The organism is Streptosporangium sp. NPDC050148 (assembly GCF_055586505.1).
Genome location: NZ_JBVJIA010000016.1, coordinates 1 through 56,768 on the forward strand (window position 1 = coordinate 1; position 56,768 = coordinate 56,768).

A 56,768-nucleotide genomic window follows, 5' to 3' on the forward strand; every position below is an offset into this window, starting at 1 on the left:
TCGCTCTTGAGCAGCGGCACCGACTGGCGCTGCATGTTCGAGCCCATGAGCGCGCGGTTGGCGTCGTCGTGCTCCAGGAACGGGATCATCGCGGTCGCCACGGACACCATCTGGCGTGCCGAGACGTCCATGTAGTCGACCTCGGTGGCGCGCAGGGACTCGAACTCCCCGCCCTTCCTGCGGACCAGGACCCTGGACTCGAGGAACGTTCCGTCGGGACCGATCGGCGTGTTCGCCTGGGCGATGACGTGCCGGTCCTCCTCGTCGGCGGTCAGGTAGTCGACCTGGTCGGTCACCCGGCCGTCGACGACCTTGCGGTAGGGGGTCTCCACGAAACCGAAGGAGTTGACCCGGCCGAAGGAGGCCAGCGAGCCGATCAGGCCGATGTTCGGGCCTTCCGGGGTCTCGATCGGGCACATCCGGCCGTAGTGGGACGGGTGCACGTCACGGACCTCGAAGCCGGCCCGCTCACGGGACAGACCACCGGGACCCAGCGCGGACAGACGCCTCTTGTGCGTCAGGCCGGCCAGCGGGTTGGTCTGGTCCATGAACTGCGACAGCTGCGAGGTACCGAAGAACTCCTTGATCGACGCCACCACCGGGCGGATGTTGATCAGGGTCTGCGGCGTGATCGCCTCGACGTCCTGGGTCGTCATGCGCTCACGCACGACGCGCTCCATACGGGCCAGGCCCAGGCGGACCTGGTTCTGGATGAGCTCGCCCACCGTGCGCAGGCGGCGGTTGCCGAAGTGGTCGATGTCGTCGGTCTCGACGACGATCTCACCGTTGGCGCCGGGCATCGAGACCTCGCCGGCGTGCAGCCGGACGATGTACTCGATGGTGGCGACGATGTCGTCCTCGGTCAGGGTGCCCTGGGTGATCTCGCTGTCCACCCCGAGCTTCTTGTTGATCTTGTACCGGCCGACCTTGGCGAGGTCGTAGCGCTTGGAGTTGAAGTACAGGTTCTCCAGCAGCGTCTGCGCCGACTCCTTGGTCGGCGGCTCGCCCGGGCGCAGCTTGCGGTAGATGTCGAGCAGCGCGTCGTCCTGGCCGGCCGTGTGGTCCTTCTCCAGGGTCGCGCGCATGGACTCGTACTGGCCGAACCGCTCGAGGATCTGCTCGCTGGTCCAGCCGAGGGCCTTGAGCAGCACCGTGACGGCCTGCTTGCGCTTGCGGTCGATGCGCACACCGACGCTGTCGCGCTTGTCGATCTCGAACTCCAGCCAGGCACCCCGCGACGGGATGACCTTGCAGCCGTACAGGTCCTTGTCGGAGGTCTTGTCGACGCTGCGGTCGAAGTAGACGCCCGGGGACCGGACCAGCTGGGAGACCACGACACGCTCGGTGCCGTTGATGATGAACGTTCCCTTGCCGGTCATGAGCGGGAAGTCGCCCATGAACACGGTCTGGCTCTTGATCTCACCGGTGGTGTTATTGATGAACTCCGCCGTGACGAACATCGGGGCGGAGTAGGTCATGTCCTTGTCTTTGCACTCCTCGACGGAGTACTTGGGCGGCTCGAACCGGTGATCCCGGAACGACAGGGACATGGTTCCGGAGAAGTCCTCGATGGGACTGATCTCCTCGAAGATCTCTTCAAGGCCCGACTGGGCCGGAACGTCCTTGCGCCCGGCCTGGCGAGCCGCCTCGACCCGCCCCTTCCACTTCTCGTTTCCGAGCAACCAGTCGAAGGACTCGGTCTGTAGGGCGAGAAGGTCAGGAACTTCTAGCGGCTCCTGAATTCGTGCGAAAGACACACGACGGGGACCGGCGGGTACGGCGAAGGCGTTGCGCGAGGCTGCCAACAGATGTCCTTCCGAGGGCTCGCGGCGGACTGACTACACGCACGCCAGACGACCATGCATCAGAGCACCAAAAGAAGCGGGTCGTCAAAGGGCAGCGCAAAGGGGCAGTGTAGCCGAACGGCATACACCTGTCCACTTCAGTCTCGCTGCAAGCTCCACGTTGGTCGCAGCATCGCTCTTCAGAACCGAAACGTCAAGCCCGGGAGCTGACATTTCGGCCGGGAAACAGCTGCGGCCATGGGAGTTTTCCCACCGGGTGACCTGCGTACACCTCCACGATCCAAGACGGTGACCGACCTGGTGTGACTGACGCTGAGTGACCCGGCGTTCCGGTCGCCGGCCGATGGTTCGACCGACGATCGACGCTGCCATGGCCGGTGTACCCGGTGACCGACCGAACTCAAACCAGGTCTTTGCTAACAATTGAATGAAGCGGCGCGCCGATCACGGCGGAGGGGGGTCCCCGAGCAGCGTGGAGAGCTCCGCGACCAGCCAGCGGGAGTCCTTCTCGACCATGATGAAACGGGCCCGGTTGCGGCTGACCTGACGGCGGGGTTCCTCCTCCCCCTTGAGGGTCTTCACCGTGCTGATGTTCATGAACAGGAGCACCTCCACGCGGCCCGAACGCCCCGAGGCCGACTCCACCCCGGCCCCGGTCACGGCGGCCTGCTGGACCGCCTTCTCGCGCCGCGCCTGTGCCGCCATGGTCCGGGACAGCTCCCGGTAGTGCAGGCTGAGCGCCCCGGTGGTGTACCCGCCCGCCCGGGCGAAATCCTGCTCGATCGTCCGGTGGTCGTAGGAGAGCATGTCGGCGGCGACCGCGCGGGCGGCTGCCAGCGCCTCCCGTGCCGCCTCCTCGTCGGCGCGGAGCCGGCTCAGGTCGGTGTGCATGATCCAGATCACCGCCGAGAGCGCGAGCGCGACGGCGGCCATGAGCCCGATCGCCAGCCGGGAGGCGCCCGTCACGGCACCGGCTCCACCTTGGACACCAGCCAGGCCGTACCGACCTTGGTCACCTCCATGTTCCAGCGGTGGAACCGCTCCTGCGGGACGTCCTCGCCCCCGTCCCTTCTGGTCAGCTCGTCCCCCACCACCATCACCCGGGCCGTGCCGCCCCTGAGCGAGACCAGGCCGGTGGCGCGCAGCGCGCCGGTGCGCAGCAGCCTGCCCGCGACCGTCGTCCTCTTCAGCTCCGCGGCGGCCCTGGCGTACTCGGCCCTGGCCGCGCCCGTGGAGGTGGCCAGGACGCGCCCGATGTCGGCGTCGACGGCGCGGTGGCCGACCGAGAGCAGGTGCACGGCGTGCGTCCCCGCCGCCCGCATCGCGGCCTGCCTGTCGTCGGCCGCCGCCTGGGCGTCGCGCAGGTCCGTGCCGACCCAGAACGCCACGGCCAGCAGCACCGCGATCAGCGTCGCCAGCACCGGCCCGGCGAGCCTGCGCGGCCCGCGGGCACGGGCGCGGCGCAGGCGGCGGGAGCCTGGGGGACGGGCGGCGTGCGATGCCATGCGTTCTCTCCCCTCACGCGGTCTGCGGAACGCGGGCGGGTGAGCGCGGCTCCTCCGCCTCCAGGGACGGCATGCTCCCCGACCGCCGGATCATAACCCGCCACACCGGTACGTACAGCGGCCTTGGCGCACCCGCGGTGCCCGCCGCCGGCTCGGCAGCCGCCGCCGGTGTGGCGGAGACTCCACCGGCGCAAGCCCTCGATGGGATCAACGGTAACCGCGATCGCCCGGATTGGAAGGGGGTCCAATGGCCTCCGGAGATCGTCACGGCTCCCACGAGACGGCCCGGGAACGCGAAAAGAGCGGGCCACCGGCACCTGGTGGACCCGCTCTTCCCGTGTGAAGCGAACGAACTACTTGACGGTGACCGTCGCGCCGGCACCCTCGAGGGCGGCCTTGGCCTTCTCGGCCTGCTCCTTGTTGACCTTGCCGTCGAAGACGGACTTGGGAGCGCCGTCGACGAGGTCCTTGGCCTCCTTCAGGCCCAGGCTGGTCAGGGCGCGGATCTCCTTGATGACCTGGATCTTCTTCTCGCCGGCGGCCTCGAGGACGACGTCGAACTCGTCCTGCTCCTCGACCTCTTCGGCGGCGGCGGCACCGGGGGCGGCCGCGGCGGCGACGGCGACCGGGGCGGCGGCCTTGACGTCGAAGGTCTCCTCGAAGACCTTCACGAAGTCGGACAGCTCAAGAAGAGTCATCTCCTTGAAAGCGTCGAGCAGCTCGTCGGTGCTGAGCTTCGCCATGATGGTTCCTCCATACGGATGTGACGTGCTGGGAAAGTTGGGACCGCGGTTGCGTTAATCCCCTGTGACCGCCTGCGCGGACCTACTCGCCGGCGCCTTCGCGCTTGGCGCGCAGGGCCTCGGCCAGCTGAGCCATGTTGGTGGGCAGCGCGTTGAAGACGGCGGCCGCGTGGCCCTGCTTCGCCTTCAGGGCACCGGCCAGCTTCGCGAGGAGAACCTCGCGCGACTCGAGGTCGGCAAGCTTGGTGATCTCGTCCGGCGTCATCGACCTGCCGTCGACCACACCGCCCTTGATGACCAGGAGGGGATTGGCCTTGGCGAATTCACGCAGACTCTTGGCAGCCTCGACCACGTCGCCGTTGACGAAAGCGATCGCCGACGGACCCGCGAGCAGGTCGTTGAGCTGGCTGAACCCGGCCTCGGAGGCCGCGATCTTGGTCAGCGTGTTCTTCACCACGGCGAACTTCGCATTCTCACCGAGAGAAACACGCAGCTGCTTGAGCTGGGCGACGGTGAGACCGCGGTATTCGGTCAGAACGGCAGCGCTGGAGCCGTCGAAGCTGCTCTTCAGCTCTGCGACAGCCGTTGCCTTTTCTGCCTTCGCCATGGGCCTCCTTCCAGATGTGCCGCCGGGGTAAAGGGCCTGGAAAAGAGAACAAGCCCCGGCGCAGGCGCACGGGGCTCACATGAGGAGGTTAATCCAGATGAAAACTCACATCACACCTACGCGGGCCGTCCACTGAACGTGGATCCTTTAGGTCGGCAGGCCATGAGGCCTGACGACGACCGGCGGTCTTCGGCGTTGACAGCGTACGTCCTGTCGCCCCGGATGCCAAATCGATCCCGGCGGCGGGTCCGGCACGGCCACCGACGCGGGTACGCACGGGGGAACGCACACGCACATGGAGACGGTCACGGGGACGGGGACAGGGACAGGGACGGCGACGGGAGGGGCCCGCCGGGCGGCGCGGAGCGTACGGCGGCGCGGGACGCGCCCGCGCCCCCGGTCGTGGGACCGGGGGCGCGGGCGGAAGAGCGGGGGCGAGGGAGCGTCAGTTCCCGGCGCGCCCCTTGGGGAGGTCGTCCACCTGGTCGGCCGGCGGAGCGGTGATCTCCACGGGCTCGTTGAAGCCCTTGAAGAGCGCCGTCAGGTTGAACGTCGCGTCCTTCTCGGAGCCGCTGAGCGTCACCTTGCGGGGCAGGCTCTGGGCGTCGGCCCACAGGTCGAACTTCACGTCCTTGGCGTGCGAGAGGCCCTCCTGGAGCTTCTCACGCTGTGCCGGGTCGACCAGCCGGGCGGCCTCGGCGACCGGGAACGTGCCGCTGTAGTGGGTCGTGTCGACCCCGCCGACCGTCTCGGTGCCGACCGCCTTGACGTCCTTGGACGCGGTCAGCAGCTTGACGGTGCCGGCCAGGTCGAACTGCCGGGCCTGGTCCATGAACTTCCTGATCTCGGCCTGTCCCTCGGCGTCGACCTGGCTGAGCGGCACCCTGACCCACGGCTTGGTGATGCCGCCGATCCGGTTCAGCATCTCGGACTTCACGTAGACGGTCTCGTCCGTCAGGATGGCCCGCGCACCGCCGGGCACGTTCTGCCCGCCGAAGTTGATCGTGTCGAGCCTGATGTCGGTCGCGAGCTCGGGCTGGCTCTGGTAGAGCATGCTGCCCTGGACCTTGCCCGAGCCCTCCTGGCCGCCGCCCTTGGTGTCGAGAACCACGTCCGCCGAGTACGAGGTGACCGCCTCGGCCTTCTGCGCGCTCTGCTGCACCGCGTCGGCCGCGGCGAGCTTGACGTTTCCGAGGGCCACGGTGTTCTGCTGTGCACCGCATCCCGCGACCGCGACGAGCGCGGCCGCTCCCAGTGCAAGTGCGGGAGCCATTCGGCGCATTTCGTCCTCACTCCTTCGTTTCCCCCGATGATCCTGACTTACGACACTACGCGTCGACTCGGCCGGGCGCGTCGTCCGGAGGAACGAAAGAGGGCCTCGACCGAATGGCCATTCGGTCGAGGCCCTCTGCGGAACGCGTCTGGTATCAGGCGTCGAGCTCGGCGGTCAGCGCCCGCGTCTGGTTGGGGTCGACCTGGATGCCGGGGCCCATGGACGTGGAGAAGACGACCTTCTTGACGTAACGCCCCTTGGCCGCGGACGGCTTGAGACGGAGCACCTCGTCGAGGGCGGCGGCGTAGTTCTCGATGAGCTGGCGCTCGCCGAAGGACACCTTGCCGATGATGAAGTGCAGGTTCGCGTGCCGGTCGACACGGAACTCGATCTTGCCGCCCTTGATGTCGGTGACGGCCTTGCCGACGGCCGGGGTCACGGTGCCGGTCTTGGGGTTCGGCATCAGGCCACGGGGGCCGAGCACGCGGCCCAGGCGGCCGACCTTGCCCATCAGGTCCGGCGTGGCGACGACGGCGTCGAAGTCGAGACGGCCCTTGGCCACCTCGTCGATCAGCTCGTCGGCACCGACGATGTCGGCGCCCGCGGCGCGGGCCTCCTCGGCACGGTCACCGGTCGCGAAGACCAGGACCCGGGCGGTCTTGCCGGTGCCGTGCGGGAGGTTGACGGTGCCGCGGACCATCTGGTCGGCCTTGCGGGGGTCCACACCCAGCCGCAGGGCCACCTCGACGGTGGCGTCGAACTTGGCGACGTTGGTCTCCTTGGCCAGCTTGGCCGCCTGGGCGGGGCTGTACAGGGTCTCGCGGTCGACCTGCGCCGTTGCGGCGCGGTATCCCTTGCTGCGCTTCATGTGATCACTCCTGTGAATCCGAGTGTCCGTGGTACGGGCCTGCGCGGGCCCCTCCACTCGACGTCGACGTGCGGTGTCATGGCGCGACCTGGGTCGCGATCGCCGCCGCCTGCCGGCCGACCCGCGGGGGTGTCCACCGCCACGAGGTCACCGCCGGGAACGTACGGCGGATGGTGCTAGTCGGCGATCGTGATGCCCATCGACCGCGCGGTGCCGGCGATGATCTTCTCCGCCGCCTCGACGTCGTTGGCGTTGAGGTCCTGCATCTTGGTCTCGGCGATCTGGCGCAGCTGCTCCCTGGTGAGCTTGCCCACCTTGTCCTTCTGCGGGATGGCCGAACCCTTCGCGACACCGGCGGCCTTCTTGATCAGCTCGGGCGCCGGGGGCGTCTTCGTGACGAAGGTGAAGCTGCGGTCCTCGAAGATGGTGATCTCGACGGGGATGATGTTGCCCCGCTGGGCCTCGGTGGCAGCGTTGTACTGCTTCACGAATTCCATGATGTTGACGCCGTGCGGACCGAGGGCGGTACCGACCGGCGGTGCGGGCGTGGCCTGGCCAGCGGGAAGCTGAACCTTGACCAGCGCTGCGACTTTCTTCTTGGGAGGCATGATTCTCTCCGGGTCCTTCTTCTCTGAGCGATGTTCCTGATCCCCGCGCACGCGAGGTCGGCCGCGACTGCGCCGTGAGCGGCGCGGCGGTCATGGAACCATCCCCGCGAACGCGGGGCAGACTGATGAAGTCTACGCGACCGGGTCAGATCTTCGAGACCTGGTTGAACGAGAGCTCGACCGGGGTCTCGCGGCCGAAGATCGACACGAGCACCTTGAGCTTCTGGGACTCGGCGCTGATCTCGCTGACCGTGGCGGGCAGCGTGGCGAACGGTCCGTCCATGACGGTGACGGACTCGCCGACCTCGAAGTCGACCGTCGCGGCCGAGGCCTTGGCGGTGGACTTCTTGACCTCTTCCGAGGGCTCGGGCGCGAGCAGCTTGGCGACCTCGTCCAGGCTCAGCGGGCTCGGCTTGTTGGACAGGCCCACGAAGCCGGTCACGCCGGGCGTGTTGCGCACCGCCGACCAGGACTCGTCGGTGAGCTCCATCCGGACCAGCACATAGCCGGGGAGCACCCGCTCCTTGACCAGCTGGCGCTTGCCGCTCTTGATCTCGGTCACGTGGTGGGTGGGCACCTCGACCTGGAAGATGTAGTCCTCCATGTTGAGGGACTGCGTCCGGGTCTCGATGTTCGACTTCACCCGGTTCTCGTAGCCCGCGTAGGAGTGGATCACGTACCACTCGCCGAACAGGCCGCGCAGGTGCCGCTTGAAGTCCTCGACCGGGTCGACGTCGGGGAGGACGTCGCCGTCCTCGTCCACGCCGTCCACGCCGCCGTCCTCGCCGTCGGCGGCACCGGCCGTGGCCTGCCCGGCCTGCTCGATCTCCGCGTCGGCGTCGGACGTCTCGGCGTCGCCGCCGGACCCGGCCTCCGCGATCTCGGCGTCGGTCTCGGCGTCGACGGTCTGCCCGTCGGAATCGTCAAGCGAATCCCGGGTGACGTCGACGGCCTCCTCCGGCCCGTCCTCGCGCTCGTCGCGGGGCTGGCCGGCCGACTGTGCAGACTCGGACACGGTGCTCTATCTCTTTTCGTCGATGGTCGATGGCCGGCGGGGCGTCCTGGGACGCCTCGCCCGCGGGATGTCGCGGCTCAGGATCCGCCGAAGATTCTCAGCACACCCTCGGTGAAGAGCGCGTCCAACGCCGACACGATCCCGACCATGAGCAGAACGAATACCAGGACGACGATGGTGTAAGAGATCAGTTCTTTGCGCGTAGGCCAGATGACCTTACGCAGCTCGGCGACGACCTGCCGATAGAAGAGGGCGGGAGAAGTGCGCTTCGTCTTCTTCTCACCGCTCGGCTTGTCTGCGGTTTCGCCGCGCGTGTCGATCGCCACAGTCCTCACCTGAATCCTTCGAGTCCAACGCATAACAGCGGCGCGCTAGACGCCAGATGCGCGGACCGCTCCTCGCAGGGCACGAGGGACTCGAACCCCCAACCGCCGGTTTTGGAGACCGGTGCGCTACCAATTGCGCTAGTGCCCTAAGACATGAACCACCATACATCGGTTGGACCGAAGTTTGTCCGTGGCTCACGGTCTTGACCGCCGGTTCACGCATGCGGCGGAAAGACCATGCCGGAGTCTACGGGTGATTGGCCATCACGTCGAACCGGCGGATGAGAGCCCTGCTCAGGGGCTTTCCGGCCCGGGACGGCACCGCGGGGGCGGGCGCGGGCACGCCCGCGGGGTCCGGACGGAGGTGCGGACGGGGCCCGGACGGGGTCCGGATGGTGGATATCCGGCGGGATCGGCGGCACAGGTCTGTAACCATGGAGGCATGACCCGTCCTCGCATCTCAGCGCGTATCTCCGCGATCTCCGAGTCCGCCACGCTCGCCGTGGACGCCAAGGCCAAGGCGATGAAGGCGGCGGGCCGCCCGGTCATCGGCTTCGGTGCCGGCGAGCCGGACTTCGCGACGCCCGGCTACATCGTCGAGGCCGCCGCCGAGGCCTGCCGGAACCCGCGGTTCCACAAGTACACGCCGGCCGGGGGCCTTCCCGAGCTGAAGCAGGCCGTCGCCGACAAGACCCTCCGCGACTCCGGCTACCGGGTGGACGCGTCCCAGGTGCTGGTGACCAACGGCGGCAAGCAGGCCGTCTACGAGGCGTTCGCCACGCTGCTCGACCCGGGTGACGAGGTCCTGGTCGTCGCCCCGTACTGGACGACCTACCCCGAGGCGATCAAGCTCGCCGGGGGCGTGCAGGTCGACGTGGTGACCGACGAGACCACCGGCTACCTGGCGAGCGTGGAGCAGCTGGAGGCGGCCCGCACCGACCGCACCAAGGTCCTGCTGTTCGTCTCCCCCTCCAACCCGACCGGCGCCGTGTACAGCCCCGACGAGGTCGCGCGGATCGGCCGCTGGGCGGCCGAGCACGACCTGTGGGTCGTCACCGACGAGATCTACGAGCACCTCACGTACGGCGACGCGACGTTCGCGAGCATCGCCACGGTGGTCCCGGAGCTGGGCGACAGGGTGGTGATCCTGAACGGCGTCGCCAAGACATACGCGATGACCGGCTGGCGGGTGGGCTGGCTGATCGGCCCCAAGGACGTCGTCAAGGCCGCGGCCAACCTGCAGTCGCACGCCACCTCCAACGTCTCCAACGTCGCCCAGATCGCCGCGCTGGCCGCGGTGAGCGGTGACCTGTCGGCGGTGGCCGAGATGCGCGAGGCCTTCGACCGGCGGCGCCGGGCCATGGTCCGGATGCTCAACGAGATCCCGGGCGTGCTCTGTCCCGAGCCGCTGGGCGCGTTCTACGCCTACCCGTCGGTCAAGGGGCTGCTGGGCAGGGAGTTCGGCGGCAGGCGCCCGGCGACCTCCGCCGAGCTGGCCGAGATCATCCTGGAGGAGGCCGAGGTGGCGGTCGTCCCCGGCGAGGCCTTCGGCACCCCGGGCTACTTCCGGCTGTCGTACGCGCTCGGCGACGACGACCTCGCCGAGGGTGTGGGACGCATCGCCAAGTTCCTCGGCCAGGCCGGCTGAGCTCAGTCCCGCAGGGCGTAGGCGACCGCGGCGTCGAGGTGGGCGGCCGAGCCCTCCTCGAAGGCCCGCGCGTAGGCGGCCTCACCGATCAGGGCCGCCGCGCGGGCCGCGGCGGCCGTGCGGAGCTCGAACACCGAGTCCACGCCCTGGCCGGGCAGCCCGAAGGTGATCCAGATCCGCCGGGCGGCGCCCAGCAGCCAGGCCGCGCGGAGGCCGTCGCCCGCGCCGACCGCGATCCTGGCGAGCTGGCCGATGGCCAGGACGCTGCCGACCGCGTCCCGCAGCCGCCACTTGGTCTCCAGCGCCGCCTTCGCCGCGGCGGCGGCCGCGGTGAGCTCTCCCCGGCTGAACAGCGCCAGCGACAGGACGTAGTCGCCCATGGCGCGCTGGCACAGCTCGCCGCGCGCCTCGCACCTGCGGCGCGTCTCGCGCAGGATCTCCACCGCCTCGTCGAGGTCGCCGCCGAAGACGGCGATCCCCGCGAGCAGCAGGGGGACCAGGAGCACGCCGGGCGACCCCGTACCGGCCCGCCGCAGCCCCGCGGCCCCGCGCAGCACGCGCTCCCGGGCGCCGGCCAGGTCACCGGCCAGCATGTCGGTCCCGGCCAGGCGGAGGTGGGCCTCGGCCTCGGCCTCGGCGTCGCCGTGGTGGCGGGCCGACTCCAGGCACTCCTCGGCCCTGGCGCGCGCCAGCGGCATGTCGCCCTGGACGAGCGCGAGGTGGGCGGCCACCCACAGCGGCCTGGACCTCACCCGGTCGGGGGCGGCGACCGCGGCCAGCGCGCGGTCCAGGTAGCGGCGGCCCTCGCGGACGAGGCCCAGGTGGCACCAGAGCACCCGCAGGGCCCCGGCCAGCTCCAGTGCCGTACGAGGGTCGCCGGAGGCCAGGCAGCGGTCGAGGGCGGCCCGGATGTCGCGCAGTTCCCCGTACGCCCAGTCGGCCCAGGCGATCTGGTCCGGGCCGGACCAGCGCGCGCTCATCCGCCGGGCGGCGGACAGGTAGTGGTCGCGGTGCCGGCGGATCGTCAGGTCCGTCTCGCCGAGCTCGTCGAGCCGGTCGCGGCCGTAGTCCCTGATGGTGTCGAGCAGCCGGTACCGGTCCCCCACCCGGGTGACGACGGACTTGGCCGCGAGCGCGTCGAGCACGGCGGGCACGTCGGGCAGGCGCCCGTCCTCGCAGACGCCGCGCGCCGCCTCCACGCCGAAGGTGCCGGCGAAGACCGACAGGCGGGCCCAGAGCAGGCGCTCGGCCGGGGTGCACAGCTCGTGGCTCCAGCCGGTGGTGGCGTGCAGCGTGTGGCGCAGGAGCAGTCCCACGCCGCCGGAGGGCGGCCCGAAGCGGTTCTCGAACCGGTCGGCGAGCTGGGTCGCCGAGAGCCCGCGCATGTGGCTGGCCGCCAGCTCGATGGCGAGCGGCATGCCGTCGAGCCTCCTGCAGAGCCTGGCGACGGCCATCAGGGCCCGCTCGTCGGTGCGCAGGCCCGGGGCGACGGCCGTGGCGCGGTCGAGGAAGAGGCTCATCGCGTCGTAGCCGGCGAGGTCGGCGGCCTCCGGCGGGGGCACCGGGAACGGCTCGACGGGCAGCACGAGCTCCGCCGGCAGGCCGAGCTCCTGGCGGCTGGTCACCATGATCCGGATGCCGGGCGCGCCGTCCAGCAGGGCCGTGACCACGGCGGCGCAGGGTCCGACGAGGTGTTCGCAGGCGTCGAGCACGAGCAGGAGGCGCCGGGGCGAGAGGAAGTCGACGAGGCAGTCCAGGATCGGGCGCCCGCTGGTCTCGTACAGGCCGAAGGCGCCGGCGACGACGCCCGCGAGCAGGTCCCCGTCGGTCTCGGCGGAGAGCTCGGCCACCCAGACCCCGTCGGGGTGGCCGTCCTGCAGGACGCGCGCGGCCTGCAGGGCCAGGCGCGTCTTGCCGACCCCGCCGGCCCCGTGCAGGGTGAGCAGGCGGGTGCGGGCGAGCAGTTCCGCGATCTCGCCGAGTTCGGCCGCGCGGCCGACGAAGCTGTTCATCTCGATCGGCAGGTTGCCGCGCCGCGTCAAGAAGACTCTCCCCGCAGCGCGTGGTCCACGGCGTCCCGCAGGCTGATCGAACCTCCCTGTTCCAGCAGCCGTTCGAACTTCGTCCTGCCCAGGCGCCCGCGCAGCCGCAGCTCCGCGGTGCGGAGCAGGTTCGCGATCATGGGGGATCGGCTGGGCGGGACCTCGGCCTCGCGCCACGCGGCCCCCGAGGCCCCGAACAGGGTGGCGGCGAGGACGTCGTCGCCGCACGACTCGGCGATCACGACGAACACCTCCAGTGCCTCCATGAGCGAGACCGTGTCCCCGAACAGGCGGGCCCCGCGCAGCGAGTCGCGGGCGGAGGCGGCCGCGGAGGCGGTGTTCCCCAGGAGGTGTTCCGCCTGGCCCAGCAGGAGGTCCAGGCGGATGAGGGTCCAGTAGTCGCCGCAGGAGTCGCAGAGCTCGCGTCCCTCGCGCAGCACGGACACGGCCTGGTCGTGGCGGCCGGTGAGCATCATGGCGGTGGCGACCACCGTGTAGGTGGGCAGGAAGCCGGGGAAGACGTTGCCGGTGGAGCGGTGCCGTACCCGGGCGTGCTTGATGAGCCGCAGCGCCTCGCCCACGTCGCCCCTGACGACGGCCAGGTGGGCCTGGAACTGGCTGACGTAGGCGGTGGCGTAGCCGTCGGCGTCCTGGGCGGCGCATTCGGCCAGGGTCCGCTCGGCGCGTTCCAGGTCTCCGCGCTGGATCGAGACCCAGGCGTGCACCCACAGGGCCTTGACCCGCTCGGGGCCCGCGGCGTGCTCCAGGTCCAGGCCCCGCTGGAGGAGGTCGTCGCCGGGCGCCTGCATGCCGCAGCAGGCCCACAGGAACCACAGGTTGCCGACCAGGTCCAGGCCCCTGCGGTACTCCTCGGGCCTGGAGTAGCAGTACTCGATGGCGCCGCGCATGTTGCCGCACTCGAGGACCAGCCTGCGGTACCACTCCAGCTGGCGGCCCTGCCAGCTCATCTCGGCGCGGGCGGACAGGGCGAGGTAGTGGTCGCGGTGCCGGCGCCGGATCTCCTCGGTCTCGCCGAGCCGGTCCAGCCAGACGGCGCCGAAGTCGCGGACGGTGTTCAGCAGGCGGTAGCGGACCCCGCCCTCGCCCTCCTCGCGGACCAGGACGGACTTGTCGAGCAGGCCGAGCAGCCCGTCGAGGACGTCGGCGGAGGCGAGGGCGTCGTCGGCGCAGACCCCCTCGGCCGCCTCCAGGTCGAAGGTGCCGGCGAAGACCGAGGCCCGCGCCCAGAGCAGGCGCTCGGCCGGGGTGCAGAGCTCGTGGCTCCAGCCGAGGGCGACGCGCATGGAGGTGTGCCGGTGGACGGTGCCGTCCGTCCGCGTGCCGGTCACGGCGAGCCGGATGGCCAGCGGCAGGTTGTCCAGGCTGCCGCAGAACCGGGCCGGGTCCGCGTCGGCACCGTCAGGGCCGCCTGGGCCGCCGGGGCCGCAGAGGCCGCCGGTGTCGTCGAGGCCGCCGGGGTCGGGGCGGCCGGGGCCCAGGGCGGTCAGCAGCCGGACGGCGTCCGCCTCGCGGAGCCCGCCGACCGGGTAGAGGTGCTCGCCGGGCAGGCCCAGCCGCTGCCTGCTGGTGGTCAGGACGCGCAGTTCCTCGACGGAGCGCAGCAGCAGGCCGACCAGGATGCCCGCGGCGCCGACCACGCGGTCGCAGGTGTCGAGGATCAGCAGGCTCCGGCGCTCGGCGAGCCCGTCGGCCAGGGCGCGCAGCGCCGGGGTCCGTGGCCGCCGCGGGGCGCCGATCGCGTCGGCGAGCGTCCCGGCCAGGGAGTCCAGGTCCGCGGGCGCCTCGGCCAGCTCCACGAGGTGCACCCCGCCGGGGAACGCCGGCGCGAGGGTGCGGGCCAGCCGCAGGGCCAGGGCGGTCTTCCCGGCTCCGGCGGGACCGGTCAGCGTGACGTGACGGACCCTCTCCAGCAGGGCGGACACGTCGGCGAGTTCGGTCTCCCTGCCGACGAAGACGTCCGCTTCCATGGCAGCCCCACCGTCTTCCTGACAACGTGTGGCTCTACGGTCGCACGGGGGCGCGCTCGACTGAAAGCCCGTTTCCCAGATTTCCTTGATATATGGCGGAATGAGATATGGACGGACGCCGCCGAAAACCGGTGACGTCCGTCCGAAATAACACCTTTGAGGTGAAAATGTAATTATCGAAGCGCGGGGGAAACGGCGAGAGGGATCGACCGCCGATCCGGTCTCACTTCGCGGCCTCCACCCCTTCGGCGATCTTCCTCATCTCGGCCTCGGCCCGGTCGCCGAACCCACCGGCGTAGCCGGGGCTCATCATGACCTCGACGGCCACGTCCCGGTTCTCGGTCCACACGAGCGTGAGGGTGCCGTTCTCGTCGATCCGGGAGGCGGCCTCGCCCGCCCGGACGAGGTAAGCGGTGCGCCCGTCGATCGTGATCGGCTCGGCGCCCTGCCGTTCGTACCCCCTCATCCGCTTCTTCAGCTGTGCGACGGCTCCATCCCGGTAGACCACGGCCTGGACGTCGTACTCTCCCTCGGGCAGGCCCGGCCGCTGCCACGTCGTGGTGTAGCTCGTGGTGCCGAAGCCATTCTTTCCCGACCACTTCCCCCATTCCAGGCCGTCGGGCAGGTAGCCGAACCTGACGCCGCCGAACGCGCGGCCGTCCCCGAGGTCACCGAGGTCCTGCGGCATCGTCGTCTTCTCCTCGGGGCCGTCGGCCGTCGAGGACGGGCCGGGCCGGGCCGGGTCGATCGCCACCAGCCTGACCGCGGACCCGCGGGGGACGCTCTCCCCGATCTCGGGGGTCTGCTCGACCACCAGGCCCGCCTCGCCGGTCTCTCCCTCGACGCTCGCCGTCAGGCCCGCCGCCTCCAGGACCACCCTGGCCTCGGCCACGGTCATCTTGATCGCGCGCGGCACCTCGACCGGCGGGGCGATCCCGGCCCTGGCCTCGGACTCCGTCCCGGCCGGACCGGCCACCGCGGCCCGCGGCCCCTCGGTCAGCGCCAGGTACGAGGGCACGGCCCCGGCGACCGCGACCGTGACCAGGGCGGCCCCGGCCGTGCGGACCCGGACCCGCCTGCCGCGGTGCCGGCGGCGGATCCTCGTGCCCATCAGGGAGGAGGCCCGCACATCGGCCACGTGCTCCCCCATCGCCTCGGACAGTTCCTGTTCCAGCGTCATCCCCGTACCCCTTCCAAGGTGCCCATCCGCTCGCGGATCCTGGCCAGCCCCCGTGCGGCCTGGCTCTTCACGGTCCCCGCCGAGCAGCCCATCAACGTGGCGGTCTCGTTCTCCGACAGGTCCTCCCAGTAGCGCAGCACCAGCACCGCCCGCATCCGCGCGGGCAGCCTGCGCAGCTCGGCCAGGAGCGCGTCGCGCAGGTCCACGTCCGGCGCGTCCACCGCGGTCTCCGGGGGACGGGCGAAGGTGATCTCCTGGATCACCCTGCGGCGCCGGGAGACGTTGATCGCGGCGTTCACCACGACCCTGCGGGCGTAGGACTCGGGATTGTCGTGCCGGATCCGGCTTCAGTGCCGGTAGACCTTCTCCAGCGCGTTCTGCACCAGGTCCTCGGCGTCGTGCGGCGACGCGCCGCAGACCAGGATCGCGGTACGCAGCAGCGCCGTACTCCGTGCGGCCAGGAACTCGTCGAAGGCCGCCTCGTCTTCTTCCGTCATCGAGGTCCCCTTTCGCCCTCCCCAACGTATGGAGACCCCGTCAGGTTGAGACCAAGAAACATCGCGACCACCCCGGGTACGGCACCATGTTGAAATGCCACGTCCCCTCAGCGAACTGCCCAAGGCTCACCTGCACCTGCACTTCACCGGCTCCATGCGGCACTCGACGCTCGTCGAGCTCGCCCTCGAGCACGGCTCACACCTTCCCGACGCCCTGAAGGAGGACTGGCCGCCGCAGCTGCGGGCGACCGACGAACGGGGCTGGTTCCGCTTCCAGCGGCTGTACGACATCGCGCGCTCGGTGCTGCAGCGCGAGAGCGACGTCTACCGCCTGCTGCGCGAGGCGGCCGAGGACGAGGCGGCCGAGGGGTCGGGCTGGCTGGAGATCCAGATCGACCCGTCCGGGTACGCCTCGACGTTCGGCGGCCTCACCTCGGCCATGGAGCTGATGCTCGACGCGACGCGCAGGGCCGCCGACCACGCCGGGATAGGGATCGCGGTGGTGGTGGCCGCCAACCGCACCCGCCATCCCCTGGACGCCAAGACGCTCGCCCGTCTGGCCACGCGCTACATGGACCAGGGCGTGATCGGGTTCGGGCTCTCCAACGACGAGCGGCGCGGCCGGGCCCGCGACTTCGACGGGGCCTTCCGGCTCGCCAAGCGGGCCGGGCTGCTGGCCGTGCCGCACGGCGGGGAACTGCTGGGGGCCGCCAGCGTGGCCGAGTGCGTGGACGTGCTGGAGGCCGACCGGGTCGGCCACGGGGTACGCGCGGCCGAGTCGCCGTGGCTCATGGAGCGCCTGGCCGGGCGGGGGATCGCCTGCGAGGTCTGCCCGACGTCCAACGTCGGCCTCGGGGTGGTCGAGCGGGCCGAGGACGTGCCGCTGCGGCGCCTGTTCGAGGCGGGGGTGCCGATCGCGCTGGGCGCCGACGACCCGTTGCTCTTCGGTGCCCGGCTGCTGCCCCAGTACGAGCTGGCCAGGCAGGTGTACGGCTTCTCCGATCCGGAGCTGGCCGAGCTGGCCCGCCAGTCGATCCGGGTCTCGGCGGCCCCGGAGGAGGTGCGCAAGAGGCTCTTCCAGGGCATCGACGACTGGCTGGCGTCGGACGCCGGGCGGGACGACGACCGGCCGACGTCGGACGCCGAGCGGATCGGCGACCGGCCGGCGTCGCAGGGGTGAGCGGGACGACCGGCCGGCGTCGGACGGCTGAGGGGGACGAGCGGACCGGCCGGCGCCGGCCGGCCGGGCGGGGCGACCGGACCGGCCCTCACCGCAGGGCGTAGGCGACCGCCGCGTCCGGCTCGTCCCCGTAGCCCTCGGCGAAGAGCGCCTCGTAGGTCTCGTCGCCGAGCAGCTGCCTGGCGGTCCGCTGGGCGACGGTCCTCGGCTCGGACATGCCCTCGGAGCCGAGGTCGCGGAGCCCGAAGGTCGCCCCGAGCCGTACCCCCGCCCCCTGGAGCCTGGCGGTGCGGCGGCCGTCGCCCTGGACCGCGGCGATCACCGCGAGCTGGTCGACGGCCAGCGCCACCCCGATGGCGTCGCGCAGGCGCCACTTGGCGTCGAGCGACTGCCGGGCGGCCTCCGCCGCCTCGGCCGGCCGGCCGAGGCCGAGCAGGGCGATGGACAGCACGTAGTCCCCGCAGGCGCGGACCCAGCGTTCGCCGCGCGCGTCGCAGAGCCGCTGCACCTCCTGCAGCACCGAGACGGCCCGGCCGAACTCGCCGCGCCAGGTGACGGCCATCGCCGCCGTCACCAGCGCGAGCGGCTCGCCGACCGTGGCGGTCCCGGCCCTGCGGAAGTACTCGCGCACGCGCTCGACGCGGGGCTCGACCTCGTCCAGGGCGCCGGCGAGCAGCGACCGGCTGGCCAGCCCGAGCTGAGCGTGCCCGGCCGCCGCGTGGTCCCCCCGGTCGAGCGCCGCGGACAGGGCGGCCTCGGCCCGGCAGCGGCCCTGCTCCAGCTCGCCCCGGGCGATGGCCACGCAACCGTCCGCCCACAGCAGCCGGGGCAGTCCGGGATCCGTCACCGGGGCCGTCTCGATGGCCCGGCCCATGTGGTAGCGGCCCTCGTTCAGCCGTCCCAGGCAGAACCAGAGGATCCAGAGCGTGCCGGCCAGCTCGACGCGGACCGGGGAGGTCGCGTCGAGGGCGGCGCGCAGGTCGGCCATGGAGAAGGTCAGCCTGGCCGCCCACTCCTCCTGCCCGGGTCCGTACCAGCCGGCCTCGGCCCGGCGCGCCAGGTCCAGGTAGTGGTGGCGGTGCCGGCGCGTCGTCGTCGCCTCGTCGCCGCGCAGGGCGAGCCGCTCGCCGCCGTACTCCCTGACCGCGACCGGCTGCCGGTAGCCACCGGGGATCCGGTCCAGCAGGAACCGCGCGGCCAGCCGCTCCAGCAGCTCCGGCACGTCGTACAGGTCCCCGCCGCCGCAGATCCACTCGGCGTCGGCCGCCGTGAAGCCCCCCGCGAAGACCGAGAGCCCGGCCCAGAGCGATCGCTCCCTGCGGGTGCAGAGGTCGTGGGCCACGTCGAGCGCGGCGCGCACGGCCCGGTCGCAGGTGTCCGGGTCGCGCACGGGCTCGTCGAGGACGGTCCCGGCGAGGGCGGCCCCGCCGGGAAGGGCCCGCGGGCGCACGGCCGGGGCGCCCCTGCCGGACGGCGCGCGCAGGCGGCTCTCCACCAGGTCCGCGAGCCGTCCGGGCGACACCGTGCGGAGCCCTCCGGCCGCCAGTTCGACGGCGAGCGGGACGCCGTGCAGCAGGCGGCAGATCCTGAGCCCCGCCTCCGCCGTCATCCTCGCGGTCGTGCCCGTCTCCGCGGGCGTCCCCGCCGTCGCCCGCGCCTCCGCGGTCGCGCCCTTCTCCGCGGGCGTCCCGGTTCCCGTCCGTGCCGGGCCGGTCCCGGCCGGTTCCGCCCTCGGCACGGCGGCGGCGCGGTCGAGGAAGAAACGGAGCGCGTCGCCGCCCGCCGGCCCCTCCCACGAGGAGCGTCCCTGCGTCCAGGGACGCACCGCCGGGCCGGTGGGGTCCTGCGGGCCGGGCACGTCGAAGGGGTCGACGTGCAGCAGCGCCTCCCGCGAGAGTCCCAGCGGGCGGCGGGAGGTCACGACGATCCGCACGTCCGGAGCGGCCGCCCCGATTGCGGTGACGAGCTCCCGGCAGGCCGGCAGGATGTGCTCGCACCCGTCCAGGAGCAGCAGGAGCCTCCTGCCCGCGAGGAACCCGGCCAGCGCCTCGGTCTGCGGCCGCGCGGACCGCTCGGGAAGGCCGAGCACGGCCGCGACCGTGTCGGCGAGCAGGGCGCCGTTGCGCTCACCGGACAGCTCCACCAGCCAGGCGCCGTCCGGATGGCGGCCGTGCCGCTCCCGCGCGGCCCTGACCGCGATCCGGGACTTGCCGACGCCTCCGGCACCGGTGACCGTGGTCAGCGGCGTGCCGGCCACGAGCTTCAGCAACCGCCGCACCTCGCTCTCCCGGCCGATGAGGGGATCCGTCTCCGCGGGGAGGTTCCCACGCCACCACTGGACCTGTTCCATGGGTTCGCGCTCCTTTTTCACTTACCGGGAATCGCACTCCTCCCACATCACGAACCGGCGGGGTCATCGTTTTCCAGGGGGGTTTCCTTGCCCTGCGGTGCACATCTCACCGCCGCATCCGGGCCGGACTTCTCCCGTACGGAGGAAAGGGCGAGAATGCAGGTGCTTTATCGGTGATTCGGCGGAGCCGGTAACCAGGGGCGGGCCGGGGCCCCGGCCGCGGCGGGGCGCGGACGGCCGGGTCCGGCATCGATCGTCGGGAGGCCGCGGTGCGGGCGGGGCCACTAGACTCTGGCTGTCCCTGATCCGCGGTTCGCGCCGCGGCCTTCCCCGAACGAGCTGGACGGAACCGCATGTCTGGGTATGACCGCGTAGTGCAACCCGCGGCCGGTGACGAGGCCCTGGAGAACCACCTCGGTGGGGACGAGGCCAAGAACTACCGGCAGTACGAGTTCGACATGGTCGCCCCGCACGTGGGCCGTTCCATGCTGGAGATCGGCTCCGGCCTGGGCCATTTCGCCGAGCAGTTCCTGCCCCGCCTGGACCGGCTGGTGGTCAGCGACTTCGACCCCTACTGCGTGGAGCAGCTGAACAAGCGCTTCGAGGGCCGCGACGACATCGACGTGCTGCAGTTCGGCCTGCCGACCGAGATCCCGATCGGCGAGAAGGTCGACACCGTCGTGCTGATGAACGTCCTGGAGCACATCGAGGAGGACGTCGAGGCCCTGCGGTCGCTGGCCGACGTCACCCTCCCGGGCGGCCGGATCATCATCTGGGTGCCGGGCTACATGCAGCTGTACGGGGACTTCGACCGCAAGGTCGGCCACGTCACCCGCTACACCCCCGCCACCCTGCGCAGCACGGTCTCCAAGGCGGGCCTGGACATCGACGTGCTCAAGCCGATCAACTTCCTGGGCGGCATCGCCTGGTGGGCCGCGGTGCGGCGCGGTGGCGTCGGCTACCCCGACCCCCGCCTGGTCAAGATCTACGACCGTACGGTGGTGCCGCTGACCCGGCTCATCGAGCGCTTCGTCCGCCCGCCGTTCGGGCAGACCGTCTTCTGCGTCGCCCGCGTCCCCAAGAAGTGACGCGCCTGTCGCGGTGACCCGCGCGCCGGCACCTCGCGCGCGTCAGCGGCCCGCGCGATGGAACCGCCCCGCGGCTGGAACCGCCTCGCGCGCCGCCGCCGGAAAACGTCTTGCACGTCCCGGCGGCGGCGGCGTAACCTCGTCCACATGTGGATCAACTCCTAGAGCCGGCGTCGATCAGCCATCGCTGATCCGCCCGCACTCAGCCGTCAGGCCCGTCCGTTCCGACGCGGCAGCTGAGTCTCGACCGGGATCTCACCGCGTCGCCACATGCCTCAAGGAGTCCATATGCGAATTCACGCCGCCCAGAAGCGCGACGGCGGACCCGTGTCCGCCCTCCCCGTCACGACCGTCAAGATCAACGGACCGTTCGAGCCGCGGACCCCGCCGGCCGAGCGCGTCATGCCCCCGGCACCCAAGCGGACGCCGAGGCAGATGCCGCCGATGCCGACCAGGCCCACCCGGCAGCCGCGCCGCATCCCGGGCAAGGGTGGTCGCTGATCCCCTGGCCACGGCCCCAGCCCCGGAGGAATCCGGGGCCGGGGCCTTTCCGTGTGCCGCGGGACCTCGATCACATCTCGCGGTCGCGCGCCGCGGCCCCCGCGAGGTGCCGCGGACGCCGGGTCACAGACGCTCGATGATCGTGACGTTGGCCTGGCCGCCGCCCTCGCACATCGTCTGCAGCCCGTACCGGCCGCCGGTCCGCTCCAGCTCGTGCAGGAGCTTGGTCATCAGGATCGCGCCGGTGCCGCCCAGCGGGTGACCCAGGGCGATCGCGCCGCCGTTCGGGTTGACCTTGGCCGGGTCGGCGCCCAGGTCGTTGATCCACGCCAGCGGGACCGGGGCGAACGCCTCGTTGATCTCGGTGACGTCGATGTCGTCGATGGAGAGGTTCGCCCGCTTGAGCGCCTTCTGCGTCGCCGGGATCGGCGCGGTCAGCATGTAGACCGGGTCGTCGCCGGTGAGCGCCAGGGTGACGATGCGCGCCCTGGGGGTCAGGCCGTGGTCGCGGACCGCCTGCTCGGAGGCGATCAGGAGCGCTCCCGAGCCGTCGGAGATCTGCGAGGAGGTGGCGGCCGTGATCCGGCCGTCCTCCCGCAGCGTCTTCAGCGACGCCATCTTCTCCAGGGTGGTGTCCGGGCGGGGGCCTTCGTCGTCCTCGACGCCGTTGATCGGGGCGATCTGGTCCTTGAAGTGGCCGTTCGCGATGGCCTTCGCCGCCCGCTGGTGGCTCTCGTACGCGTACCGCTCCAGCTCGTCGCGCTTGAGGTTCCACTTCTCGCACATGAGCTCGGCGCCGCGGAACTGGGAGATCTCCTGCTTGCCGTAGCGCTCGACCCACTTCTCACCGAAGGGGAAGGGCATGCCCTTCTCCAGGGCGGCGGTGATGCTCGACCCCATGGGGACGATGCTCATCGACTCCACCCCGGCGGCCACGACCAGGTCCTGGGTGCCCGAGAGCACTCCCTGGGCCGCGAAGTGGATCGACTGCTGGGAGGAGCCGCACTGGCGGTCGATGGTCACACCGGCGACGCTCTCCGGCAGGCCCGCCGACAGCCAGGCGTTGCGCGCGATGTCCATGCTCTGCGGGCCGAACTGCATGACACAGCCCATGATCACGTCCTCGACCGCGGACGGGTCGACCCCGGTGCGCTCGATCAGCGCTCCCAGGGTGTGCGCGGCCAGATCGGTGGGGTGGACGGTGGACAGACCGCCCTTCTTCTTACCGACCGGGGTACGGACCGCCCCGACGATGTACGCCTCTGCCACAGTGCCTCCTGCGTATGAAACCGAGCAATGTTCGGTCAGTAGGAGATTACAACAGAACTTTCGTCCACGCCTTCCCAGGGCGGGCCTTCGCCCGCCGCCGCGAGGCCGGACCCGGCCCGAGGGCGAACCGGCCCGAGGGCGGACCGGCCCGAGGGCGGACCGGCCGCCGGGGGCCGGGCAGTCCGACGAGCCCGCGAACCCGCCGCCCGCCCCGCCTGTCACCGGGCACCGGTCGTGCGACGGCCCGGGGTCACGTACCCCGAGGTGGGCACCCACTTTCAGGTGCGTACTTGATCAGATCGAGCGCGACGGGGAGTCTGGTGAAGGCGCGCCACGCACCCCGACCGACACCCGATCCTCCTCAAGGTGCCGCCTGCCCCAGACGTCCAGGACTTCGAGTGCCTCGAAGAGCCCTCGTCCCTTCGCGGTCAGCGAGTACTCCACCTTCGGTGGCGACTCGTCGTAGACCTCGCGGTGGACGATCCCGTCCGTCTCGAGCTCGCGCAGCTGCTCGGTGAGCACCTTCTCGCTGATGCCCTGCACCAGCCGCCTGGTCTCACCGAAACGGCGGGGCCGCTCGGCGAGCGTCCACAGGAGGAACGTCTTCCACTTGCCCTGGACGACGTCGATCGCGGCGCCGACGCCACAGACGTGTACCTCGCGGGTCATGTCCCCTCCGACCTCCGACCTCCGGCCGATCCACACTCGCCCTCAATCCTCTGAACGGGAGCACCCTATGAGCCATTCCCCCAGCCTGCCCTCGGCGTCGCCGGTGACCGTCCTCGGCCTCGGGCCGATGGGCCGTACCCTGGCCACCACCTTCCTGCGGGCCGGCCACCCCGTCACCGTCTGGAACCGCACGCCGGGCAAGGCCGCCGAGGTGGTGGCCGAGGGCGCCGTCCTCGCCGCCACGGCCGCCGAGGCGGTCGCCGCGAGCCCCCTCGTCATCGTCTGCGTGCTGGACTACGACGCCGTCCACGCCATCCTCGAACCCGTGGCCGGTGAGCTGGCGGGCCGCACGGTGGTGAACCTCACCGCCGACTCCCCCGACCGTGCCCGCGCCACCGCGGCCTGGGCCGCCGGGATCGGCGCCGGTTACCTGGACGGTGCGATCATGGTCCCCACCACCGTGATCGGCAGCTCCTCTACCCTCGTCCTGTACAGCGGGCCCGAGTCCGTGTACGAGGCGCACCGGCCGGTGCTGCAGCACCTGGGCGGCGCGGCCGTGCACCTCGGCACCGACCCGGGCCGGGCCGCCGCCCACGACGTGGCGCTGCTGGACGTCTTCTGGACCGCGATGAGCGGCATCGTGCACGCCTTCGCGCTGGCCGCGGCGGAGAACATCTCCGCCCGGGACCTCGTCCCGTACGCCAAGGGGATCAGCGCCCTGCTCCCCGACATCATGGACGACTTCGCCATCAAGATCGACAAGGGCGAGTATCCGGCGGACGGCTCCGACCTGCTCTCGGCCGCGGCCGGGATGGAGCACATCGTCCACACGGCGCGGGGACACGGCCTCGACACCGGCGTGCTGGCCGCCGCCCACGCCACCGCCCGGCGGGCGATCGACGCGGGCCGGGGCTCCGACAGCTTCGCGCGCCTCGTCGAGACGATCCGGACCCCGTCGGCGTGACGCCGGCATGACGTCGGCCTGCCCGCCGGGACCCGGCCTGAGCACGGGGACCCGGCGTGACCGCGGGGACCGGCACGCCGCAGGGGTCCGGGACGGCCGGGGAACGGCTCAGGCGCTCCTGGTGCTCGTCATGGTCGCGTAGGCGATGACGTTGTCGGTGTAGTGGCCGGTCGCGCGGTCGTAGACGCCACCGCACGTGATCAGGTGCAGCCGCGGGACGGGCGACTCCCCGTACACCCGCTGGGTGGGGAAGACCGACTTCTCCGCCTGCTCCAGCCCGCCGACCGTGTAGACGGCGATGATGCCGTCCTTGCGGTGCACCTCGATGACGTCGCCGTTGCGGATCTCGTCGAGGCGGCTGAACACCGCGCTTCCCGAGCGGGTGTCCTTGTGCCCGAGCATGATCGCGGGGCCGGCCTCGCCGGGGGTGGGACCCGAGCGGTACCAGCCGACCAGGTTCGGGTTGCCGACCGGCGGCACCTCGATCGCGCCCTTGCGGTCCAGCCCCACCGACCTGACCGGCGCGTTGACGCCGAGCTTGGGGATGACCAGGCGTACCGGGGACGAGGGCTGCATGGGCGGTGCCGCCGGCACGGTGGGCTGCGGCGGCGGCGCGGTCGCGGGCCCCTTGAAGTACGGGTCGGCCGGCGCCCCGGCCACCTCGCTGCGGGGCGGCAGCGTGGTGCGCCCGTCGGCCAGGCCGTACTCCTCCGGGGAGGCCAGCATGAACAGCACGCCCACCAGCACCGTGACCACCCCGGCGATCCCCGCCAGGATGAGCACCGACCGCATCACCCGCCCGCCGTCGAGGGCGGGAGGCTCCGGGGGTGGCCACTCCCCGTACGCCGGGCCGTACTGCTGCGCGCCGGGCGGCGGGTAGGGCCGGCCCACCGGCCCGTACCCGGGCACCTGTCCCGGCGGCCATCCATCCGGCGGAGGGGTCGTCATCCGGCGGCCCCGATCAGCCGCGCCCGGCGGTGCGGCGCCGCAGCACCAGGCCCCCGGCCCCGGCGAGTGCCACCATCAGCATGCCGCTGAACATGATCGTGCGGGCGTCCGGCCCGGCGTCCCCGCCACCGCCCGTGGAGGCCGCGCCGTCGGGGGTCTCCTCGATCTGCTCGTCGGAGCTCCTGGTGGGCTTGGAGGTCCTGGTCCGGGTGACGGTGATCGTCGGCTTGGGGGTGGCCGAGGCGCTGGGGGTGACCGACGCGCTGGGGGTCACCGAGGCACTCGGGGTGACCGAGGCGCTCGGGGAGGTCGAGGTGGAGATCGTCGCCTTGACCGTGACCTGCAGCGCCGCCGCGCTCGCCTGCACCGGATCCGCGACGCTGCAGCTGAACAGCTCGGTGTCGGTCCCGGTGCCCGTCCCGGTGCCGGTGTTCATCAGGACGCTGAAGGTGTCGGGCCGGAAGGCGACGACGCCGGTGGCGGTGGGCGTCACCGTGACGACCAGCGGGGGCGCGGTCAGCGGCTGGCCCGACGGGATCGCGGCGGCGGGAGCGGTGGCGGCGACCGACCGCAGCCCCGTGGGGACCAGCGCGGGCGTGCTGGGAACGCTGTAGACGTCCATGTCGGCGTCGATCACGAGCCGCATGGTCGACGGGATGGGCATGGGCGCCACGAAGGAGGGCGTCCCGCTGGGGGCGCCGATCTTCCAGGTGGCCGTGAGCGGCGCGTTGGTCACCGCCGCGGTCGGACCGGTGAGGTCCATCTGGAACGCGAACGTGGGTGCGGTGGCCGTGCCCCCCACCACCGTGCAGGTGTAGGTGACGGGCTTGGGGGCGGCGTAGATCGAGGCGAGCGCCGGGAACGCACCGAAGACGCCTACGCCCGCCGCCGCGATCACGGCCGTCTTGACCGCTATGCGCCGCCGCGTCCTGGACTTCAGCACGATCTCTCCTCGTTCCGGATGTCACCGGCTCGTACCGGTGGGGGGCTTACAGGTCTCGGTCAAGGTTCGGCATAGATCCTACGAACACAGACCCGGCCATGCGAGCGGGTCGGCTAAACGGACACAAATTCCCATCTATCCCACCGCAAACGCCACGCTACATGGACGAAGCACGAATGGCGGGACGAAAGCCGTCTTCCCTGGCAACCGATACATGTTACCGACATGTTTCGCCGAAGATCGCCATAAGCCTCCCGGCCGCCTGACGGCCGTCGCCATGTGCCCGCGACCCATGGGTGGCGGCGCAGGGGTCACGGGGAAAAACCTGGTCAAGGTCGACGTCACCGCAGGTGGGAACCTTTCGACCCGCGGCCCCGGCGGGCACGGCGGAACCGGCCCGCCCGTCCAGGGGGTGACTCCGGAGCGTCGCGGACGTTGCCGAAAGATTTCATTGACATGGACGCCCGGCTGATCCTACCGTCATGGTTATGTCTAGTCACTCACGCATAGATATTCAAGAGCCGACCTTCGGCGCAGGTATCTGGCACTTCGGGCGGTACGTGGACCGGTACGCCACCGACGGCTACGGCCCGCCGGTCAGCACGCTGGAGGCGATCGACCTGGCCGGGCAGGTGGGTGATCTGTCCGTGGTGGACCTGACATTCCCCTTCGACCCGCCCGAGCTCGGCCTGGACGAGGTGAAGGCGGCCCTGGAGCGCAACGGCCTGCGGACGATCGCGGTCACGCCGGAGATCTACACCCGGCGTTTCGTCCGCGGCGCGTTCACCAACCCCGACGCCGAGGTGCGCCGCCAGGCGGTCGAGCTGGTCTCCCAGGGTGCCGAGACGGCCCGGGAGCTGGGATGCGACTACGTGAAGCTCTGGCCGGGCCAGGACGGGTGGGACTACCCCTTCCAGGCCGACCACTCCGAGCTGTGGCGCTTCTCCCTGGACGCGGTGCGCGAGCTGGCCACGGCCTTCCCCGACCTGCGCTTCGCGATCGAGTACAAGCCGCGCGAGCCGCGCAACAGCATCGTCTTCTCCTCCGCGGCCAAGACCCTGCTGGCCATCGAGGAGATCGGCCTGCCCAACGTCGGCGTCCTGCTGGACTTCGGCCACTCCCTCTACGGCGGCGAGTCCCCGGCGGACGCGGCGCGGCTGGCGATCTCCCGCGGGCGCCTGTTCGCCATCGACGTCAACGACAACCACCGCGGCTGGGACGACGACATGGTCGTCGGCTCGGTCCACCTGACCGAGACCTTCGAGTTCTTCTACGCGCTGCGCGACGCGGGCTGGGACGGCGTCTGGCAGCTCGACCAATTCCCGTTCCGTGAGAACTCGGTGGAAGCCGCCCGAGCGGGTATACGGATGATGAGGAACATCCATCGTGCTCTCGACCTGGTGGACCGCGAGGCCCTCGCCGCCGCGCAGAAGGCCCAGGACGCGCTGGCCGCGCAGCGCATCGTCCAGCAGGCCCTGCTGAGCTCCCTCGCCGAACGGTGACGCCCCCGCCCCGCCGGCCCCCCGGCGCCGTTCCCCGGCTCCCGGCCGGAATCCTCCCCCTCGCCTCCGGTCCGGGCCCCCGCCCCGGCCTCCGCGGGAACCCGCCTCCCCGGGCCCCTGCGGAAGCCCCGGGGCTCCCCGAGCCTTCCCCCGGGCCCTTCCCCGGTCCGTCCGCGAGCCCTTCCCCGGGCTCTCCCCCGGCGGGCGGGCCACCGGCCACCCCTGCGGAGACGACCATGTCGAGAACCACGTCGAGAAATGGAAGCGCCATGTTGACCGCTGATCCGCTGCGCGTCACCGAGTACCGGGAGGTCTCCGGGCGCATCCGCGCGGGGGACCCCCGGGACGCGGTCGCCGAGCTGGAGCGTGTCTCCGTCCAGGTCCGCCGGAGCATCGTCCAGATGATCTCCCGAGCCGGGCTGGGTCACGTCGGCGGCGACCTGTCGGTCACCGACATCCTGGTCGCCTGCTTCTACGGGGTGCTGTCGGTGGACCCCGAACGTCCCCGCTGGGAGGGCCGCGACCGGTTCGTGCTGAGCAAGGGCCACTGCGCGGCGGCCCTGTACTCGACCCTGGCGCACTGCGGCTTCTTCCCGACGGCCGAGCTGGAGACCTTCATGGCCCCGCTCTCGGCCCTCAACGGGCACCCCAACAAGATCAAGGTGCCCGGCGTGGAGACGAACACCGGGGCGCTCGGGCACGGGTTCCCGGTCGCCACCGGTTGCGCGCTCGGCGCCGAGCTGGACGGGGCGCCTTGGCGGACCGTGGTGGTGCTGGGCGACGGCGAGCTCCAGGAGGGGAGCAACTGGGAGGCGGCGATGACCGCGTCCCACTACGGGCTGTCGTCGCTGACGGCCGTGATCGACCGCAACCGCCTCCAGCAGGGCGCCCGTACCGAGGAGACCAAGACGCTGGAGCCGCTCGCCGACAAGTGGCGCAGCTTCGGCTGGGAGGTCCGCGAGGTCGACGGCCACGACCACCTCGCGCTGCTGGCCGCCCTGGAACGTTCCACCAGCGGCAGACCGGTCGTGGTCATCGCCAACACCGTCAAGGGAAAGGGCGTGTCGTTCATGGAGGACCGGGTGGAGTGGCACCACAAGGTGCCCAGTCCCGAGCAGGTCGAGGCGGCCCTCGCCGAGCTGGAGCCGGTCCGATGACGATCACCGACCAGCGGCCGACCTTCGACTCCCGCCAGGCGTTCGCCGAGGAACTGATCGCGCTCGCCCGCGCCGACGAGCGGATCGTCGCGGTGTGCAACGACTCCGTCGGGTCGAGCAACCTGGTGGGCTTCCGCCAGGAGTTCCCCCGCCGGCTGGTGAACGTCGGCATCGCCGAGCAGGACCTGGTGGGCGTCGCCGCGGGGCTGGCCAACGCGGGCAGGATCCCCTTCGTCTGCGCGGCGGCGCCGTTCCTCACCGGCCGCGCCCTGGAGCAGATCAAGGCCGACGTCGCCTACAGCGAGACGCACGTCGTGCTGTGCGGCCAGAGCCCCGGGATGGCCTACGGCGAGCTCGGCCCCACGCACCACTCCATCGAGGACCTGTCGTGGATGCGGGCGGTGGCCGGCCTGGACGTGGTCGTCCCGGCCGACCCGACGCAGACCCGCGCGGCCGTACGCTGGGCCGCCGCCTCCGGCAGGCCCTCCTACCTGCGCGTCCCCCGCTTCAAGGTGCCCGAGGTGACCCCCGGTGACGCCCCCTTCGAGCGCGGCCGGTCCGTCCTGCTGCGCGACGGCGGCGACGTCACGGTGGTCGCCGTCGGCTCGCTCGTCTCCCGGGCCCTGGAGGCCGCCGACCGGCTCCGGGACGAGGGCGTCTCGGTACGCGTGCTGAACATGCCCTTCGTGTCCCCGCTGGACGAGGAGGCCGTGGTGGCCGCCGCCCGCGAGACCCGGGGCATCGTCACCGCCGAGGAGGCCACGGTCAGCGGGGGGCTGGGCGCGGCCGTCGCCTCGGTCGTGGTGGCCCGCCACCCCTGCCCGATGCGGATCCTCGGCGTGCCGCGGGTCTTCGCCCCCACCGGGGACGCCTCGTTCCTGCTCGACCACTTCGGGCTCTCCGCCGACGGTGTCGCCACCGCCGTGCGCGAACTGCTGGGACATGGCTAGCACCGGCCCGCTCGTTCTGGCCGTCGACCAGGGAACGGGCTCCACCAAGGCGCTGCTCGTCGCCCGGGACGGCCGGGTCGTCTCGCGCGGATCGGCCCCGGTCTCCGAGAGCCAGCCCCGTCCGGGCCGGGTGGAGCAGTCGGCCGAGGAGATCTGGGAGAGCGTGCGCCGGGCCGTCGCCGACTGCGTCGACCCCTCGCTCGCCTCCCGGGTCGCCGGGGTCGGCCTCAGCACCCAGCGCGAGTCACTGGTGCTCTGGGAGCGCCGCACCGGCCTTCCGGCCGGTCCCCTGATCAGCTGGCAGGACCAGCGCACGGCGGCGGACTGCCTGGCGCTCGCCGCCACCGGCGCGGGCCCGGCGGTGCGCGCGTCCAGCGGGATGCCGCTGGACCCGATGTTCTCCGCGCTCAAGGCCCGCCGGCTCCTCGACGCCCACGACCCGGACCGCCGCCGCAGCCTGGCGGGCGAGCTGTGCCTGGGAACCGTCGACTCCTGGCTGCTGAGCCGCCTGGGCGGCGGCCCCGGGGACCGCGCCGGAGCCGGTGAGCACCTGATCGAGGTCGGCAACGCCTCCCGTACCCAGCTCATGAACCTGGCGACCCGGCGGTGGGACCCCGCGCTGCTCGGCCTGTTCGGCGTGCCGCGCGAGGTCCTGCCGAGGATCGTCCCCTCCCGCGGCCCCTTCCCCGCGGTCCGCGGCCTGGCGCCGCTCCCGGACGGGGTGCCCGTGCTGGCCGTGATGGGCGACTCGCACGCCGCGATGTTCGCGCACGGCGGGTGGCGGCCCGGCGTGGTCAAGGCCACCTACGGGACCGGCTCGTCGGTGATGGCCGTCGGCGAGGGCGAGGGCGGAGACGTGCCGGGGCTGTGCCGCAGCGTCGCCTGGGACGTGACCGGGCCGGTGCTCGCGGTGGAGGGCAACGTCCGGGCGACCGGCCGGACCCTCGGCTGGCTCGCCGACCTGTTCGGCACCACCACGCCGGCCCTTCTCGACGAGGCCGCGGAGACGTCGCTGGGCGTTCACCTGGTACCGGCCTTCGGCGGGCTGGGCGCCCCCTGGTGGGAGCCCGGCGCGACCGCGGTGCTGAGCGGCCTGACCCTGGGCGCCCGCCGCGGCCACCTGGTCGCCGCGGCCCTGGAGTCCGTGGCCTTCCAGGTCGAGGACGTGATCGCGGCGATCGAGCGGGCCACCGGCACGGTACGGGTGCTGCTGGCCGACGGCGGGCTGACCCGCAGCGACCGGATGATGCGGCTCCAGGCCGACATCGGCGGGCGGACGGTCTCGCGCTCGGCCGAGCACGACCTGTCCGCGCTCGGCGTGGCCGACGCGGCCGGGCTGGTGGCCGGCCTGTGGAGCCTGGCCGACCTGGAGGCCCGTCCCCGTCCGTCCGACGACTTCCACCCGGCCACCGGCGCGCCGGACCGGGCCGCCCGGCGCGCCGCCTGGCACCGGGCGGTCGGACGGTCCCTGCCCCGTACCGGGACGACCGCGCCCCCGCGGACCGGCGCGCACCGCGACACCGGCCCGGACACGCACCGGAACACCTTCCCGGACCTGCGCCCGGCCACCTTCCCGGACCTCCACCCGGACACCGGCCCGGACACCGGCCCGGACGGGGCCGGGTCTCACCCCACGAACCAGGAGGCGGGCGACAGCCTGGCCGAGAGGAGCGGCGCATGAGCACGCCGACCGAAGCGCAGGAACACGCCGGGAGCGCGTCCCGCCGGCGGATCCCGGCCAGGTGGATCGCGGCCGCCCTGGTCGCGCTCCTCCTCGCGGCCATCGGGTTCAGCACGCAGTACCGCTCGACGGAGTCGGCCGCGGCCTCGGGTCCCAAGCGGTTCGACCCGGCCGCGTTCGGCGCGCAGAACTACGAGAGCAAGGTCGTGCCCGCCATCGAGAAGAAGGCCGTCGAGCTGCCCGTGCTGGTGAGGGCGCTGGCCGCCGACAAGGACGCGGCCGGTGAGAGGTACGGCGTCCGCCAGGGCACCGGCCCCTACAGCTTCGCGGTCAAGGGCACCGGCGAGGCGGGGACGGCGAAGTCCGGGCTGATGCCGGTGACCGTGCCGGACCTGCCCGAGGGCACCCGGGTGTCGCTGCAGGTCGGCCCGGCCATCAACGGCACGGCGCTGCGGGACGCGGCCGGGTACATCACCTTCGGCCAGTTCCTCAACCAGGTGGAGTACGCCGACGCGGCCACCGCGCTGAACAACCAGATGCGCCAGAAGCTGCTCACCACCCTGGACGCGCCGAGCCTGGCCGGCAAGAAGATCACCTTCGTCGGTGCCTTCAGCCTGCTCAGCCCCTCCGTGGTGACCATCACCCCGATCTCGATCGAGGAGGCGTCGTGACGACCTCGGCCACCCCGATCCTGCGCGCCCGCGACGTCACCAAGGTCTACGGCGGCACGCACGCCCTCAAGGGCGTCGACTTCGAGGTCGCCTCCGGCCGGGTGACCGCGCTGTTCGGCGAGAACGGGGCCGGCAAGTCCACCCTGATGAAGATCCTCTCGGGGATCGAGTACCCGACCACCGGCCACGTCGAGATGGACGGGCGGCCCGTCGAGCTGCTCTCCCCCCGCGACGCCTCCGACCAGGGCATCTCGATCATTCACCAGGAGCTCAACCTCTGCCCCAACCTGAGCGTCCAGGACAACCTCTTCCTGGCCCGCGAGATCCACGGCGGGTTCGGCACGATCGACCGCGCCTCCCAGCGGGCCACCACCGTGGCGATCCTGCGCAGCCTGGAGGAGGACCTGGACCCCGACCGGCCGGTCGGGGACCTGAGGCTGGGCCAGCAGCAGGTCGTGGAGATCGCGCGGGCGCTCCTCCAGGAGGCCCGGGTACTGATCATGGACGAGCCCACCTCGGCGCTCACCGCGCCGGAGGTCGAGGTCCTGTTCCGGGTGATCCGGGAGCTGACCGCGAACGGGGTCGCGGTGGTCTACATCTCCCACCACCTGGACGAGGCCCTGGAGATCGCCGACGACGTGGTGGTGCTGCGCGACGGGCGGCGGGTCGCCACCGCCGACGCCGGCGCCGTCGACATCCGGTGGATCGTGGAACAGATGGTCGGCCGCGACCAGGACGCCCTGTTCCCGCACCGCACCCCGGTCGTCGGCGAGGAGCTGCTGACGCTGCGCGGGCTCACGGTGGCCGACCCGGCCAACCCCGACCGCCTGGCGATCGACTCCCTGTCGCTGAGCGTCCGCGAGGGCGAGATCGTGGGGATCTACGGCCTGATGGGCTCGGGCCGCACCGAGCTGCTGGAGGCGCTCGCCGGACGGATCCCCGCGCAGTCGGGAGAGGTGCTGCTCTCCGGCGACGCGCTGCAGGACGCGGGCATCCGCGACCGTATCGACCGGGGCGTGGTCCTGGTCCCCGAGGACCGCCAGCGCGACGGCCTGGTCCAGACGATGTCGGTGGGGCAGAACCTCTCCCTGGCCGGGCTGGGCCGGTTCGTCCGGCGGCTGTTCGTCTCGGCCGACCGCGAGCGGGACGCGGTGAACCGCATGATCTCCGACGTCACCGTCAAGACGGACGGCGCCGGGGCGCCCATCGGCTCGCTGAGCGGCGGCAACCAGCAGAAGGTGGTCATCGGCAAGGCGCTGCTGACCGGCCCGCGGGTGCTGCTGCTGGACGAGCCCTCGCGCGGCGTCGACGTCGGCGCCAAGGCGGACATCTTCGAGCTCATGGCGGCCCAGGCCAGGCGCGGCCTGGCCGTGGTGTTCACCACCTCGGACGCCGAGGAGGCCCTGCACATCCCCGACCGGCTGCTGGTGCTCGCCCGCGGGGTCGTCGCCGGTGAGTTCCGGCGCGGCGAGATCACCCGGGAGGAACTGATGAGTGTGTCGGACGGTGCCGCCATCGACGCGGCCGAGGAGGACGCGACGTGACCTCGCAGAGAACCACCCCCGCCCTACCGGCCCCGGGGGACGCCCCGCCGGAGAAGGTCGCGGCCGAGGCCCGCCGTCTGTCCCTGCTGAACGCCCTGTTCGAGCTGCGGGCGTTCATCGCGCTCGCGGTCCTGATCGTGGTCTTCGGCCTGCTGTCGGAGTCGTTCCTCACCGTGCCGAACCTCATCACGATGACCAAGCACGTCGCGATCAACGCGGTGATCGCGCTCGGCATGCTGCTGGTCATCCTCAAGGGCGGGATCGACCTGTCGGTCGGCTCGATCGTCGGGCTCTCCGGCGTCGTCGCCGGTGAGCTGCTCCAGGGCCTGCACCTCGGGTTCGTCGACATCATCGCCTACCCGCCGGTGTGGGGGGTGATCGCGCTCTGCATCGCGGTCGGCATGCTCGTCGGCCTGGTGAACGGCGTCCTGGTCACCCGCTTCAAGGTGGCACCGTTCATCGCCACGCTCGGCATGCTGTACGTGGCGCGCGGACTCGCCCTGCTGATCTCCGGCGGCACGACCTATCCCAACCTCGCCGGTTCCCCCGAGCTCGGCAACACCGGTTTCGACCTCCTCGGCAGCGGGCGGCCGCTCGGCCTGCCCACCTCGATCTGGATCATGATCGTCCTCGCCGTCGTCGTGACGCTGGTGCTCACCAAGACCCCGTTCGGGCGCTGGCTGTACGCCACGGGCGGCAACGAGCGGGCCGCCGAGCTCTCCGGCGTCCCGATCAACCGGGTCAAGACGGCCGTCTACGTGATCTCCGGCGCCTGCGCCGCGATCGCGGGCCTGATCATCGCCTCGGAGCTCACCTCGGCCGCGCCGCAGGCCGGTGAGACGTACGAGCTCAACGCGATCGCCGCGGTGGTCATCGGCGGCGCCGCGCTGAGCGGGGGGCGCGGCACCGTGCGGGGAACCCTCGTCGGTGCCTTCGTGATCGGCTTCCTCGCCGACGGCCTGGTGATCCTGGGCGTGTCGACGTTCTGGCAGATCCTCATCAAGGGGGCCGTGATCATCCTCGCGGTGATGCTGGACCAGGGCCAGCAGCGGTTCCAGCGGCGCGGCGCCGCGGTCTCGGCGGTGGTGGCCAGCAAACGACCCGACTGACCCCGCGCCCCGCGACCCGCGCGGCCCGCATCGGGCACCGGACCGCACCGGACCCGCACCGGACCCGCACCGGACCCCCACCGGGCCCGCACCACCCCGTCGAGCCGGCCGGACCCACCGGCCCCTCGCGGGAGAACGACCAGACGGCCGCCCCGTGGCGGCCACCCCTCACCCCCTCGCCCACACACCGTTCACCATTTTCCGGAGGCCGGAGATGTCCGTTCCCATCGTTGGTTCCATCCGCAGGCGGGGCCTCGGCCTCGCGCTCTCGCTGCTCGCCGGCACCTCGCTGCTGGCGGCGTGCGGGGGCGCCGAGACCTCGGCGCAGAGCGCGCCCACCGCGCAGACCAGCCAGGCGGCCGGCCCGTCCGGCGGCGGCGAGGCGGGGGGGCTGATCGCCATCATCACCCCGTCCCCGGACAACCCCTTCTTCAAGGCCGAGGCCGACGCGGCCAAGGTCAAGGCGGAGCAGCTCGGCTACCAGACGTCGGTGGCCTCGCACGACGACGACCCCAACAAGCAGAGCGAGCTGGTCGACGCCGCCATCTCCAGGAAGGCCAGGGCCATCATCCTGGACAACGCCGGTGCCGACGCGTCCATCGGCCCGGTCAAAAAGGCCGCGCAGAGCGGCATCCCGGTCTTCCTGATCGACCGGGAGATCAACGCGACCGGTGTGGCCAAGGCCCAGATCGTCTCCAACAACTCCCAGGGCGCCCAGCTGGCCGCCCAGTCGTTCGTGGAGGCCATGAAGGAGAAGGGCAACTACGTCGAGCTGGTCGGCAAGGAGTCCGACACCAACGCCAGCGTGCGCTCCAAGGGGTACGCCGACGTGATCTCCCAGTACTCGGACCTGAAGTCCGTGGCCAAGGAGAGCGCCAACTGGGACCAGCAGGAGGCGTTCAGCAAGATGGAGACCATCATCCAGAAGAACCGCGACATCCAGGGCGTCATCGCGGGCAACGACACGATGGCCCTCGGCGCGGTGGCGGCGCTCAAGGCCGCCGGGATGATCGACAAGGTGGTGGTGGTCGGTTTCGACGGCAGCCCGGACGCCATCGCCGCCATCAAGGCGGGCCAGATGCACGCGACCGCCCTCCAGCCGGCCGCGCTGGCCGCCGAGAGCGCCGTGGAGCAGGCCGACAAGCTGATCAGGACGGGCTCCACCGGCGCGGAGGAGAAGCAGTCCATCGACTGTGAGCTGGTCACCAAGGAGAACGCCGACGAGTTCGGGGTCTTCGGCAGGAAGTGACCGCCCACCGGGACCTCCGGCCGCCGCCCCGGCCGGAGGTTCCGGTCATGGCTCCCATGTCCGGGCTCACCGGGCATGAGGGAACCCGGGCCGGTACGCTGAGTGCCGGTCACGGAGCCGGTGCCACGATCTGATGAGGAGGCGGTGCATGGTCGTCCCCGAGCTGGGGCGGGTCCACCGTTCCGGCCGTGCCGTGGCCGTCGACCACCTGCGCCTGCTGGCGCGGGTGGCGCGGATGTACCACGAGCAGGGCATGCGGCAACCCGAGATCGCCGCGGCGCTGAGCATCTCGCAGCCGCGCGTCTCCCGCCTGCTCAAGGAGGCCATCACCCGGGGCATCGTCCGTACCGTCGTGGTGCTCCCCGAAGGGGTGCACACCGAGCTGGAGGAGGAGCTCCAGCGGCGCTACGGGCTGCGGGACGCGGTGGTGGTCGACACCGGCGGCGCCCGGGGCGACGTGATCCCGGCGCTGGGCTCGGCCGCCGCGGCCTACTTCGACACCACCTTCACGGGCGGCGACGTCATCGGCATCTCCTCCTGGAGCGAGACCCTGCTGGCCGCCGTCGAGCGCATGCACCCCAGGAACACCCAGGTCGCCGACCGCGTCATGCAGGTCGTCGGGGGGGTCGGCAGCCCCGAGGCCCAGGTGCACGCCACTCGGCTGATCAGCCGTCTGGCCGGCGTCACCCGCGCCCGGCCGGTGTTCGTCCCCTCGGCGGGCGTCGTGGGCACGCCGATGGTCCGCGACGCGCTGCTGCAGGACGCGGCGGTCGTCGAGGTGATGGCGCAGTGGCGGGAGCTGACCGTCGTCCTGGTCGGCATCGGCAGCCTGGAGCCCTCCCCGCTCCTGCTGCGGAGCGGCAACGCCGTCGGCCACGCCGACCAGGAGGAGCTCCGCTCGCTGGGCGCCGTCGGCGACGTGTGCCTGCACTTCTTCGACGCCCAGGGCGACGTGGTCGACTCGGCCTTCGACCGGCGGGTCGTCGGGATAGACGTCGAGACCTTCCGTGCCGTGGAGCGCCGGGTCGCCGTCGCCGGGGGCGAGCGGAAGTACTCCGCGATCAAGGCGGCCCTGCGGGGCGGGTGGATCAACGTGCTGATCACCGACCTGGACGTGGCCGAACGCCTGCTCGCCGAACCGGTCTGACCCCCGGGCCGGGGGGACTCCGCGCGGCGGTGTCCGGCCGCGCGGGACGCGCCAGGGCGCGAGCATGGACCAGCATGGGGTACGAAGGGTCGACCGGTTCCGGATCATCCGGCCGGGACGTCCGGTTTCAGGAGGGGTGAGCATGAGGAAGAACGCGAGCCGGATCGCGGCCGCCGCCGGGCTGACGGTCCTGCTGGCCGGCTGCGCGGGCGACCCGGCCACCCCGGGAACCGCTTCCGGAGCCGCCGCCACGCCGGTCGCGACCACCGCGAGCGCGAGCGCGCCCGCCACCGGGACGCCCGCCGCCGAGCGGAGCCCTTCGGCCTCCCCCGCGCCGGGCGGGACCGGGACACCGGATCTGGGCGCGGGCCGGGAGGTGGCGACCGGGATCCGGACCCCCTGGGGGCTGGCCTTCCTGCCGGGCGGCGACGCGCTGGTGGCCGAGCGCGACAGCGGCCGGATCCTCCGGGTCCCGGCCGGTGGCGGGCAGCCGCGCGAGGTCTACCGGGTGCCCGGCGTGACCCCGGGCGGGGAGGGCGGCCTGCTCGGGCTCGCCGTCTCGCCCGGCTACGACGAGGACCGGTACGTGTACGCCTACCTCACCGCCGCGTCCGACAACCGGATCGTGCGCTTCCGCCTCGACGACGCCACGCCCGAGACGGTGTTCGAGGGCATCGCCAAGGCCGGCATCCACAACGGCGGCCGCATCGCGTTCGGCCCGGACGGCATGCTGTACGCCGGGACCGGGGACGCGGGGGTGCGCGGCGCCTCGCAGGACCCGGACAGCCCGAACGGGAAGATCCTGCGGCTGACCCCGGAGGGCGAGCCCGCCCCCGGCAACCCGCGGGCGGGCTCGGCCGTGTACAGCCTCGGGCACCGCAACGTCCAGGGGCTGGCGTGGGACGCGCGGGGACGGCTGTTCGCCCTGGAGTTCGGGCAGAACGCGCTGGACGAGGTCAACCTCATCGAACCGGGCCGCAACTACGGCTGGCCGGAGGTGGAGGGCAAGGGCGACACCGCCGGGGGACGGTTCACCGACCCGCTGGTGACCTGGCCCACCGGCGAGGCGTCGCCGTCCGGCGCCGCCATCGCCGGGAACACGCTCTACGTGGCCGCGCTGCGCGGGGAACGGCTCTGGACGGTGCCGCTGCGCGACGGCCGGGCCGGTGAGCCCAGGGCCGAGCTGTCCGGGCGGTACGGCCGCCTGCGCACGGTCGCCGTGGCACCGGACGGGGCGCTCTGGCTGACCACGTCCAACACCGACGGGCGCGGTGACGTGCGCGACGGCGACGACCGGATCCTGCGCTACCCCGCGAGCCCCGGCACCGGGTGACGCGCGATCCCGCTCCCGCGGGGGCCCGGTCCTCAGTCCCCGGGGCGCAGGCTCTCCCGTACCGCGCGTGCCAGGCCGGGGTCGTCGGCGATGACGCCGTCCACCTTCAGCCGGTACAGGTGTCTCAGCCATGTCCTGACCTGTTCGGTGACGCGGTCGGTGTCGCGCCCGCGGCGCTCGGCCCGCAGCCGCGCGTCGAGCCTGCGGACCGTGGTGGCGTGCACCAGGAGGCCCTCGCGGTGGGCGTTCCTGACGAGCGCGGCCGGTGAGATCCGCCTGCCGTCGATGCCGCCGGTCTCCCCGGGCCCGATCCGCTTGGTGACCACGCCGATGCCGTCGGCGTACTCGGCGATCCTCGCCAGGCCCTTCGGCGTCACCATGTCGTCGTAGGTGCGCGGGTCACCGGCGCGCACCAGGTCGTACGGCGCCCCGGTCGCGGCGACGAACTGGATGAGCCGTATCCGGGTGAGGGGGCGCAGCCGCCCGAGGTTGCCGGGCTCGAAGGACTGGATGAACACCGGGTCGTGCTCGTCCTCCCAGCCGTACCGCTTGAACGTCTCCAGCAGCGGTTTCTCCAGCGGCAGGCCGATCGAGGCGAAGTAGGTGGGGAACTTGGTCTCGGCGTACACGCCCACCCCGTGCTTCTGCGCGAGCAGGACGATCTCGTCGAGCGTCGGGATGCGGGCCCTGCCGTCGTAGGCGGTGTTGTCGCGTCGTTGCCGGGCGTAGCGTTCCCTGGCGCGGAGCGTGCGCAGCTCGGCCAGGGTGAAGTCCTCGGTGAACCAGCCCGTGCGCCGGGCGCCGTTGACGAGCTTGGTCGTCCTGCGGGAGGCGAACTCGGGATGTCTCTCCACGTCCGTGGTCGCCGAGAGCTCGTTCTCGTGCCGGGCGACCAGCACGTGGTCCTTGGTCGAGACGAGGTCGGGCTCGATGAAGTCGGCGCCCATGGAGATGGCGACCCGGTACGACAGCAGCGTGTGCTCCGGCCGGAAGGCGCTGGCGCCGCGATGCGCGATGACGATCGGCGCGGCCTCGCGGTCCGCGCGGTCCGCGCGCCTGCCGGAGGCCGGGTTCCCGCGCCGTCCGGTCCTCGCGCCCGCGGCCCGCCCGGTGGTGGACGTCGCGGACCGTCCCGTCGGGTGACCGGGCCGTTCGGCCGCCTGGCCTCCCGCGCGCGTTCCCGTCGTCTCCGCGTGGTGGAGAGCGCCGATCGCGGCCATTCCTATGAGTACGGCCAGAACACCGGCCCGCGTCTTGCTCACCCGTGTACACCCCTCGCTCCGGCTCAGCGGGGGGACACATTGGCATAAGCCTCTATACCCGGACCGGATGCGCGAATGCCCAGTACAAGCAAGCAGCGGATGAAATGGGACGTAATCTACCTACCGGTGTGGCGGGAGCGGTCGTCCCGCCCATGCCGGTGACGGTGGTACGCCCGCGGCTGGCGTCCCGACCACCGCTCCCCGCCGCGCCGGGCCTCCGACCCGCGCCGCCCGAACGCGCGCCCGTCGTACCGCCCGTACGCCGGGCCCTGGGAACGCCCGAACCCACGGTCCTCGTAACGGCCGGACCCGCGGTCCTGCGAACGCCCGAACCCGCGGTCCCCGTAACGCCCGGACCCGCGGTCCCGCGAGGAGCCGAACCCGGGGCCCGGGGAACGTCCGGGTCCCCACCGACCGTCGCGTCCGGCACCGGTGCCGCGCCATCCGGACCCGTCCCGGCCGGGTCCGCGGCCGTACCCCGGGTCCAGGGAACGGTCGCGCTCCGCGTACCGTCCGGAGCCCGTTCCCCAGTCACCGGCCTCCCGGCCCCCGTACCGTCCCGGTTCCGTCCGGCCCGGCCGCCGCTCTCCCCACCCGCGCCCGGCGCCCGGCTCCGCCCGTCCGGGGTCCCGGCCGAACGTCCGGCTGAAGGAGCGCTCGGAGGTGCGCCGGTCGTACCGTCCGGTGTCCGCGTTCGGCCGCCTGACCGTCCAGGCCCCGGCGCGCTTCATCGCCGGTTTCGCCGGCCGCTTGGCGACCCAGCCGGAGGACCGGTCATGCGGTTGTTTCGAGTGCTGGACACCGCCGACGGCCGCCACACCGATGATTACGGCCACGACACCGGCCCGCATGACGCTCACCTGGGCACACCCCCGTCTTGTGATCGGTCGGGGGGCTCACCTGGTACAAACGGCTTCTACCCGGATCGCCCGGGCGGCTAACGAACGCGCCGGGCGCGCCGGGACGATCCACGGCGCGAGTGTGCTTCTCCGGTGAACCGTCCGGGCCAGCGGTCCACGCCCCGGTGGACCCTCCGGGAAGCGGTGCACGGCGCGGGAGCTTCCCCGGCGCCCCGTCCGCGAAGCGGGCGGTGCTCAGGCGCGGCGGGTCTTCGACAGGGTCGCGTAGACGATGATGTTGTCGGTGTAGTGGCCGGTCCTGGCGTTGTAGACGCCGCCGCAGGTGACGAGCCTCAGCGTCGCCTCACCGGTGTTGCCGTAGACCCGCTTCGACGGGAACGCCTTCTTGCTGACCTGCTCCACGCCGTCGACCGTGAACTCCGCGACGGTCCCGTCCGTCCGGGAGACCTTGATCTTGTCCCCGCGCTTGACCTCCTTGAGGCGGCTGAAGACCGCGGCCCCGCGCTTGTTGTTCACGTGTCCCAGCACGACCGAGGGGCCCTGCTGCCCGGGGATCGGGCCGTGCTTGTACCAACCGGCCTGGTTGGGCCGGCTCAGCGGGGGTGTCTGGATCTCCCGCTTGGAGTCGACGCCGAGCGCCATCAGCGGGGCCATCACCCCGATCCTCGGGATGGCCAGGCGGCGGGGCTTCACCCCGTCGCTCTTCAGCGGCTCCGGAGGCTGGACCACGGGCGGCGGCGGGGCCGCCGTGGGAGCGGCCGCCGTCAGCGGGACGTCGAGCCCGCCCGGTCCCACCGAGGACGGCAGCGTCACCCCGGGAGGCTGCTGGTCGGTGACCGGCTGCCCTCCTCCAGGGACCTCCTGCGGCCCCAGGGTGCTGCCCGCCGCCTGCGGCACGGGCGGCCCGTACGGCTCGTCCTGCTCCACCGGAGACAGGTAGGTGAGCAGCCCGGCCATGATCGCGGCCACTCCGCCGAGGGAGCCGGCCACCAGGAGCCCGCCCATCAGCAGGTTCCCCTTGCGCCTGGGCGCGGGGCCACCACCGTGGTAGGGGTCGTGGCCGCCGTGGTACTGGTCGGGGCCGGTGGGTCCTTGGTACATCCGGGCCTCCTTCAGCCGTCCCTCTGGCCTCGCGCGTGTGCCGCTCGCCGCCTCATCAGAGCCACGCCGCCGAGCGCGCTCCCGGCCACCATCGCCGTCCCCGCGCCCAGCAGCCCCAGGCCGGAGGAGCCTCCGCCCGGTGCCTCGCCGGTCTGCGCCCCGCCGCTCGGCGTGATGACCACCTGGGGCGTGGTCGGCGCGGTCCTGGTGGGGATGACGGTGGCGGTCACGGTCAGGGTCGGCCTGGGCGTCGAGGTGCCGCCGTTCGGCCCGGCCGACGGGTTACCGCTCTGGCTGGTGGTCACGGTCGGGGAGGCGGTGGTGGTGGGGGTGCCCGTCGGCGTACCGGTGGGGGTGACGCTGGGAGTGCCGGTCGGGGTCACCGTCGGGCTGCCCGTGGGGCCCGTCGGGGTGACCGTGGGGCTCGCCCCCGCCTCGGAGATGGTGACGTCCACCGAGACCGGCGCGCTGACGAGCGTGCAGGTGGCCCGGTACTCCTCCGGCGGGTTCTGCAGCTCCCTGGTGATCACCCGGAACGCGTCGAGCTGCGCCCACTTCCCGTTCTCCAGGTTCCTGACGTCGATGGTGTGCTTGCCGTACTTGAGGCCGTTGAACCTCCACAGCGTCACCCCGCCCTGGTGCGCGGCGTTCGTCGGCGTGCCGTCGGCGTTCTTCGAGGCGTCGACGAAGGACGGCGTGGCGTCCTGGCCGTCGATCCGGAACCCGACCTGTCCCGCCTCGACGCTGCGCCGGGCGACGTACTCGATCCCGGTGCCGGTGAAGGTGAAGGAGGTCCAGGAGTTCACCTGCTTCGTGCGGTGAAGGTCGCGGCCGTGGTCGCCGATGCTCGGCGGCTGGTCGTTCAGGTCCTGCCAGTCGCCCGCCGCGTGGTAGCTCACCCGGGGGTCGTCGTCGTTGACCATGACCTCACCGGCCGGGGGGATGAAGTCCACGAACAGCTTCCGGGGAGTGACCTTGATCTTGCCGGCCTCGGCGGTGTGGGCGGAGTCGGAGATCCCCTCGGGAAGCTTCAGGATCTTGCCGGGCTGGAGCTTGCCGGGCTGGTCGGCGGAGCCCTTCGGCTGCAGGACACCGACCCAGCTCCCGGAGATCTGCACGTTCCCGGTGACCAGGGTCTTGGCCCCGGCCTCGAAGTAGTCCGGTGAGCCGAACCTGGCCGGGTCACCGTTCTTGTAGTTGAGGTCCCAGCCGATGCTGAGCGGTTCGCCGACCTTGAGCGTCGTGGGGATCGACACCTTGGTACGGAGGTTCACCGTGCCGCCGTTCAGGGCGATGCCGCCCTTGCAGCTGTAGTCGACCACGAGTTCGGCGTTGCTGGCACCGGCCGCGCCCGAGGGCAGCGCGACCAGCGCGCCGCCGAAAAGGAACAGGGCCGAGACCGCCACGGTCCTAGGGAGCCGAGATCGCCACCGAACCACCACACACTCCGATCACGAAGGCCGCCCTGAACGGGCATACCCATGGCACACCGAGGGTAGATCGTACGGTTTCACCCGTCTTCGCCGCAGCGAGATGATGGGTACGGGCGGATACCGTGGCGCACTTGTGATCTGGACGGATCCCCGCGCACCTCCACGAAGGTCGCGGGAGGCCCGGAACCGGGTGTACCTGAAAGTAACAGAATCGTATTCTGTACCACGGACCCTAGGAGGCACACCGTGCAGCGAGACCTTTTCGAGGAGGAGCACCAGCTCTTCCGGGAGACCGTACGCGAGTTCCTGGCCCGTGAGGTCGCCCCCCACCACGACCGCTGGGAGAAGGACGGCATCGTCCCGCGCGACGTGTGGAAGAAGGCCGGCGAGATCGGGATGTTCGGCTTCGGCGTGCCCGAGGAGTTCGGCGGGGCGGGGATCAGCGACTTCCGCTACAACGCCGTGATCGTCGAGGAGGTCATGGCGATCGGCGCGACCGGCCTGGGCTACTCGCTGCACAACGACGTGATGGCCCCGTACTTCGTGGACCTCACCGACGACGAGCAGAAGGCACGCTGGCTGCCCGGGTTCGTCAGCGGCGAGCTGATCACGGCGGTCGGCATGAGCGAGCCCGGCGCCGGGAGCGACCTGCAGGGCATCCGGACGACGGCCGTGCGCCAGGGCGACCACTACCTGCTCAACGGCCAGAAGACCTTCATCACCAACGGCATCAACTCCGACCTGGTCGTCGTGGTCGCCAAGACCGACCCGGAGGCCAAGGCCCGCGGGATCTCGCTGCTCGTCGTCGAACGGGGCATGGAGGGCTTCACCCGGGGACGCAACCTGGAGAAGATCGGCATGCACGCCCAGGACACGGCGGAGCTGTTCTTCGACAACGTCCGGGTGCCCGCGGCCAACCTGCTCGGCCCGCAGGAGGGGCAGGGCTTCTTCCAGCTCATGGCCAACCTGCCGCAGGAGCGCCTGTCCATCGCGGTGATGGCGGTGGCGGCGGCGGAGACGGTGCTGCGGACGACCATCGAGTACTGCAGGAACCGCACGGCGTTCGGCCGCAACATCGGCAGCTTCCAGAACACCCGGTTCGTCCTGGCCGAGCTGGACACCGAGGTGGACATCGCCCGCCACTACGTGGACAGGTGCATCCTTGCCCTGAACGCCGGAGAGCTCACCGCTGTGGACGCCGCCAAGGCCAAGTGGTGGACCACCGAGCTGCAGACCAAGGTCATCGACCGCTGCCTCCAGCTGCACGGCGGGTACGGCTACATGATGGAGTACCCCGTCGCCAAGGCCTGGGTCGACAGCCGGGTGCAGACCATCTACGGCGGTACCACCGAGATCATGAAGGAGATCATCGGCCGTTCCTTCGGCTTCTGAACGGGCTCCCGACCTGTCTCGGGACCGGCGCCTGGGAACCCGGCCCCGGAGCGGCTTCCGGACCGGTTCGACCCGGTCCCGGCCCGGGATCCGGGCCGGCCGGTCCCCGTGCCGGCCCCGTCACTCCTCGGTGATCTTGTCGATCTGCACCGCCACCCCGTCCTTGATGGTCACTTCGGCGAAGAGGACGACGTCCTTCTGCAACGCCTCCTGGAGCTGTTCCATCGAGCAGCTGCGCGGGGCCTTGCCGTTGCTGCAGATCACTCCCTTCGCGTCGTTCACCACCGTGAACGGCAGCAGGAGCGCCTTCACCTCCTGGTCGCTCTCGGGGGTCACCGTGATCGCGTCCACCCCGCGCAGGGCGAGCTGCCCGCGCACCTTGGCGTCGACGCCCCGGCCACCGGGGACGCTCACCGACGGTGACGGCGAGAGCGCGTCGGGCGAGGAGGTCTCGGACGCGGAGGGGGAGAGCGAGGGGACGGCCGAGGGCGAGGCCGACGGCGAGGGAAGGGGGGTCGGGGACGACAGGGACGGGGAGGCGGAGGCGGTCACCGTGACGGTCGCGGTCGGCGCCGCCGCGGACACGCCCACCCCGCCCGAACACGCGCAGAGGCCGGCGGCCAGCATCGCCAGCGGCAGGACCGGCGTCATCTTCGATGTTCTGTTCACGAGACGCAACGATCTCATGGGCCGGGCACAACGGTTAACCGGCCGCGGGAACGGCTCCGCCGACGCATACTGGTCAGCGGAGACCTCCACGGGATGGTGACGAATGGACAGCGGGCTGATTCTGCTGGTCTTCCTGGCGTTCCTGTTCGCCTGGGGCCTGAACCGGGTGCGACGCGCCTTCCGGCTCGGTCCGATGGCGTACGCGGGCGTCATGATCGTGTTCGTCGTCGTGATGCTCGCCGTCTGGGGCCAGACCTTCCGCTAGCCGCGCCGCGGACCGGGCCTGACCTTCCCCGGCCGCGAGCCGGACCGGGGCCTTCCACCGGCCGGGCCCGAGGGGCGGGATCCGCCCTACCCGGACGACGCCTCCAGCAGCACGCGCGCGACCAGCTCGGGATCGTCCGTCATCGGCAGGTGACCGCAGCCGCGCAGCAGTTTCACCCGCTGCCCGGACCACCGGGCGGCCCGGACGGCCTGGCGGCGCACGAGCAGCCGGTCGCGCTCACCCCAGGCGATCGTCACCGGCACCTTGGGCGGCGCGGGAGGCATCAGCCCGGTGAACGAGACCAGGGTCTCGTCGAATCCGGGGGCGTCCCCGAGCGCCTGGAGGGCGGCGAGCAGCGCCTGCGGGGAGAGGTCGGCGGGACGGGCCACCATCAGGCCCGCGGCCAGCGTGCGGCCCAGCGGATCTTCGGCGAGGGCGAGCGCGCGGCCCGGGGGGAGTCTCCTGGCCGAGACCCTGCTCAGGCGCAGGACGGCTCGCGCGTACGCGAGTTCGGTACGGTTCCAGAACCCCGCCGGAGACAGCGCGGTGGCCGAGCGGACCACGGCGCGCGAGGCCAGTTCGAGGGCGACGTAGCCGCCGAGGGAGTTGCCCGCCACGTGAGGGTCGCGCAGGCCCAGGATCGCGAAGAAGGACTCGACCGCGTCCGCCAGGCTCTCGGGCGTGTACGGCGTGCCGGACGGCAGCGGCGGTGACACCCCGAAGCCGGGAAGGTCGACGGCGATCACGTCGCGCTCGGTGGCGAGCCGGTCCAGCACTGGCAGCCATGCCTGCCAGTGATGCCCGATCCCGTGCAGCAGGACCAGGGACGGACCCGTACCTCGCCGTTCGAACGCCAGCTCCATGCCCCGAGTCAACCACTGATCGGGAGCACGTTCCAGCCCGGCCGGCGGTGGCTCAGCGCGACCTGGTGGGGATCTCGAACCAGACGGCCTTGCCCTCCTTGGTGGGGCGCGAGCCCCAGCGTCTGGCGAGCTGGTCGACCAGGTAGAGACCCCGGCCGCCCTCGTCGTTCTCCCCGGCGCTGCGGATGCGCGGCAGCCGCAGGTCCTGGTCGAAGACCTCGACCCAGACCGACTCCCCGCCCCGCCGGAGCCGGAGCGTGAACTCCTTCTCGCTGACGACGTCGTCCTCGAAGCCGGGGACGTCCCAGGACTCGTCGAACGGCAGCGGAGGGCCGTCCATCGACAGTTCCCTGCGCGGGACGCTGGCGGTGGCGGCGTGCAGCACGACGTTGGTGACGACCTCGGAGACCAGCAGGCAGGCGAGCTCGGCCCGCTCCTCGGGGACGTTCCAGCTGACGAACGCCTCCAGGGCCATCCTGCGCGCCTCCCCCACCATGATCGGCTGGGCCGGGAAGGTGCGCTCCTCGACGGCCAGGTCCTCGGAGGCGGACCTGATCACGAGGATGGCCATGTCGTCGTCGATCTCGCCGGGCACCGCGACGGTGGCGACGTCGGCGATGCGCTCGACGGAGGCGTCGCTGAGCTCGGCGAGCTTGCCGCAGAGCTGCGCCAGCGTCTCCTCGACGTCGGGCGGATGGCCGTCGGCGTCGCGGAGGGGGCGACGATCGACGAGCCCGTCGGTGTAGAGGAGCAGGGCCGCCCCGCGGGGCAGCGTGCGCGTCTCCTCCTTGTAGACCAGGTCCGCGTGCAGTCCCTTGGCCCGTACGCCCAGCGGCTGGCCGACCTCGCGGATGTCCAGCTCGGTGCAGGTGTCACCGATGAGCAGCAGCGGGGGGGCGTGACCGGCGTTGGCGAACGACAGCTGCCGCGACCAGGCGTCGTAGACGAGGTACTGGCAGGTGACGATGGGCGGGATGCTGATGTCGGCGCCGCTCTCGTCCTGCTCGGGGGTGGCGATGATGCGCGTCCACTCGTCGAGCCTGGCCAGGATCTCCGCGGGCGGCTTGTCGTCCTGGGCGAAGGCGCGCAGCGCCGCGCGCAGCTGCCCCATCACCGCCGCCGCCTTGGCGCCCCTGCCCTCGACGTCGCCGATGACGATGCCGACCCGGCCCGCCGAGAGCGGGATGACGTCGTACCAGTCGCCGCCGACCTGTGTCTGGATGCCCTGCCCGTGGCTGGCCAGGGGTGCGGCCGGGTAGTAGCGGACCGCGATCTCCAGCCCGTCGAGCTGCGGCAGCGCACGGGGCAGCAGGTGCTTCTGGAAGGACTCCGCGGTGTGCCGCTCCTCCTCGAACAACAGGGCGTTGTCGACGGCCAGGGCGACCCGGGTGGCGATGGCCCCCACGAAGTCGCGGTCGAAGGCGTCGTAGTGCGGGCTGCGCCGGTCGGTCAGGTTGGACAGCCCCAGGTACATCAGCCCCAGGGTCTCGCCGCGCACGCACAGCGGCGCCACGATGGCCGAGGTCATGCCGATCTCGGCGGCCAGGCGGGTGTTGGCCTCGCCGGTGCTGGGATAGCTGGTCTGGGAGAAGTCCTCGACGAGGATCGTCTCCTGGCGTCGCAGCGCGGTGTCGGCGTAGTGGCCCGCCGGATAGCGGATCTCCGCGCCGACCGGCGCCCAGGTGTCGGCAGGCGGGCTCCATCCCTGGACGTGGGTGGAGACCCTGCGGACCATCCGGCCCTCCTCCATCAGTTCGATGAAGCAGTGGTCGGCGAACTGCGGGACGAGCATCTCGGCGACGCGCTTGAGCGTCTCCTCGACGTACAGCGAACCGGCGAGGCGCTCGCCGATGCGTTCCAGCAGCCCGAAGCGGTCCTTCTCGCGCTCGTTGCTGCGCATCGCCTCGCGGGCGGTGATGACGATGCCCGTCACCGCTCCCGAGGGATGGCGCAGCGGCACGGCCTGGGCCCGGACGTAGATGATCGTTCCGTCTCCGCGCCTGACGTCGAACGTGCCCTCCCAGACGCCGCCCTTGAGGACGTGCTTGGAGAGCTCGACGGCCAGCGGGTGGTCCTTCTCCATGATGCCCAGGGAGAGGGACGGGTCGCGGGGCCCGGACGTTCCCGGACGTCCGAAGAGCCTTTCCGCGAAAGGGTTCCAGTAGAGCAGGTTGCTGAACCTGTCGGTGACGACCACCGCCATCTCAGCATGGTCCAGGACGGAACCGGCCGTAAGGTGCTCGGCGGCGTCCTGGGAAACATCCCCCCACCGCTTCATCCGGCGACCGCCCCTCGTGGGCGGGTGTGTGCAAAGCGAACCACGGTTGCTCCTGCAGTCTCGGCCTGGGAGCGGAGGGACTCCCGAACGGGATCCAACCGAGCTAAGGGGCCTCGGTCAGCGTGTGGAGACGAAAACGTGAGCTGCAATCTCTCGCGGGAGAACCGCAAGGAAATTGTCCGCCTCGTTATCACCTGTCACCCGCACACCGTCGTCGCTCGCCGCGAGCGTCACCTCGCGTCCGGGTTGTATCCCAACTTGCTTGAGTTTAAGCATCACAGCCGGATCGCTTTGCACTTGTTCGCTAATTCGCCGCACCACAGCGGGTATATCTCTGGGTCCGGCCATCGCGGCCATCGACGGCAGCGTCTCCAGGCGGCCCTCGGGCAGGCCGATGACGCCGAGTTCCTCCAGGCCGGGGATCGGGTTGCCGTGCGGGTCCTCGGTGGGATTGTTCAGCAGGCCGACCAGCCGCGCCTCCACCGACTCGGACATGACGTGCTCCCAGCGGCAGGCCTCGATGTGCACCTCCTCCCAGGGCAGGCCGATCACCTGGGTGAGCAGGCACTCCGCGAGCCGGTGCTTGCGCATGACGCGCGTGGCGAGCGTGCGTCCCAGGTCGGTCATGGTCAGGTGCCGGTCGCCCTCGACGCGGACGAGGCCGTCGCGTTCCATCCGGGCGACCGTCTGGCTGACCGTGGGACCGCTCTGCTGGAGCCGCTCGGCGATGCGAGCGCGCAGGGGGACGATGCCCTCCTCCTCCAGCTCGAAGATCGTACGAAGGTACATCTCCGTCGTGTCGATCAGGCCGTGTGCGGTCAAGGTTTCCTCCCGTCCTCTCTCGATGCTACGTCCATGGCGCGGCGTTCCCGGGAGAGCGGCGCGGGACCTTGGAAGTTTGAGAACACGACCCTATTGGGAGAACGGGCCGCGGTGACAAGGGACAGCAACACCGACGGTCATGAAATCCTTCCCGAGCAGCCGGAACGGCCTCCGCGAGGGGTCCGCGACCGGCTCCGGGGACGGCGGGCGGGCGCGGGCCGGCCGGATGCCCGCGAATGAGATCCCCTGCCCCGCTCCCCTCCCCCTCAACGGACATATACGGATATATGAATGAATAGAGGGCAGGCTTCCCAGGATCGGGCGTCCGGCCCCGAGGCACGTTCTCAGGGCGCCAGGCGTTCGACCACCCAGGAGGCACCGGAGCGGCGGTAACGGAGGCGGTCATGCATGCGGTCGGTACGGCCCTGCCAGAACTCCACCTCCGCGGGCACCACGCGGAACCCGCCCCAGAAGTCGGGGACCGGCGGGTCGTCGGGCCAGCGCTCCGCCAGCTCCTCGTACCGGTCGTCCAGCTCCTGCCGGGAGTTCACGACCGCCGACTGCCGCGACGCCCAGGCGCCGATCCGCGACCCGTAGGGGCGGGTCCTGTAGTAGGCGGCCGACTCCTCGCGGGGCAGCCGCACCACCCTCCCCTCGACCCGCACCTGACGGCGGATCGAGTGCCAGGGGAACAGCAGGGCGGCCCGCGGGTTCTCCGCCAGGTCCCGGCCCTTGCGCGACTCGTAGTTGGTGTAGAACACGAACCCGTTCTCGTCGTACCCCTTGAGCAGTACGGTCCTGGCCGTCGGCCGGCCGCCCGCCGAGGCCGTCGCCAGCACGGTCGCGTTCGGCTCGGGAAGCCCGGCGTCCACGGCGTCGCCGAACCAGGCGGCGAACTGCGAGACGGGGTCGGGTGCGAGATCGGCCTCCAGCAGAGGCAGTCCCTGATACGTACGGCGAAGTCCCGCCACCGAAGGCGGTCGCGATGCGGCATCCACGGGAAGGTATTCTCGCGTGCCGAGCCGGAAGCCCGTACGGCGCCCCCCACCTGCGGCGATCGCGTTCAGGCGGGTCCGGCGGCACACCGCCTCGCCCCAGGGGGTTGAATATGACCCGCCGGTATCTCGACATCAAGGCTTTGACTTCAAGAAAGGGAGGCGGCCGAGAATGTCCGACTTCAAACCCGGGCTCGAAGGCGTAGTAGCTTTCGAGACGGAGATCGCGGAACCGGACAAAGAAGGGGGCGCCCTCCGCTATCGGGGCGTCGACATCGAAGAGCTGGTCGGCCGCGTCCCCTTCGGGAACGTGTGGGGCCTGCTCGTCGATAACGAGTTCCAGCCGGGGCTGACCCCGGCCGAGCCTTGCCCCGTTCCTGTCCATTCCGGTGACGTCCGCGTCGACGTCCAGAGCGGGCTGGCCATGCTGGCCACCACGTACGGCTTCAAGCCGCTGCTCGACATCGACGACGCGCAGGCCCGCGCCGACCTCGCGCGCGCCAGCGTGACCGCCCTGAGCTTCGTCGCCCAGTCCTCGCGCGGCAAGGACAGGCCCGAGGTCCCCCAGAGCGAGATCGACAAGGGCCGGACCATCGTCGAGCGCTTCATGATCCGCTGGCAGGGAGAGCCCGACCCCCGCCACGTCAAGGCCATCGACGCCTACTGGACGTCCGCCGCCGAGCACGGCATGAACGCCTCCACCTTCACCGCCCGGGTCATCGCCTCCACCGGAGCCGACGTCGCCGCCGCGCTGAGCGGTGCGGTCGGCGCCATGTCCGGGCCGCTGCACGGTGGCGCGCCCGCGCGCGTGCTGCACATGATCGAGGGCGTCGAGCAGGTCGGCGACGCCAAGAAGTACGTGCAGTCCGAGCTCGACAAGGGCCAGCGGCTCATGGGCTTCGGCCACCGCGTCTACCGTGCCGAGGATCCCCGGGCGCGCGTGCTCCGCCGCACCGCCAAGGAGCTCGGCGCACCGCGGTACGAGGTCGCCGCGGCGCTGGAGAAGGCGGCGCTGGAGGAGTTGCACGCCCGCAAGCCCGACCGGGTGCTCGCCACCAACGTCGAGTACTGGGCCGCGGTCATCCTGGACTTCGCCCAGATCCCCTCGTCCATGTTCACCTCGATGTTCACCTGCGCCCGTACCGCGGGCTGGGCCGCCCACATCCTGGAGCAGAAGCGCACGGGCAGGCTCGTCCGCCCCAGCGCCGACTACGTGGGTCCCTCCCAGCGGTCGGTCCAGGACGTCCCCGGGGCCTCCGAGGTCGTCGGCTCCGTCTAGAGATCTCCGCCTCCTCCCTCGCGGCTGCCGCGCGGACGTCCCGCGCGGCAGCCGTCACCGGCCGCCCGCTCCCCCGCGGCACCGGCCCCTCGCGCCCGTCCCGCGCGACGACCGTCCTGCCCGGCATCGCCGCATCGGCCCCTCGCGTCCGTCCCGCACGCTGCCCGTCCCGCGCGGCATCGCCCCTTCGCGACGACCCGTCCCTGCACCCTTCGCGATGACCCGTCCATGGACGCCGCCCATTTCCTGACACGTCTCGTCTCAGAATCCGGACCCCGTCCTGGAACGCCCCGCGGGCTCAGTAGGCTGGTCAGGTGGCTGACATCGTGATTCCCTCTGACATCAAGCCCGCCGACGGCCGTTTCGGCTGCGGGCCCTCGAAGGTGCGCCCCGAGCAGCTCTCGGCTCTCGCGGCCTCCGGTGCCGCCGTCCTGGGCACCTCTCACCGCCAGAAGCCGGTCAAGTCGCTCGTCGGGCGCGTCCGCGCGGGGCTGTCGGAGCTGTTCTCCCTCCCCGAGGGGTACGAGGTCGTCCTCGGCAACGGCGGCACGACCGCGTTCTGGGACATCGCCGCCTTCGGGCTGATCCGCGAGAGGTCCCAGCACCTGCACTTCGGCGAGTTCTCCTCCAAGTTCGCCTCGGTCGCCGCCAAGGCGCCGTGGCTCGGCGACCCGACCGTGATCAAGTCGGAGGTCGGCAGCCACCCCGAGGCCAGGACCGAGGAGGGCGTCGACGTCTACGCGCTCACCCACAACGAGACCTCCACCGGCGTGGCGATGCCGATCCGGCGGGTGGGCGAGGAGGGCTCGCTCGTGCTCGTCGACGCCACCTCCGGCGCCGGCGGCCTGCCGGTCGAGGCGAGCGAGTTCGACGTCTACTACTTCGCCCCGCAGAAGAGCTTCGCCTCCGACGGCGGCCTGTGGATCGCCCTGATGTCCCCGGCCGCGCTGGCCCGGGTGGACGAGATCGCCGCCGGCGGTCGCTACGTCCCCGAGTTCTTCAGCCTGCCGGTCGCCATCGACAACTCCTCCAAGGACCAGACCTACAACACCCCCTCGGTGGCCACGCTCTTCCTGCTCGCCGACCAGATCGAGTGGATGAACGGCAACGGCGGCCTGGCCTGGACGACGGCCCGCACGGCCGACTCGGCCCGGCGCCTGTACACCTGGGCCGAGAAGACCTCCTACACCACCCCGTTCGCCGGGCCGGAGTTCCGCTCCAACGTGGTCGGCACGATCGACTTCGCCGACGAGGTCGACGCCTCGGCGATCGCGAAGGTGCTGCGCGCCAACGGCATCGTCGACACCGAGCCCTACCGCAAGCTCGGCCGCAACCAGCTGCGCGTCGCCATGTTCCCGGCCGTCGACCCCGACGACGTCGAGGCCCTGACCGCCTGCATCGACTACGTCGCCGAGCGGCTGTAGCCGCCGTCCGGGCCGTCTCCCGGGGTCGGGGGACGGCCCGCGGGGCGTCTCAGGGCAGCACGCTCGGGAGGCCGCCCGCCCCGGGGGCGTGCACCCGTTCCCCGGTGCGCCGGGCCAGCTCGTGCAGCAGGCGCAGGGCGTCGTCCGGGGCCACCCCCTCGGCGAAGCGGGAGAGCACCGGTGCCCGGTCCGGACTGCCCTCCAGGGCGGCGAGCATCAGCCCCGCCACGTGTTCGTCCCGGGAGCGGCTGGCGGTGTAGCGGAAGGCGTTGCGCGCGGGGGCCCTCTCCAGCAGCCCCTTCCTGACGAGGCGCTCGGCGACCGTCTGCACGGTGGTGTAGGCCAGGTTCCGTTCCTCGTCCCGGTTCAGCATGTCCTGTACCTGGCGGACCAGCAGTGGCTGCTTACAGCCCCACAGCACGTCCATGATCGCGCGTTCCAGGGATCCCAGGTTCACCCGCGGCCACCTCTCGAGGATCGCGCCCGGCGGTGACGGCCCCTGTGGAACACGTACGGGCACGCCGCCGAGCAGGTCCACACATGAAATTTTGTCATATTGTCACTTAAATACCTCGATGCGGCCATAGCAGATGGCCCTCGACATGATCGTTTGGCCTCTTCCGGACGCGTCCGGCCGGTGAGCGACCACCGGTGAACGGCCGCCGGTCAGAACTGGTCGGCGCCGGTGACCTGCGCGATGGGGAAGACGTGACGCGAGGCGGCGCAGACCGTCTCCAGCACGTGCACCGGGGTGCCGTCCTCGGAGTAGGCGGCGCGCAGGATCCGCACGACCCACTCGCCGGGATCGAGCCGGAGCGTCCCGGCCTCGGACGGGGAGGGTGGCCGGGCCACCAGGTGCTCCTCGGCGTGGCCGAACCGGTGGCCGAGCGCCTCGATCGCGGCCTGCAGGCTGGGCCGCAGGAAACCAGGGTCCGCCAGCGGAGTCCCGCCGAAGAGGTCCAGGCGGAGGTAGCTGGTGGCGACGCGTACGGGCACCTCGTCGGCGAACATCATCTTCCTGCGGGCCAGGACCTCCGTGCCGGGCTCGACCCGCAGCGCGGCGGCGACGTCGTCACCGGCCGGCTCGGGGCCGACGTAGAGCATCCTGCGGGTGGGCCGTACGCCCTGGCGGGCGGCCTCGGTGACGAAGAGCGACTCCGAGCCCCGTACCGCGGGCTCGGTGGGGATCGCGCGCCGGACGATCACCCGGGGCCCGCCGGCGGCCTCCCGGCCCGTCCGCCCCGCACGCTCCTCGTGCCCGCCGTTCCGGGTGCGCCCGTCGTGCCCGCCGTGCCCGGGCTGCTCGTCGTGCCCGGTGCGTCCGTCTCGTCCGTCGTCGGCCGGAGCGCCGGTCGCGGTGTCGTTCCCCATGGCCGCAGGCCCTCCTCAGCGATGATGCTCCCGGCCGACCCTATTCGATCCTGAGGGACGCGGACCGCCACCCGGCACCGGAGGTCACCCGGTACCGCGCGGGTCCCCTACGGCGTCCACAGGCCCGTCCGGCGCCCGTCAGGACGAAGGGGGTGAGAGGCCGAACCGACACGTCCGCTCACCCGATCGGAGCGGGGTGGACGGCCCCTCGCCCGGCGAGCCGTCCCGGCGGACCCAGCGGGCCGTCCCGGCCGGAAGGACCCGGTCCGGGACGCGCCTCAGCGGGCCGGGGAGAGAGCGCGGCGCCTGCGGCGCACCACCCAGGCCGCGAAGACGCCGCCCACGAGCCCGAACAGGTGCCCCTGCCAGGAGATGCCCGCCTCGCCGGGCAGGACGCCCCAGATGATCGAGTAGTAGGCGATCGCCACGCCCACGCCCACGATGATGTCCAGGGCCCGGCGGTCGAACAGCCCTCGGGCGACGACGAAGCCGAAGTAGCCGAAGACCAGCCCGCTGGCGCCGACCGTGAGGGTCTGCGGCGCGCTGGTGAACCAGACGCCCAGGCCGCTGACCAGGACGACGATCAGGCTGGCGGCCAGGAACCGGCCGATCCCGCGCAGCGCGGCCAGGAATCCCAGGACCAGCAGGGGCAGCGAGTTGGCCATCAGGTGGCCGAACCCGGCGTGCAGGAAGGGCGCGAGGAAGATGCCTCCCAGGCCGTCGGGATCCCAGGCCCAGATGCCGTAGACGTCGAACTCCGCAGGAAGGACGTAATCGGCGATCTCGACCGCCCACATGGAGCCGACCATCAGGACGCTGATGATCGCGGCGCCCAGGGCGCCCGCCGCCAGACTTCCCGCCCTGCGCTTCAGGACGGCGCCGGTGGAGCGGCCGACGGGGGTCGTTCCGTGGGCGTGGTCGTTCATGCACTTCTCCCGGCCTCGGAGCGGTGGATGGGCGTCACGTGCCCTCGCCGCACTCGTCCATACCTTTACCGTACGCACTCTTGGCCGTGAACGCGCCAGGCGCGACCCTTTTGGATCGCGCCCGGCGGAAAATCCCTTGAAGGAGGTTACTCGCCCTTCCATTGGGGGGCGCGCTTCTCGGCGAAGGCCGCCGCGCCCTCCATGGCGTCCTTGGAACCGAACACCGGGTTGATGATCTCGCCCTGCTTCCTGAACATCTCCTCCCGGCTCCAGTCCGCGGACTCGATGATCACCCGCTTGGTGGCGGCGAGCGCCAGCGGGGCGTTGGCGGCGATCTTCTTCGCCAGCTCGACCGCCGTGGTCAGCGCCTCACCCGCGGGCGTGACGTGGTTGACCAGGCCGAGCTCGTACAGCCGGGAGGCGGGGAAGTGGTCGCCGGTCAGGGCGATCTCCATGGCGACGTGGTACGGGATGCGCCGCGGCAGCCGCATCACGCCGCCCGCACCGGCCACCAGGCCGCGCTTGGGCTCGGGCAGCCCGAACTTGGCCTCCTCGGAGGCGATGATGATGTCGCAGGCCAGCGCCAGCTCGCACCCTCCGGCCAGGGCGTAGCCCTCGACGGCGGCGATGAGCGGCTTCGTCGGCGGCGCCTCGACGAAGCCTCCGAAACCCCTCCCCTCCACCACCGGGAGGTCGCCGGTCAGGAACCCCTTGAGGTCCATGCCGGAGGAGAACGTGCCACCGGCGCCGGTCAGGACGTAGGCGGAGACGTCCCTGCGCTCCTCCATCTCGTCCAGGGCCGCGGCGACCCCGCGCGCGACGGCGCCGTTGATGGCGTTCCTGGCCTTGGGGCGGTTGATCGTGATGACGGCGACGCCGCCGTCCACGTCGACCAGAACCTCGTCAGACACCGGATGACTCCTACTTGGGCTGGAAGCGGATGCCGCCGTCGAAACGGATCGTCTCGGCGTTCATGTAGTCGTTCTCGATCAGCGCGCGGACCAGGTGCGCGAACTCCGACGCCAGGCCGAGACGCTTGGGGAAGGCCACCGGGGCGATGAGCTTGGCCTTGAACCCCTCCGACTCCGGCGAGGTGCCGTAGATCGGGGTGTCGATGATGCCGGGGCAGATGGTGTTGACGCGCACGCCGATGGCGGCGAGGTCACGCGCGGCCGGGACGGTCATGCCGACGATGCCGCCCTTGGACGCGGAGTAGGCCACCTGGCCGGTCTGCCCCTCCAGTGCCGCGATCGAGGCGGTGTTGATCACCACGCCGCGCTGGCCGTCCGCGTCGACCGGCTCGGTCCTGGCGATCGCCGCGGCGCCGATGCGCATGAGGTTGAAGGTGCCGATCAGGTTGACCTCGATGACCTTGCGGTACGAGGCCAGGTCGTGGGGCGAGCCGTCGCGGCCCACGGTCCGGCTGGCCCAGCCGATGCCCGCGCTGTTCACCACGACGCGCAGCGGG

General features: G+C 71.8%; 51 protein-coding genes, 1 tRNA gene and 1 pseudogene (1 of these 53 running past the window's edge). 19 read left to right on the forward strand and 34 right to left on the reverse strand.

Annotated features, from left to right (window positions below; all coding sequences use genetic code 11):
* From ACZ6RT_RS19130 to ACZ6RT_RS19180, 11 genes and pseudogenes are all read right to left on the reverse strand, one after another.
* Positions 1–1,805 (reverse strand): annotated as a pseudogene (locus ACZ6RT_RS19130) (DNA-directed RNA polymerase subunit beta); the annotation flags it as partial.
* Positions 1,806–2,249: 444 nt separating this feature from the next.
* On the reverse strand, positions 2,250–2,771 hold the full coding sequence (locus tag ACZ6RT_RS19135; protein WP_399185732.1) for a hypothetical protein: 522 nt from the start codon (positions 2,769–2,771) through the stop codon (positions 2,250–2,252).
* On the reverse strand, positions 2,768–3,310 hold the full coding sequence (locus ACZ6RT_RS19140) for a hypothetical protein (protein WP_470155056.1): 543 nt from the start codon (positions 3,308–3,310) through the stop codon (positions 2,768–2,770). Before ACZ6RT_RS19140 ends, ACZ6RT_RS19135 begins: the two co-directional genes overlap by 4 nt.
* Before the next feature lie 353 nt (positions 3,311–3,663).
* On the reverse strand, positions 3,664–4,053 hold the full coding sequence (gene rplL / locus ACZ6RT_RS19145) for a 50S ribosomal protein L7/L12 (RefSeq protein ID WP_344890067.1): 390 nt from the start codon (positions 4,051–4,053) through the stop codon (positions 3,664–3,666).
* 82 nt (positions 4,054–4,135) lie between these two features.
* Positions 4,136–4,660 carry a 50S ribosomal protein L10 gene (gene rplJ / locus ACZ6RT_RS19150; RefSeq protein ID WP_399185730.1) on the reverse strand — a complete coding sequence of 175 codons (525 nt, stop codon included), beginning with the start codon at positions 4,658–4,660 and terminating at the stop codon, positions 4,136–4,138.
* A 445-nt stretch (positions 4,661–5,105) separates the two neighbouring features.
* On the reverse strand, positions 5,106–5,933 hold the full coding sequence (locus ACZ6RT_RS19155; protein ID WP_399185728.1) for an SCO4651 family lipoprotein: 828 nt from the start codon (positions 5,931–5,933) through the stop codon (positions 5,106–5,108).
* 154 nt (positions 5,934–6,087) lie between these two features.
* Positions 6,088–6,801: a 50S ribosomal protein L1 gene (rplA, locus tag ACZ6RT_RS19160; protein WP_362808622.1), complete on the reverse strand. Its 714-nt coding sequence runs from the start codon at positions 6,799–6,801 to the stop codon at positions 6,088–6,090.
* Positions 6,802–6,977: 176 nt separating this feature from the next.
* Positions 6,978–7,409: a 50S ribosomal protein L11 gene (gene rplK / locus ACZ6RT_RS19165; protein ID WP_399185727.1), complete on the reverse strand. Its 432-nt coding sequence runs from the start codon at positions 7,407–7,409 to the stop codon at positions 6,978–6,980.
* 145 nt (positions 7,410–7,554) lie between these two features.
* A complete protein-coding gene (gene nusG, locus ACZ6RT_RS19170) occupies positions 7,555–8,424 on the reverse strand; it encodes a transcription termination/antitermination protein NusG (protein ID WP_470155059.1) in 870 nt (289 codons plus the stop codon).
* Positions 8,425–8,501: 77 nt separating this feature from the next.
* Positions 8,502–8,750, reverse strand: a complete 249-nt coding sequence (secE, locus tag ACZ6RT_RS19175) for a preprotein translocase subunit SecE (protein WP_399185725.1) — start codon at positions 8,748–8,750, stop codon at positions 8,502–8,504.
* A gap of 75 nt (positions 8,751–8,825) precedes the next feature.
* Positions 8,826–8,898, reverse strand: a tRNA-Trp gene (locus ACZ6RT_RS19180).
* 294 nt (positions 8,899–9,192) lie between these two features.
* On the opposite strand from ACZ6RT_RS19180, the gene ACZ6RT_RS19185 reads away from it, so the two are divergent.
* Positions 9,193–10,398 carry a pyridoxal phosphate-dependent aminotransferase gene (locus tag ACZ6RT_RS19185; protein WP_470155060.1) on the forward strand — a complete coding sequence of 402 codons (1,206 nt, stop codon included), beginning with the start codon at positions 9,193–9,195 and terminating at the stop codon, positions 10,396–10,398.
* Between the two features lie 2 nt (positions 10,399–10,400).
* Here ACZ6RT_RS19185 and ACZ6RT_RS19190 read toward each other — a convergent pair whose 3' ends face one another.
* The 5 genes from ACZ6RT_RS19190 to ACZ6RT_RS19210 form a co-directional block, all read right to left on the reverse strand.
* Positions 10,401–12,440, reverse strand: a complete 2,040-nt coding sequence (locus ACZ6RT_RS19190; RefSeq protein WP_399185723.1) for an ATP-binding protein — start codon at positions 12,438–12,440, stop codon at positions 10,401–10,403.
* Positions 12,437–14,428 carry an ATP-binding protein gene (locus ACZ6RT_RS19195; RefSeq protein WP_470155062.1) on the reverse strand — a complete coding sequence of 664 codons (1,992 nt, stop codon included), beginning with the start codon at positions 14,426–14,428 and terminating at the stop codon, positions 12,437–12,439. Before ACZ6RT_RS19195 ends, ACZ6RT_RS19190 begins: the two co-directional genes overlap by 4 nt.
* 223 nt (positions 14,429–14,651) lie before the next feature.
* Positions 14,652–15,608 carry a PASTA domain-containing protein gene (locus tag ACZ6RT_RS19200; protein ID WP_470155064.1) on the reverse strand — a complete coding sequence of 319 codons (957 nt, stop codon included), beginning with the start codon at positions 15,606–15,608 and terminating at the stop codon, positions 14,652–14,654.
* Positions 15,605–15,949, reverse strand: a complete 345-nt coding sequence (locus tag ACZ6RT_RS19205) for a sigma-70 family RNA polymerase sigma factor (protein WP_470155270.1) — start codon at positions 15,947–15,949, stop codon at positions 15,605–15,607. Before ACZ6RT_RS19205 ends, ACZ6RT_RS19200 begins: the two co-directional genes overlap by 4 nt.
* A 6-nt stretch (positions 15,950–15,955) precedes the next feature.
* Positions 15,956–16,105, reverse strand: a complete 150-nt coding sequence (locus tag ACZ6RT_RS19210; protein ID WP_470155066.1) for a hypothetical protein — start codon at positions 16,103–16,105, stop codon at positions 15,956–15,958.
* 94 nt (positions 16,106–16,199) lie between these two features.
* Between ACZ6RT_RS19210 and ACZ6RT_RS19215 the strand changes: the two genes are divergently transcribed.
* On the forward strand, positions 16,200–17,285 hold the full coding sequence (locus tag ACZ6RT_RS19215; RefSeq protein ID WP_399185719.1) for an adenosine deaminase: 1,086 nt from the start codon (positions 16,200–16,202) through the stop codon (positions 17,283–17,285).
* Positions 17,286–17,373: 88 nt separating this feature from the next.
* Here ACZ6RT_RS19215 and ACZ6RT_RS19220 read toward each other — a convergent pair whose 3' ends face one another.
* On the reverse strand, positions 17,374–19,635 hold the full coding sequence (locus ACZ6RT_RS19220; protein WP_470155068.1) for an ATP-binding protein: 2,262 nt from the start codon (positions 19,633–19,635) through the stop codon (positions 17,374–17,376).
* A gap of 374 nt (positions 19,636–20,009) precedes the next feature.
* Between ACZ6RT_RS19220 and ACZ6RT_RS19225 the strand changes: the two genes are divergently transcribed.
* Entirely contained in the window at positions 20,010–20,723 is a 714-nt protein-coding gene (locus ACZ6RT_RS19225; protein WP_344890109.1) for a class I SAM-dependent methyltransferase, read from the forward strand.
* 288 nt (positions 20,724–21,011) lie between these two features.
* Positions 21,012–21,224, forward strand: coding sequence for a hypothetical protein (locus ACZ6RT_RS19230; protein WP_470155069.1), 213 nt, complete (start codon positions 21,012–21,014; stop codon positions 21,222–21,224).
* 123 nt (positions 21,225–21,347) lie between these two features.
* Here the strand turns inward: ACZ6RT_RS19230 and ACZ6RT_RS19235 are convergent, their stop codons facing one another.
* Both ACZ6RT_RS19235 and ACZ6RT_RS19240 read right to left on the reverse strand, forming a co-directional pair.
* The gene (locus tag ACZ6RT_RS19235) at positions 21,348–22,493 is read right to left on the reverse strand and encodes an acetyl-CoA C-acetyltransferase (RefSeq protein WP_399185716.1); all 1,146 of its coding nucleotides are present in this window, start codon (positions 22,491–22,493) and stop codon (positions 21,348–21,350) included.
* 294 nt (positions 22,494–22,787) lie between these two features.
* On the reverse strand, positions 22,788–23,162 hold the full coding sequence (locus tag ACZ6RT_RS19240) for a winged helix-turn-helix transcriptional regulator (protein ID WP_399185715.1): 375 nt from the start codon (positions 23,160–23,162) through the stop codon (positions 22,788–22,790).
* 67 nt (positions 23,163–23,229) lie between these two features.
* Here ACZ6RT_RS19240 and ACZ6RT_RS19245 point away from each other — a divergent pair, with 67 nt between their 5' ends.
* Complete coding sequence (locus ACZ6RT_RS19245) at positions 23,230–24,126, forward strand: NAD(P)-dependent oxidoreductase (RefSeq protein ID WP_470155071.1); 897 nt, start codon at positions 23,230–23,232, stop codon at positions 24,124–24,126.
* 108 nt (positions 24,127–24,234) lie between these two features.
* On the opposite strand, the gene ACZ6RT_RS19250 is transcribed toward ACZ6RT_RS19245, so the two are convergent.
* Positions 24,235–25,035, reverse strand: a complete 801-nt coding sequence (locus tag ACZ6RT_RS19250) for a class F sortase (RefSeq protein WP_470155073.1) — start codon at positions 25,033–25,035, stop codon at positions 24,235–24,237.
* 52 nt (positions 25,036–25,087) lie between these two features.
* Complete coding sequence (locus ACZ6RT_RS19255; protein ID WP_399185712.1) at positions 25,088–26,017, reverse strand: hypothetical protein; 930 nt, start codon at positions 26,015–26,017, stop codon at positions 25,088–25,090.
* A 488-nt stretch (positions 26,018–26,505) separates the two neighbouring features.
* Between ACZ6RT_RS19255 and ACZ6RT_RS19260 the strand changes: the two genes are divergently transcribed.
* The 10 genes from ACZ6RT_RS19260 to ACZ6RT_RS19305 all read left to right on the forward strand — a co-directional run bounded on the left by ACZ6RT_RS19260 (position 26,506) and on the right by ACZ6RT_RS19305 (position 38,360).
* On the forward strand, positions 26,506–27,519 hold the full coding sequence (locus tag ACZ6RT_RS19260) for a sugar phosphate isomerase/epimerase family protein (RefSeq protein ID WP_470155075.1): 1,014 nt from the start codon (positions 26,506–26,508) through the stop codon (positions 27,517–27,519).
* Between the two features lie 269 nt (positions 27,520–27,788).
* Positions 27,789–28,676, forward strand: a complete 888-nt coding sequence (locus ACZ6RT_RS19265; RefSeq protein WP_470155076.1) for a transketolase — start codon at positions 27,789–27,791, stop codon at positions 28,674–28,676.
* Positions 28,673–29,626, forward strand: coding sequence for a transketolase family protein (locus tag ACZ6RT_RS19270; protein ID WP_399185709.1), 954 nt, complete (start codon positions 28,673–28,675; stop codon positions 29,624–29,626). Before ACZ6RT_RS19265 ends, ACZ6RT_RS19270 begins: the two co-directional genes overlap by 4 nt.
* The gene (locus tag ACZ6RT_RS19275; RefSeq protein ID WP_470155078.1) at positions 29,619–31,307 is read left to right on the forward strand and encodes an FGGY family carbohydrate kinase; all 1,689 of its coding nucleotides are present in this window, start codon (positions 29,619–29,621) and stop codon (positions 31,305–31,307) included. Before ACZ6RT_RS19270 ends, ACZ6RT_RS19275 begins: the two co-directional genes overlap by 8 nt.
* Positions 31,304–31,978, forward strand: a complete 675-nt coding sequence (locus ACZ6RT_RS19280) for a DUF2291 family protein (RefSeq protein WP_470155080.1) — start codon at positions 31,304–31,306, stop codon at positions 31,976–31,978. The genes ACZ6RT_RS19275 and ACZ6RT_RS19280 overlap by 4 nt, the downstream gene beginning before the upstream one ends.
* Positions 31,975–33,522 (forward strand): sugar ABC transporter ATP-binding protein, encoded by a 1,548-nt coding sequence (locus tag ACZ6RT_RS19285; RefSeq protein ID WP_399185706.1) that lies wholly within the window; start codon positions 31,975–31,977, stop codon positions 33,520–33,522. Before ACZ6RT_RS19280 ends, ACZ6RT_RS19285 begins: the two co-directional genes overlap by 4 nt.
* Complete coding sequence (locus ACZ6RT_RS19290; protein WP_399185705.1) at positions 33,519–34,631, forward strand: ABC transporter permease; 1,113 nt, start codon at positions 33,519–33,521, stop codon at positions 34,629–34,631. The genes ACZ6RT_RS19285 and ACZ6RT_RS19290 overlap by 4 nt, the downstream gene beginning before the upstream one ends.
* 214 nt (positions 34,632–34,845) lie before the next feature.
* The gene (locus tag ACZ6RT_RS19295) at positions 34,846–35,880 is read left to right on the forward strand and encodes a substrate-binding domain-containing protein (RefSeq protein ID WP_470155083.1); all 1,035 of its coding nucleotides are present in this window, start codon (positions 34,846–34,848) and stop codon (positions 35,878–35,880) included.
* A 148-nt stretch (positions 35,881–36,028) separates the two neighbouring features.
* Complete coding sequence (locus tag ACZ6RT_RS19300; protein ID WP_470155085.1) at positions 36,029–37,027, forward strand: sugar-binding transcriptional regulator; 999 nt, start codon at positions 36,029–36,031, stop codon at positions 37,025–37,027.
* A gap of 142 nt (positions 37,028–37,169) precedes the next feature.
* Positions 37,170–38,360, forward strand: coding sequence for a PQQ-dependent sugar dehydrogenase (locus ACZ6RT_RS19305; protein ID WP_470155087.1), 1,191 nt, complete (start codon positions 37,170–37,172; stop codon positions 38,358–38,360).
* Between the two features lie 32 nt (positions 38,361–38,392).
* Here ACZ6RT_RS19305 and ACZ6RT_RS19310 read toward each other — a convergent pair whose 3' ends face one another.
* The 3 genes from ACZ6RT_RS19310 to ACZ6RT_RS19320 form a co-directional block, all read right to left on the reverse strand.
* Positions 38,393–39,622, reverse strand: a complete 1,230-nt coding sequence (locus ACZ6RT_RS19310) for a glycerophosphodiester phosphodiesterase family protein (RefSeq protein ID WP_399185701.1) — start codon at positions 39,620–39,622, stop codon at positions 38,393–38,395.
* A 1,094-nt stretch (positions 39,623–40,716) separates the two neighbouring features.
* Positions 40,717–41,583, reverse strand: coding sequence for a class F sortase (locus ACZ6RT_RS19315; protein WP_470155089.1), 867 nt, complete (start codon positions 41,581–41,583; stop codon positions 40,717–40,719).
* An 11-nt stretch (positions 41,584–41,594) separates the two neighbouring features.
* Positions 41,595–42,989, reverse strand: coding sequence for a hypothetical protein (locus ACZ6RT_RS19320; RefSeq protein WP_470155091.1), 1,395 nt, complete (start codon positions 42,987–42,989; stop codon positions 41,595–41,597).
* A 273-nt stretch (positions 42,990–43,262) separates the two neighbouring features.
* On the opposite strand from ACZ6RT_RS19320, the gene ACZ6RT_RS19325 reads away from it, so the two are divergent.
* A complete protein-coding gene (locus tag ACZ6RT_RS19325) occupies positions 43,263–44,408 on the forward strand; it encodes an acyl-CoA dehydrogenase family protein (RefSeq protein ID WP_399185698.1) in 1,146 nt (381 codons plus the stop codon).
* A gap of 120 nt (positions 44,409–44,528) precedes the next feature.
* On the opposite strand, the gene ACZ6RT_RS19330 is transcribed toward ACZ6RT_RS19325, so the two are convergent.
* A complete protein-coding gene (locus tag ACZ6RT_RS19330) occupies positions 44,529–45,077 on the reverse strand; it encodes a hypothetical protein (protein ID WP_470155093.1) in 549 nt (182 codons plus the stop codon).
* Positions 45,078–45,180: 103 nt separating this feature from the next.
* On the opposite strand from ACZ6RT_RS19330, the gene ACZ6RT_RS19335 reads away from it, so the two are divergent.
* Positions 45,181–45,342, forward strand: a complete 162-nt coding sequence (locus tag ACZ6RT_RS19335; RefSeq protein ID WP_399185696.1) for a hypothetical protein — start codon at positions 45,181–45,183, stop codon at positions 45,340–45,342.
* Positions 45,343–45,428: 86 nt separating this feature from the next.
* Here ACZ6RT_RS19335 and ACZ6RT_RS19340 read toward each other — a convergent pair whose 3' ends face one another.
* The 4 genes from ACZ6RT_RS19340 to pdxH form a co-directional block, all read right to left on the reverse strand.
* Entirely contained in the window at positions 45,429–46,205 is a 777-nt protein-coding gene (locus tag ACZ6RT_RS19340; RefSeq protein WP_399185695.1) for an alpha/beta fold hydrolase, read from the reverse strand.
* A 52-nt stretch (positions 46,206–46,257) separates the two neighbouring features.
* Entirely contained in the window at positions 46,258–48,483 is a 2,226-nt protein-coding gene (locus tag ACZ6RT_RS19345) for an ATP-binding SpoIIE family protein phosphatase (protein WP_470155095.1), read from the reverse strand.
* A 117-nt stretch (positions 48,484–48,600) separates the two neighbouring features.
* The gene (locus ACZ6RT_RS19350; RefSeq protein ID WP_344890183.1) at positions 48,601–49,305 is read right to left on the reverse strand and encodes a metal-dependent transcriptional regulator; all 705 of its coding nucleotides are present in this window, start codon (positions 49,303–49,305) and stop codon (positions 48,601–48,603) included.
* 344 nt (positions 49,306–49,649) lie between these two features.
* A complete protein-coding gene (gene pdxH, locus ACZ6RT_RS19355; RefSeq protein WP_344890186.1) occupies positions 49,650–50,303 on the reverse strand; it encodes a pyridoxamine 5'-phosphate oxidase in 654 nt (217 codons plus the stop codon).
* 169 nt (positions 50,304–50,472) lie between these two features.
* Between pdxH and ACZ6RT_RS19360 the strand changes: the two genes are divergently transcribed.
* Positions 50,473–51,579, forward strand: coding sequence for a citrate synthase 2 (locus tag ACZ6RT_RS19360; RefSeq protein WP_399185693.1), 1,107 nt, complete (start codon positions 50,473–50,475; stop codon positions 51,577–51,579).
* A gap of 314 nt (positions 51,580–51,893) precedes the next feature.
* Positions 51,894–53,003 (forward strand): phosphoserine transaminase, encoded by a 1,110-nt coding sequence (gene serC, locus ACZ6RT_RS19365; RefSeq protein WP_399185692.1) that lies wholly within the window; start codon positions 51,894–51,896, stop codon positions 53,001–53,003.
* 49 nt (positions 53,004–53,052) lie between these two features.
* Here serC and ACZ6RT_RS19370 read toward each other — a convergent pair whose 3' ends face one another.
* From ACZ6RT_RS19370 to ACZ6RT_RS19390, 5 genes are all read right to left on the reverse strand, one after another.
* Positions 53,053–53,460 carry a BlaI/MecI/CopY family transcriptional regulator gene (locus tag ACZ6RT_RS19370; RefSeq protein WP_399185691.1) on the reverse strand — a complete coding sequence of 136 codons (408 nt, stop codon included), beginning with the start codon at positions 53,458–53,460 and terminating at the stop codon, positions 53,053–53,055.
* Between the two features lie 209 nt (positions 53,461–53,669).
* Positions 53,670–54,374: a GntR family transcriptional regulator gene (locus ACZ6RT_RS19375; protein WP_470155098.1), complete on the reverse strand. Its 705-nt coding sequence runs from the start codon at positions 54,372–54,374 to the stop codon at positions 53,670–53,672.
* A 278-nt stretch (positions 54,375–54,652) separates the two neighbouring features.
* Positions 54,653–55,300 carry a rhomboid family intramembrane serine protease gene (locus ACZ6RT_RS19380; RefSeq protein ID WP_399185689.1) on the reverse strand — a complete coding sequence of 216 codons (648 nt, stop codon included), beginning with the start codon at positions 55,298–55,300 and terminating at the stop codon, positions 54,653–54,655.
* Between the two features lie 146 nt (positions 55,301–55,446).
* Positions 55,447–56,211 (reverse strand): crotonase/enoyl-CoA hydratase family protein, encoded by a 765-nt coding sequence (locus ACZ6RT_RS19385; protein ID WP_470155100.1) that lies wholly within the window; start codon positions 56,209–56,211, stop codon positions 55,447–55,449.
* Positions 56,212–56,221: 10 nt separating this feature from the next.
* Positions 56,222–56,768: the 3' portion of an SDR family NAD(P)-dependent oxidoreductase gene (locus ACZ6RT_RS19390; protein ID WP_399185687.1), read on the reverse strand. Its footprint extends 227 nt past the window's final position; the window shows 547 of its 774 coding nt (coding positions 228–774); the start codon falls outside the window, past its right edge — the gene reads right to left on this strand; it ends in the stop codon at positions 56,222–56,224.

Bases quoted from the DNA above. Each gene is read 5' to 3' on its own strand.
- ACZ6RT_RS19140 (WP_470155056.1), bottom strand. From the start codon at position 3,310: ATGGCATCGCACGCCGCCCGTCCCCCAGGCTCCCGCCGCCTGCGCCGC.
- rplL (WP_344890067.1), bottom strand. From the start codon at position 4,053: ATGGCGAAGCTCAGCACCGACGAGCTGCTCGACGCTTTCAAGGAGATG.
- rplJ (WP_399185730.1), bottom strand. From the start codon at position 4,660: ATGGCGAAGGCAGAAAAGGCAACGGCTGTCGCAGAGCTGAAGAGCAGC.
- ACZ6RT_RS19155 (WP_399185728.1), bottom strand. From the start codon at position 5,933: ATGGCTCCCGCACTTGCACTGGGAGCGGCCGCGCTCGTCGCGGTCGCG.
- rplA (WP_362808622.1), bottom strand. From the start codon at position 6,801: ATGAAGCGCAGCAAGGGATACCGCGCCGCAACGGCGCAGGTCGACCGC.
- rplK (WP_399185727.1), bottom strand. From the start codon at position 7,409: ATGCCTCCCAAGAAGAAAGTCGCAGCGCTGGTCAAGGTTCAGCTTCCC.
- ACZ6RT_RS19185 (WP_470155060.1), top strand. From the start codon at position 9,193: ATGACCCGTCCTCGCATCTCAGCGCGTATCTCCGCGATCTCCGAGTCC.
- ACZ6RT_RS19195 (WP_470155062.1), bottom strand. From the start codon at position 14,428: ATGGAAGCGGACGTCTTCGTCGGCAGGGAGACCGAACTCGCCGACGTG.
- ACZ6RT_RS19200 (WP_470155064.1), bottom strand. From the start codon at position 15,608: ATGACGCTGGAACAGGAACTGTCCGAGGCGATGGGGGAGCACGTGGCC.
- ACZ6RT_RS19210 (WP_470155066.1), bottom strand. From the start codon at position 16,105: ATGACGGAAGAAGACGAGGCGGCCTTCGACGAGTTCCTGGCCGCACGG.
- ACZ6RT_RS19215 (WP_399185719.1), top strand. From the start codon at position 16,200: ATGCCACGTCCCCTCAGCGAACTGCCCAAGGCTCACCTGCACCTGCAC.
- ACZ6RT_RS19220 (WP_470155068.1), bottom strand. From the start codon at position 19,635: ATGGAACAGGTCCAGTGGTGGCGTGGGAACCTCCCCGCGGAGACGGAT.
- ACZ6RT_RS19230 (WP_470155069.1), top strand. From the start codon at position 21,012: ATGCGAATTCACGCCGCCCAGAAGCGCGACGGCGGACCCGTGTCCGCC.
- ACZ6RT_RS19240 (WP_399185715.1), bottom strand. From the start codon at position 23,162: ATGACCCGCGAGGTACACGTCTGTGGCGTCGGCGCCGCGATCGACGTC.
- ACZ6RT_RS19245 (WP_470155071.1), top strand. From the start codon at position 23,230: ATGAGCCATTCCCCCAGCCTGCCCTCGGCGTCGCCGGTGACCGTCCTC.
- ACZ6RT_RS19260 (WP_470155075.1), top strand. From the start codon at position 26,506: ATGTCTAGTCACTCACGCATAGATATTCAAGAGCCGACCTTCGGCGCA.
- ACZ6RT_RS19265 (WP_470155076.1), top strand. From the start codon at position 27,789: ATGTTGACCGCTGATCCGCTGCGCGTCACCGAGTACCGGGAGGTCTCC.
- ACZ6RT_RS19270 (WP_399185709.1), top strand. From the start codon at position 28,673: ATGACGATCACCGACCAGCGGCCGACCTTCGACTCCCGCCAGGCGTTC.
- ACZ6RT_RS19275 (WP_470155078.1), top strand. From the start codon at position 29,619: ATGGCTAGCACCGGCCCGCTCGTTCTGGCCGTCGACCAGGGAACGGGC.
- ACZ6RT_RS19280 (WP_470155080.1), top strand. From the start codon at position 31,304: ATGAGCACGCCGACCGAAGCGCAGGAACACGCCGGGAGCGCGTCCCGC.
- ACZ6RT_RS19295 (WP_470155083.1), top strand. From the start codon at position 34,846: ATGTCCGTTCCCATCGTTGGTTCCATCCGCAGGCGGGGCCTCGGCCTC.
- ACZ6RT_RS19300 (WP_470155085.1), top strand. From the start codon at position 36,029: ATGGTCGTCCCCGAGCTGGGGCGGGTCCACCGTTCCGGCCGTGCCGTG.
- ACZ6RT_RS19305 (WP_470155087.1), top strand. From the start codon at position 37,170: ATGAGGAAGAACGCGAGCCGGATCGCGGCCGCCGCCGGGCTGACGGTC.
- ACZ6RT_RS19315 (WP_470155089.1), bottom strand. From the start codon at position 41,583: ATGTACCAAGGACCCACCGGCCCCGACCAGTACCACGGCGGCCACGAC.
- ACZ6RT_RS19335 (WP_399185696.1), top strand. From the start codon at position 45,181: ATGGACAGCGGGCTGATTCTGCTGGTCTTCCTGGCGTTCCTGTTCGCC.
- ACZ6RT_RS19340 (WP_399185695.1), bottom strand. From the start codon at position 46,205: ATGGAGCTGGCGTTCGAACGGCGAGGTACGGGTCCGTCCCTGGTCCTG.
- ACZ6RT_RS19345 (WP_470155095.1), bottom strand. From the start codon at position 48,483: ATGAAGCGGTGGGGGGATGTTTCCCAGGACGCCGCCGAGCACCTTACG.
- ACZ6RT_RS19360 (WP_399185693.1), top strand. From the start codon at position 50,473: ATGTCCGACTTCAAACCCGGGCTCGAAGGCGTAGTAGCTTTCGAGACG.
- ACZ6RT_RS19375 (WP_470155098.1), bottom strand. From the start codon at position 54,374: ATGGGGAACGACACCGCGACCGGCGCTCCGGCCGACGACGGACGAGAC.
- ACZ6RT_RS19380 (WP_399185689.1), bottom strand. From the start codon at position 55,300: ATGAACGACCACGCCCACGGAACGACCCCCGTCGGCCGCTCCACCGGC.